The sequence below is a fragment of the Novipirellula artificiosorum genome (assembly GCF_007860135.1).
GTDB classification, from domain to species: Bacteria; Planctomycetota; Planctomycetia; order Pirellulales; family Pirellulaceae; genus Novipirellula_A; species Novipirellula_A artificiosorum.
The window spans coordinates 1-57,671 of record NZ_SJPV01000016.1 but is presented as its reverse complement, the minus strand read 5'-3'; the positions used below and the strand labels follow the sequence as shown (position 1 = coordinate 57,671).

At 56.2% G+C, this 57,671-nt stretch carries 44 protein-coding genes (1 of these 44 running past the window's edge); 15 read left to right on the top strand and 29 right to left on the bottom strand.

The genetic code is table 11. The features are described 5' to 3' along the window. A protein-coding gene (locus Poly41_RS28820; RefSeq protein ID WP_197231763.1) for a hypothetical protein crosses the window boundary here: on the top strand, nucleotides 1-105 show its end. It extends 1,503 nt beyond the left edge of the window; the window shows 105 of its 1,608 coding nt (coding positions 1,504-1,608); its start codon lies beyond the left edge, outside the window; its stop codon occupies nucleotides 103-105. Between the two features lies 1 nt (nucleotide 106). After that, on the top strand, nucleotides 107-1,732 hold the full coding sequence (locus Poly41_RS28815) for an apiosidase-like domain-containing protein (protein ID WP_197231762.1): 1,626 nt from the start codon (nucleotides 107-109) through the stop codon (nucleotides 1,730-1,732). 22 nt (nucleotides 1,733-1,754) lie between these two features. Here the strand turns inward: Poly41_RS28815 and Poly41_RS28810 are convergent, their stop codons facing one another. Continuing rightward, the gene (locus tag Poly41_RS28810; protein ID WP_146530834.1) at nucleotides 1,755-3,374 is read right to left on the bottom strand and encodes a SulP family inorganic anion transporter; all 1,620 of its coding nucleotides are present in this window, start codon (nucleotides 3,372-3,374) and stop codon (nucleotides 1,755-1,757) included. A gap of 297 nt (nucleotides 3,375-3,671) precedes the next feature. Here Poly41_RS28810 and Poly41_RS28805 point away from each other — a divergent pair, with 297 nt between their 5' ends. Continuing rightward, nucleotides 3,672-5,681: a hypothetical protein gene (locus Poly41_RS28805; RefSeq protein ID WP_146530833.1), complete on the top strand. Its 2,010-nt coding sequence runs from the start codon at nucleotides 3,672-3,674 to the stop codon at nucleotides 5,679-5,681. 2 nt (nucleotides 5,682-5,683) lie between these two features. Here the strand turns inward: Poly41_RS28805 and Poly41_RS28800 are convergent, their stop codons facing one another. The 6 genes from Poly41_RS28800 to Poly41_RS28775 all read right to left on the bottom strand — a co-directional run bounded on the left by Poly41_RS28800 (nucleotide 5,684) and on the right by Poly41_RS28775 (nucleotide 16,205). Next, a complete protein-coding gene (locus Poly41_RS28800; protein ID WP_146530832.1) occupies nucleotides 5,684-7,279 on the bottom strand; it encodes a hypothetical protein in 1,596 nt (531 codons plus the stop codon). Between the two features lie 81 nt (nucleotides 7,280-7,360). Next, a complete protein-coding gene (locus tag Poly41_RS28795) occupies nucleotides 7,361-8,203 on the bottom strand; it encodes a DUF4159 domain-containing protein (RefSeq protein ID WP_146530831.1) in 843 nt (280 codons plus the stop codon). Next, on the bottom strand, nucleotides 8,200-10,773 hold the full coding sequence (locus Poly41_RS28790) for a tetratricopeptide repeat protein (protein ID WP_231616029.1): 2,574 nt from the start codon (nucleotides 10,771-10,773) through the stop codon (nucleotides 8,200-8,202). The genes Poly41_RS28795 and Poly41_RS28790 overlap by 4 nt, the downstream gene beginning before the upstream one ends. Before the next feature lie 182 nt (nucleotides 10,774-10,955). Beyond that, entirely contained in the window at nucleotides 10,956-13,124 is a 2,169-nt protein-coding gene (locus Poly41_RS28785) for a site-2 protease family protein (RefSeq protein ID WP_146530830.1), read from the bottom strand. Beyond that, nucleotides 13,121-14,230: an HlyD family efflux transporter periplasmic adaptor subunit gene (locus Poly41_RS28780; RefSeq protein WP_146530829.1), complete on the bottom strand. Its 1,110-nt coding sequence runs from the start codon at nucleotides 14,228-14,230 to the stop codon at nucleotides 13,121-13,123. Before Poly41_RS28780 ends, Poly41_RS28785 begins: the two co-directional genes overlap by 4 nt. Before the next feature lie 10 nt (nucleotides 14,231-14,240). Next, nucleotides 14,241-16,205: an efflux RND transporter periplasmic adaptor subunit gene (locus tag Poly41_RS28775; protein ID WP_146530828.1), complete on the bottom strand. Its 1,965-nt coding sequence runs from the start codon at nucleotides 16,203-16,205 to the stop codon at nucleotides 14,241-14,243. Between the two features lie 338 nt (nucleotides 16,206-16,543). Here Poly41_RS28775 and Poly41_RS28770 point away from each other — a divergent pair, with 338 nt between their 5' ends. After that, a complete protein-coding gene (locus Poly41_RS28770) occupies nucleotides 16,544-18,364 on the top strand; it encodes a TolC family protein (RefSeq protein ID WP_146530827.1) in 1,821 nt (606 codons plus the stop codon). Between the two features lie 139 nt (nucleotides 18,365-18,503). Here the strand turns inward: Poly41_RS28770 and Poly41_RS28765 are convergent, their stop codons facing one another. The 11 genes from Poly41_RS28765 to Poly41_RS28715 all read right to left on the bottom strand — a co-directional run bounded on the left by Poly41_RS28765 (nucleotide 18,504) and on the right by Poly41_RS28715 (nucleotide 29,161). Next, entirely contained in the window at nucleotides 18,504-20,090 is a 1,587-nt protein-coding gene (locus Poly41_RS28765) for an SPFH domain-containing protein (protein ID WP_146530826.1), read from the bottom strand. Continuing rightward, entirely contained in the window at nucleotides 20,087-21,805 is a 1,719-nt protein-coding gene (locus tag Poly41_RS28760; RefSeq protein WP_146530825.1) for an SPFH domain-containing protein, read from the bottom strand. Before Poly41_RS28760 ends, Poly41_RS28765 begins: the two co-directional genes overlap by 4 nt. 930 nt (nucleotides 21,806-22,735) lie before the next feature. Further along, nucleotides 22,736-23,410, bottom strand: a complete 675-nt coding sequence (locus Poly41_RS28755) for a FliO/MopB family protein (protein WP_146530824.1) — start codon at nucleotides 23,408-23,410, stop codon at nucleotides 22,736-22,738. Continuing rightward, nucleotides 23,403-23,879, bottom strand: a complete 477-nt coding sequence (gene fliN, locus Poly41_RS28750) for a flagellar motor switch protein FliN (protein ID WP_231616028.1) — start codon at nucleotides 23,877-23,879, stop codon at nucleotides 23,403-23,405. The genes Poly41_RS28755 and fliN overlap by 8 nt, the downstream gene beginning before the upstream one ends. Nucleotides 23,880-23,951: 72 nt before the next feature. Then, nucleotides 23,952-24,512 (bottom strand): dihydrolipoamide acetyltransferase, encoded by a 561-nt coding sequence (locus Poly41_RS28745; RefSeq protein WP_146530823.1) that lies wholly within the window; start codon nucleotides 24,510-24,512, stop codon nucleotides 23,952-23,954. Next, complete coding sequence (locus Poly41_RS28740; RefSeq protein WP_146530822.1) at nucleotides 24,512-25,288, bottom strand: OmpA/MotB family protein; 777 nt, start codon at nucleotides 25,286-25,288, stop codon at nucleotides 24,512-24,514. Before Poly41_RS28740 ends, Poly41_RS28745 begins: the two co-directional genes overlap by 1 nt. Nucleotides 25,289-25,297: 9 nt before the next feature. Beyond that, on the bottom strand, nucleotides 25,298-26,059 hold the full coding sequence (locus Poly41_RS28735) for a motility protein A (protein ID WP_146530821.1): 762 nt from the start codon (nucleotides 26,057-26,059) through the stop codon (nucleotides 25,298-25,300). A 14-nt stretch (nucleotides 26,060-26,073) separates the two neighbouring features. Then, entirely contained in the window at nucleotides 26,074-26,352 is a 279-nt protein-coding gene (locus tag Poly41_RS28730; RefSeq protein ID WP_146530820.1) for a flagellar FlbD family protein, read from the bottom strand. A 176-nt stretch (nucleotides 26,353-26,528) separates the two neighbouring features. Further along, nucleotides 26,529-27,221 carry a hypothetical protein gene (locus tag Poly41_RS28725; protein WP_146530819.1) on the bottom strand — a complete coding sequence of 231 codons (693 nt, stop codon included), beginning with the start codon at nucleotides 27,219-27,221 and terminating at the stop codon, nucleotides 26,529-26,531. 21 nt (nucleotides 27,222-27,242) lie between these two features. Next, nucleotides 27,243-28,376, bottom strand: coding sequence for a glycine oxidase ThiO (gene thiO, locus Poly41_RS28720; RefSeq protein ID WP_231616038.1), 1,134 nt, complete (start codon nucleotides 28,374-28,376; stop codon nucleotides 27,243-27,245). Continuing rightward, nucleotides 28,376-29,161, bottom strand: a complete 786-nt coding sequence (locus Poly41_RS28715) for a TIGR04282 family arsenosugar biosynthesis glycosyltransferase (RefSeq protein ID WP_197231761.1) — start codon at nucleotides 29,159-29,161, stop codon at nucleotides 28,376-28,378. Before Poly41_RS28715 ends, thiO begins: the two co-directional genes overlap by 1 nt. A gap of 239 nt (nucleotides 29,162-29,400) precedes the next feature. On the opposite strand from Poly41_RS28715, the gene Poly41_RS28710 reads away from it, so the two are divergent. The 3 genes from Poly41_RS28710 to ald all read left to right on the top strand — a co-directional run bounded on the left by Poly41_RS28710 (nucleotide 29,401) and on the right by ald (nucleotide 33,433). Continuing rightward, nucleotides 29,401-30,975, top strand: a complete 1,575-nt coding sequence (locus Poly41_RS28710) for a serine/threonine protein kinase (RefSeq protein ID WP_231616027.1) — start codon at nucleotides 29,401-29,403, stop codon at nucleotides 30,973-30,975. A 38-nt stretch (nucleotides 30,976-31,013) separates the two neighbouring features. After that, nucleotides 31,014-32,246, top strand: coding sequence for a lysophospholipid acyltransferase family protein (locus Poly41_RS28705; RefSeq protein WP_146530815.1), 1,233 nt, complete (start codon nucleotides 31,014-31,016; stop codon nucleotides 32,244-32,246). A 101-nt stretch (nucleotides 32,247-32,347) separates the two neighbouring features. After that, nucleotides 32,348-33,433, top strand: coding sequence for an alanine dehydrogenase (gene ald / locus Poly41_RS28700; RefSeq protein ID WP_146530814.1), 1,086 nt, complete (start codon nucleotides 32,348-32,350; stop codon nucleotides 33,431-33,433). Nucleotides 33,434-33,457: 24 nt separating this feature from the next. Here ald and Poly41_RS28695 read toward each other — a convergent pair whose 3' ends face one another. Next, nucleotides 33,458-34,072 carry a DUF456 domain-containing protein gene (locus Poly41_RS28695; protein ID WP_231616026.1) on the bottom strand — a complete coding sequence of 205 codons (615 nt, stop codon included), beginning with the start codon at nucleotides 34,070-34,072 and terminating at the stop codon, nucleotides 33,458-33,460. A 262-nt stretch (nucleotides 34,073-34,334) separates the two neighbouring features. Between Poly41_RS28695 and Poly41_RS28690 the strand changes: the two genes are divergently transcribed. Then, complete coding sequence (locus Poly41_RS28690) at nucleotides 34,335-34,940, top strand: HNH endonuclease (RefSeq protein WP_146530812.1); 606 nt, start codon at nucleotides 34,335-34,337, stop codon at nucleotides 34,938-34,940. Between the two features lie 21 nt (nucleotides 34,941-34,961). Here the strand turns inward: Poly41_RS28690 and Poly41_RS28685 are convergent, their stop codons facing one another. After that, a complete protein-coding gene (locus tag Poly41_RS28685; RefSeq protein ID WP_146530811.1) occupies nucleotides 34,962-35,246 on the bottom strand; it encodes a 4Fe-4S dicluster domain-containing protein in 285 nt (94 codons plus the stop codon). Between the two features lie 263 nt (nucleotides 35,247-35,509). Between Poly41_RS28685 and Poly41_RS28680 the strand changes: the two genes are divergently transcribed. After that, a complete protein-coding gene (locus Poly41_RS28680) occupies nucleotides 35,510-36,724 on the top strand; it encodes a class I SAM-dependent rRNA methyltransferase (protein ID WP_146530810.1) in 1,215 nt (404 codons plus the stop codon). Nucleotides 36,725-36,903: 179 nt separating this feature from the next. Beyond that, nucleotides 36,904-37,566, top strand: coding sequence for an FHA domain-containing protein (locus Poly41_RS28675; RefSeq protein WP_146530809.1), 663 nt, complete (start codon nucleotides 36,904-36,906; stop codon nucleotides 37,564-37,566). Nucleotides 37,567-37,644: 78 nt separating this feature from the next. Here the strand turns inward: Poly41_RS28675 and xerD are convergent, their stop codons facing one another. After that, a complete protein-coding gene (xerD, locus tag Poly41_RS28670; protein ID WP_146530808.1) occupies nucleotides 37,645-38,598 on the bottom strand; it encodes a site-specific tyrosine recombinase XerD in 954 nt (317 codons plus the stop codon). Between the two features lie 397 nt (nucleotides 38,599-38,995). On the opposite strand from xerD, the gene galE reads away from it, so the two are divergent. Next, entirely contained in the window at nucleotides 38,996-39,979 is a 984-nt protein-coding gene (gene galE / locus Poly41_RS28665) for a UDP-glucose 4-epimerase GalE (RefSeq protein WP_146530807.1), read from the top strand. Here the strand turns inward: galE and Poly41_RS28660 are convergent. From Poly41_RS28660 to Poly41_RS28640, 5 genes are all read right to left on the bottom strand, one after another. Next, complete coding sequence (locus Poly41_RS28660) at nucleotides 39,915-40,799, bottom strand: serine aminopeptidase domain-containing protein (RefSeq protein ID WP_146530806.1); 885 nt, start codon at nucleotides 40,797-40,799, stop codon at nucleotides 39,915-39,917. The two genes, galE and Poly41_RS28660, sit on opposite strands and share 65 nt — an antisense overlap. Continuing rightward, nucleotides 40,796-43,429: an amino acid adenylation domain-containing protein gene (locus tag Poly41_RS28655; RefSeq protein ID WP_146530805.1), complete on the bottom strand. Its 2,634-nt coding sequence runs from the start codon at nucleotides 43,427-43,429 to the stop codon at nucleotides 40,796-40,798. The genes Poly41_RS28660 and Poly41_RS28655 overlap by 4 nt, the downstream gene beginning before the upstream one ends. Before the next feature lie 3 nt (nucleotides 43,430-43,432). Further along, nucleotides 43,433-44,773, bottom strand: a complete 1,341-nt coding sequence (ectB, locus tag Poly41_RS28650; protein ID WP_146530804.1) for a diaminobutyrate--2-oxoglutarate transaminase — start codon at nucleotides 44,771-44,773, stop codon at nucleotides 43,433-43,435. 263 nt (nucleotides 44,774-45,036) lie between these two features. Continuing rightward, on the bottom strand, nucleotides 45,037-46,329 hold the full coding sequence (locus tag Poly41_RS28645; RefSeq protein ID WP_146530803.1) for a DUF1501 domain-containing protein: 1,293 nt from the start codon (nucleotides 46,327-46,329) through the stop codon (nucleotides 45,037-45,039). An 11-nt stretch (nucleotides 46,330-46,340) separates the two neighbouring features. After that, entirely contained in the window at nucleotides 46,341-48,350 is a 2,010-nt protein-coding gene (locus tag Poly41_RS28640; protein WP_146530802.1) for a DUF1549 and DUF1553 domain-containing protein, read from the bottom strand. Between the two features lie 312 nt (nucleotides 48,351-48,662). Between Poly41_RS28640 and Poly41_RS28635 the strand changes: the two genes are divergently transcribed. The 3 genes from Poly41_RS28635 (at nucleotide 48,663) to Poly41_RS28625 (ending at nucleotide 53,183) form a co-directional block, all read left to right on the top strand. Further along, nucleotides 48,663-50,822, top strand: coding sequence for a tetratricopeptide repeat protein (locus Poly41_RS28635; protein WP_146530801.1), 2,160 nt, complete (start codon nucleotides 48,663-48,665; stop codon nucleotides 50,820-50,822). Nucleotides 50,823-50,835: 13 nt separating this feature from the next. Then, nucleotides 50,836-51,957 (top strand): bifunctional diaminohydroxyphosphoribosylaminopyrimidine deaminase/5-amino-6-(5-phosphoribosylamino)uracil reductase RibD, encoded by a 1,122-nt coding sequence (gene ribD, locus Poly41_RS28630; protein ID WP_146530800.1) that lies wholly within the window; start codon nucleotides 50,836-50,838, stop codon nucleotides 51,955-51,957. Nucleotides 51,958-52,256: 299 nt separating this feature from the next. Beyond that, entirely contained in the window at nucleotides 52,257-53,183 is a 927-nt protein-coding gene (locus Poly41_RS28625) for a hypothetical protein (RefSeq protein ID WP_146530799.1), read from the top strand. Nucleotides 53,184-53,235: 52 nt separating this feature from the next. On the opposite strand, the gene Poly41_RS28620 is transcribed toward Poly41_RS28625, so the two are convergent. The 3 genes from Poly41_RS28620 to Poly41_RS28610 all read right to left on the bottom strand — a co-directional run bounded on the left by Poly41_RS28620 (nucleotide 53,236) and on the right by Poly41_RS28610 (nucleotide 55,662). After that, nucleotides 53,236-54,120, bottom strand: coding sequence for a dihydroorotate dehydrogenase electron transfer subunit (locus Poly41_RS28620; protein ID WP_146530798.1), 885 nt, complete (start codon nucleotides 54,118-54,120; stop codon nucleotides 53,236-53,238). A 6-nt stretch (nucleotides 54,121-54,126) separates the two neighbouring features. Next, entirely contained in the window at nucleotides 54,127-55,311 is a 1,185-nt protein-coding gene (locus tag Poly41_RS28615; protein ID WP_146530797.1) for a pseudouridine synthase, read from the bottom strand. A gap of 84 nt (nucleotides 55,312-55,395) precedes the next feature. Beyond that, the gene (locus tag Poly41_RS28610) at nucleotides 55,396-55,662 is read right to left on the bottom strand and encodes a membrane or secreted protein (RefSeq protein WP_231616025.1); all 267 of its coding nucleotides are present in this window, start codon (nucleotides 55,660-55,662) and stop codon (nucleotides 55,396-55,398) included. 558 nt (nucleotides 55,663-56,220) lie between these two features. On the opposite strand from Poly41_RS28610, the gene tatC reads away from it, so the two are divergent. Next, on the top strand, nucleotides 56,221-57,306 hold the full coding sequence (tatC, locus tag Poly41_RS28605; protein WP_231616024.1) for a twin-arginine translocase subunit TatC: 1,086 nt from the start codon (nucleotides 56,221-56,223) through the stop codon (nucleotides 57,304-57,306). The last annotated feature ends 365 nt before the right edge of the window (nucleotides 57,307-57,671 follow it).

Below are 57,671 nucleotides of genomic sequence, written 5' to 3'. Positions count from 1 at the left end.
GTCGTCCTGAAGAACGTGACGACCGCCAGTGGCAAGGAGTTGAGGCTCAGCGATAACCCGTTTATGTTCAAAGATGTAACGGTGACCACAATCAAGGATCAGTGACATGTCAAGCAACAACCGAGTTGTGTTCCAAACGGTAGTCCTTGTGATTGTTGGGGCTGTCTGCGTGGCGTCTCGTGAAGCAGCCATGGCTGCCACGCACGTTCCCGCGTGGCAGGTGGTCGAACTTGAATTCACTTCGGAAAAAGACTATCCGAACGCCTACACCGAAGTCGAGTTTTGGGTCGACTTTGTGCATCAGGACGGTATGCAGTTGCGGCGTCCAGGTTTCTGGGATGGGGGCAGGTCGTTCAAGGTTCGCTTTGCTTCTCCGTTGGACGAGGGGCAATGGAGTTGGAAGAGTGACTCGAGCCTTCCTGACGGTGGGCTTCGGGATCAGTCAGGGTCGTTTCAGACGGGGCCTCCGAACGGAAAGAACCCTTTCCGTCAACATGGCTTCTGGCGCATTCCGCCTGGCAGCCGATGGATGGAATACGCCGATGGTACTTCCGCCGTCATGGTCGCGGATACGCCTTGGGCAATCCCTTGGCGTGCGACGCATGAACAGGTGGAGGTGTATGCGAGGGATCGGCAGGCAAAAGGATTCAACGCTGCGCTCTTGATGTCGGTGATGCCGGACAGACGGATGGAAGGCCCTCGTGACCGCACTCAACACGCAGGTTTCGCCAGAGGCTTCGAGGACCTGCCCTCCGGCCACATCAACAAGTTGAATGCCGAGTACTTTCAGTATCTCGATCGTACGGTCGAAATCCTGACCGAACGCGGAATTGCTCCGGTTTGGCAGCCCGTCTTTCACGGCTTCGGTTGGAAGGGGTTGAGCGTTGCCGGGCCGGTCATTCCACCCGATGAATATGCTCGCTATTGCCGCTACCTTGTGGCGCGTTACGGAGCCTACCCAGCGATTTGGTTGGTCCTTGGTGATGGCAGCGGGGCGGAAATCGGCATCGATCCGGGCGGACGCGAAATCGAGGCATGGGACGCGTACCATCAACCCACGGGATTGCACTATGGTCCGCACGCGCCTTCCAAGGCTCACCAAGCCAAGGAGTGGCTCGATTTTCAGTGGATCCAAACGGGGCACAGCGGCGAGCATCGTCAGGATCGGCTTGCCGCGCATTTTTGCCAGATGCCGGTCAAGGCCGTAGCGAACGGAGAGCCGACTTACGAAAACATCGGAACGAAGGGGCAAGCGGCGGGATGGTGGCAAGGCCACGAAGCATGGCGCAATCTCTGTGCCGGGGGCACCATGGGAATCGTGTACGGTGCAGGCAGCCTTTGGAATTGGGTTCATCCGGGCGAGCCCGAACTAAATGATGGTTGGGCACGTGCACCGGAGAGCAGTTGGCGCGACGCTCTCGATTTCGAAGGTTCCACTTACGCAGGAATGCTAGGCAAGATTCTCGACGGACTTCCGATCGACGGCGCTCAGCCTGACAACACTTGCACGTACGGCCGGCCATCTTTGTTCAAACCCAATCAGCTTCTGATTCTCTATTTGGAAAACGGCGGCAGCCTCCGCGTTCTACGAGAGGACATCCCCGATGCTTGGCGAATCTACGATCCAAAGAGCGGCGAGATCGTTCGATCGGGTCGCATGAGCGACTCCGGCAAGAACCTCGGCGACACCGGCAGCGGGCCACGTGTAGTGATCTTCTCGAGCACGTACTGACACCCGCTTTGAAACTCCCGATTCATCCCAGTCGATCGGTAGCGACGTGGTATTGCGGATCTTCCGAAAGATTGACCTCGACCAAGTCACCCGCTCGGTCAAGCAGGCTGCGGCATTCTTGGCTTAAGTGCGTCAGGTGCAACCGTTTGCCGAGCGCTTCGTATTTTTCGGCCAACACGTTGATCGCTTCGAGCGCCGATTGGTCGTAAACACGCGAGTAGTAAAAATCGATCACCACATCATCGGGGTCTTTCGCCGGGTCGAACATCTCTTTGAACGAAGAAACCGAAGCGAAGAAGAGTGGCCCGTGGAGTTGATAGATCTTGCTGCCAAATTCATTTGTTTGGATGTCCGCTCCAAGGTGCAGTGCATGCTTCCAGGTGAAAACGAGTGCCGAGACGATCACGCCCAAGATCACGGCGGAGGCCAAGTCATGCATGACTACGGTGTATCCGGCCACCAGCACCATAACCGCCATATCACTGATCGGCATGCGGTGGAACATTTTAAGTGAAGCCCATTCAAAGGTTCCAATGACCACCATGAACATGACGCCGACCAAGGCGGCCATAGGGATTCGTTCGATCCAGGGAGCCAAAAACAGAATGAAGAGCAACAAACAGACGGCCGCCGTGATGCCCGACAGCCGGCCGCGGCCACCGGAATTGACATTGATCAGCGATTGGCCGATCATCGCGCATCCTCCCATGCCACCGAACAGACCGCAAACGATATTTGCAGCTCCTTGACCGATACATTCACGGTTGCCTCGACCTCGTGTTTCGGTAATCTCGTCGATCAACGTGAGCGTCATCAGGGATTCGATCAATCCGACGCCGGCCAAGGTGATGGCAAATGGAAAAATAATCCAAAGTGTGTCGAGTGTCATCGGCGGGATGGAATGTTGCAGGAAGAACGGCATCGGCAAGCCGCCACTGATCGATGCGTTTGCCACATTCGCGGGGTCTTCCGCGACGGATGCTGCTTTGGTGTTCAACATGTCACCGACCGTCGCGACGAGATTATCGCCGCTCGATGCGGTTGCCGAATTGATTGCGATCGACAGCAGTGTGACGCTCAGAATGGCAACCAGCGACGCGGGAACCGCTTTGGTGTACTTGGGCAGCAACCAGATGATCGCCATCGTCAGTGCAACGAACACCAACATGACGACGAGCGGCATTCCGCTAAGCATCGTCAATTCACCGGCTGCGGCGTCATAGGTCTGGAAGGAACTGAATTGCGCCAGCCCGATTACGATCGCCAAACCGTTGACAAAACCGAGCATCACCGAATGGGGGACCAGCCGAATCAGTTTTCCCAAGCGAGCGGTTCCGATGGCCACTTGAATCAACCCGCAGAGCATGACCGTAGGGAACAGATACTCGATCCCCTGGGTTGCGATCAAAGCCACTACGACGACGGCCATGGCGCCGGTTGCACCCGAAATCATGCCAGGGCGACCGCCCAAGACGGCGGTGATGAAGCCAATGAAAAAAGCAGAGTAAAGGCCAATGATCGGCGACACACCGGCAACGAAGGCGAATGCGATCGCTTCGGGGACTAGCGCAAGGGAAACCGTCACCCCTGAGAGAAGATCATCCTTGGCCGTTGCGGTTTTTGAGCGAAAGAAATTGAGCATGAGGGTTGGGCGTTCTGGAAAAGCGATAAGAAGCAAACGACGTTTGCGAGCAGCATGGCAGGCTGTTCCGGTCAGCGACTGCCCAGAGTCGAGTGTCGAACTATAGTTTGAGGGTGATCTGTGTCAACGTCGCACACCGTCTGAATGCCTTGCTCTAGAATGGTAAGCGCCCCGCTATCGAGTCGATGGAGCGGATTGCCCCCGTTAACCCGTGAGTCTTGTTAGAATCGGCCACGACGGAAACAGCAAAGCGGCAATCAAGCCCGCAAATCGTTTCTCTTGAAAAACGGAACCTTGATGAGCCAAGAAGCGTTGCTGCGAAACTTTTCGATGCCGGAGGACCACGTGCCACCCGACGCTTGGGTGCTACGGATCACCGATCCGCCGGTGGATCCGCGTGTCGGGCCGAAGAGTTTTCTGCTGGGGCTCGGTGGGCTTGGTGCGGCGCTGATCGTGGTAGCGGCGGTCTTCCCTGGGCTGGCTCATGCAATCGACTCGATGTTGCCACGGAGTGTTGGCTACGAAGTTCGCGCAGCGTTGTTTCAAACCGTTGCTTGCCCGCTGGTGATGCTGCTGTCGTTCTTTGTCATCGCTGCGATGTTGTGGCACGGATCGATTCTGGTTCGCTTCGCCGCCGTTGCCTCGGGGCTGATTCCTGCGACCTTCGCATTCGTGGTGATGTTTTATTGGAAATTCTACGATCCTCTGTTTCCACAAATTGCTTTGATGACGGTGGTCGTTCAATTGATCGTAGGCGGCGCGATCGCGCTAATGCTTCAGTGGTGGACGCCGTGGTCGCTGTCCGAGTTTCGTGGGCATGAGGATCCGATTCGACCGCTGGACATTCGTTCGATCATTGAATTGACGGGGATTTCGGCGTTCGTGTTTGCGATCGTTGCGTCGGTTCGCGTTGCCGATGTCTTGGATGTTGCGGCCTACTCGTCGATCGTCTCGATGGTGCTCGCGTTGATCACGGTTGCCTCGATGGCAACGCTGCTACGCCGATCGAAAAGTACCTATCGCCCGATGGTCGTCGTCGTTTTGTTGTGTTTGGTCGTTTCGTACCTCGCCAATACGCTTGCGGCCATCGACGAGTACGGAACAAATAACCTTCAACAGAAACAACCTTACATTGTCCTCTTGTCGGTTTATGGCGCGGTGATGATGCTGGTCGGGATCTGGGTATGCACCGAGTGGCTTCGCGGTTGCGGTTGGTATTTTTTCAGTCGTAAGGACGACGCCAACGTGGTGTATCCAATCGGAGCGTTTTGCTACACACCCGAGGTGCTTCGCAAACAACGCGAATCCGAAAGGGGCATGGATACGAGCAATCCACTTGCGTTTGAGGGCCTTTTCCAAGACAGTCGCTTGGACGATTCGCCAGCCAATCAAGACGCATGGGTTTTGCAAAGCTTGGAGCTGGCCGAGCACCGATCGCTCTCGTCCGCAAGTTTTATGTTGGGTCTCGTCGGTTTGGCGGCTGGTCTTTGCGGTGTCTGTTTCGTAACCAGCATCGTGATGAAGATCGTGGAGGTCTACTTTGACCAGCAACCTACCTTTACGATGATCAGCTTGATCTATCAAACCATCGCGATACCTCCGTTGATGTTGTTTGCGATCATGGTGGTGACGCCCATGTTTTGGTATGGGTCGGTGTTGGTCCGATTTGGGATCGCGGTGTGTATGATTCTCCCCGGCAGCGTCTTATTTGTCGTTCTTCTGAATCTGGTGGTTGATGGCAACATCGACGGGGATTTCGTCGAAGGCTATTCGGCCGGGTTGTTTTCCCAATTGTTGGGTTCGGGTTTTGTGGCAGTGGTCGTTCAGTTTTGGACTCCTTGGACATTGTCACATCTGCGAGAATCGGTTGAACCCATGCCTCCGATGGGGATTCGGTCCATCATCGAGTTGACCGTGATTGCCGCATTCAGCTTTGCTGTATTCGGAGCGGCTGACGTTCCCGGCGTGATGGTTGGAATTCTGTTCTTTGGGGCAACCGGTACGTTGATGTCCCTGGTCTGTATCGGAGTGATGGTGGCCACGCTGCGTCACGAGAAGACGAACTACCGTTTGGCATTCGCATCCATTTTACCCGCCATGATTGCGACCTTCGTGTTCAACGGTTTTTTTGCAGTCGAGATGTTTGGCTGGGGCGGTTTGATCGGCTATTGGTGGCTGGTATTGCCCGTCTCGCTCTACGGATCGATGTTGATCGGTGGGACGATGTTGTTGGCCTTGTCTTGGCTGCGTGGTTGCGGGTGGTGCTGTGTCAATCGGAAGGCGATCGTGAGACGTGCAGCGACGTAGCGTTAGGCGTTCATCAGCATCGGGACAGAGACCGCAGGGAAACGGAAGCGACCATAGCGACTCGGGCCGACCTCGATCGATTCTTCGCCGTATAGCGAGCGGATTTCGGTCAGGACGCGGCGTCCAAGTTGGCTGACGTCGATGACTTCCGTCGGTTGCAACTCGACCACGACGGTATCGCGTTTTTCTGCACTGCTGATCGTTTTTTCTAGATGTGCGGAGAGCATCTTGACGGCATGGTTGCTTTCGCTGACCAAATACAATCCGTTGGACCCGAACCGGGTATCGCTGTCAACGCGCAGGTTAGCGGATAGCGTTATGATCGTAAGACCATCCTGCAGTACGCTGACCATTCGGACTTGTAGATCGCCATGGACTTCCTCCGCATCGACGACGACCATGTCGCGGCAACCGAGTTGCAGCAGAACGGGACAGATCGACTTCGTGTCCTCTTGCCAGGCCACCGGATGCGGTTCGCTAAACCCAACGTCGGCAAGGCCGTTGGCGACCGCTTGCAATGGACTGCTCAGGCTGACCGCGTCCGATTCAACCAGTTTGCGATCACGATAAGCTCGAGGCTTCTTGATCTCAGGCGGTGCCACCGAGCAAAGCTGTTCGTACGTAAGTTTGGGTTGTTGCACCGTGTTTTGAGTCGGTTCGAAGGAAAAATGGAGACGGCCAGTGATGAAGTTTGTCACGCCACCCAGGATTGCCGCCGTTCCCACCGAGCTGCACAGAAAACCAAGTGCGACGTTGTACAACACACCATCCGCACGACCAAAATGGCCTTCGACGATTCCGATTTGATACCCATAACTGATCAGACTGCATCCAATCATGATGTAAACGACTCGCGTCAACGATTTTCCGCGTCGATAGCGAAGCGGGTAGCCCAACAAGCTGAGCAGGGATGGGCCCTGGAAGAAAAAGCAGCAGTAGATCGAAGGTCCGCCTGCACCGCAGATCACAAGACCGACGGCGACGCCGATGAAGGCAAGCCAAAAGTATTGACGAGCTTGATGGAGTGGCAGCACGGTCTCGACGGATTCGAATTCGTATCGAGGTTCGCATCGCTCGCCCATGCTGTTGCACTCCGACAACGTGAACCGTCCTGTCAACGTTCCGGATTCTCGGACTTGCTGCTGCGCATCCGTCATCGCTCGGCGGTGTTGTGGGACAACCACTCGCATCGGAACGGTCATCGGATCGGCCCCTTTGGGGTAAACCTTTACAGGTTCCATCGCGGCACACGCGATTTCTTCGAAGACGCCCGATTCCGTCGCGACATCAAGAAGGTGTTGCTCCGTACCCTCGAGTCCATGTTGCTCAAGTTCCGTCAACATTTGACCATAGACATCGAACGGATTCTTTCCGCTCAGTTGGACGTCGACCAATTGGATGTAGTTGCTTTTGCCGATGCCCTCGTCAACGAGCTGTTGCCATGTCATTTCGGTCGGTTCAGCCGACATCGTCATGGCGCGATGGTACTCGGGCGCGGCGATCATGACTCCGCCGGCAAGCGATGCCCAAGCAATCAAGCCGCCAAGGATCACCAACACCGAGCGCGGACGTGTACTGTTATAACCGGAATAACCCATGGAATTGAAACTTAGGTGTGAACGGATTGCGAATGCTCCGCCAAAACCTAGGTTACAATTTCCTCCTCAGGCGAGGAAATCCTAGTGCGTCATGGCATAGGTCACGATGTTAATCCCCATCGGGTAGGCCTTCTTGACCGAAAACTCTTCGAAGTACCACTGGTTTTCGCCTTCTTTTTCCCAGCCATCCCCCAGGTCGGTGTTGTGGCAGATGAAAACCATCAATCGTCCCTCGTCATCGGTGATGCCGCGATAATGCGGTGTGCTCGTGTCACTGCCATCCGACGACCATTCCCATGATCCGACTCGTCCATCGCGGCCGCGTCGCGCCGCATTGAGCGCGGGGACTTGTGGTTTTTCGTCCATGATATAGACATTATTGAAAATTTCGTGAGACAGCGGCACCTCGAATGGATCACGATCGGGGAAAACACGTTTGAGTTCGCGACGCATGTTCTCGTATTGTGTGTCACCCCAAAAGTCATCCACCATCAGGAAGCCGCCGTTCATGCAGTATTGCCGCAACGCCTCGACTTCGGCTTCGCGAAAGACCAAACTCCCCGGTTCGATGATGTAGATAAACGGATAATCAAACAAGGTTTCATCCGTGAGTTCCAATACGATCGGGTCTGGATTGACCTTCAACGATGTCAGTTGTTGCAGTCGTAACGAGAAATTCAAGTCGCTGTCTCGGTAATCGGTTGCCCAACCACCGCCACCGCCGCGGCCCCCGTACGAATCGTACTTGATTCGCACAAAAGTGAATAAATCGCCGGGGAAGTTCTTGTCGACTTCCCATTCGGGAACCCCTCCTCGACCGGTTTGTATGCCTTGGTTTGACCACCAGCGACCTCGCTGAGCCAATGTGACGCCAGCCAAACCAATCAAAAGAGATGCGAAAGCGAGGGTACGGTATCGGGTCATTGGGTGTCCTTGTCGGTGGCCATCCCGGCGGAGAGTGGTTCTGAGGGTGTTTCATCGGGGTGGACCAATTGCAACAGCAATTGGTGTGCGTCGCGGTAGCGGGGTGCCTCGTCGAGTGCAATCAAAACATGGTGTTTTGCTTGATCCGATTGGTCGGAATCGGCAAGTGCTTTGGCGAGTCGATAATGCAGTCCCGCCGGATCCACCGGTTGCATGTAGGTCAGAGCGGTTAAGGGGTTGATAGCCCGAGCGGGCTGGTCCAATTGTTCGGCGGCTTCTGCAAGTGATTGGTGACCGCCAGGAAGAAGCGGCTGAATCGCTAGCACTTGATCCGAGTAATTGGCGACTTGCTTCCAATCCTTTGATGCCTTTGACAATTCAATCAAACGATTCAGCGAGGGGAGTGCATCGCTTGAATGATTGATGATTCGCGAGAGCGTATTCCGTTCCGCATCAACTTGGCCAAGTTGCCTGTAGACGATCGACAACCGTTCCAAGGGGCCGTTTTGTTCGCCAGTGAACGTTCCCAGTTCATCGAGTTGTTTCAAGTAGTCAGCCGCCAATTCGTACTGTTTGGCCGCGATCGCCATTTCGGCAGCCGTGGTGAGTGCCCAGTAGTTGTGTGGATGGGTCTTGAGCCAATCGGTCAGTTGCTGCTGCGAAGGCCGTTCTGGGAATCCATCGCGTGACCAATCTGCTTTTGCACCGAAGGCATTCGCCAAAGTCTTCGCGTGCTCGGCAAACTCGCTGTCCAATTTGGCGGTTGAGCCCACATTGCGACCGAGTGCATCTTTGATATCCATTCCATCGCCCAGGTCAACGAGGATCTTCCTTAAAGCTTCAATGCCATACTTTTCAATGATGAACTCCACGACGAGCGACGATTCATAGTAAGCGAACTGCAAGTGCATCGGCGACTTTGGGCTGAGAAAGGCGCCGCTCAACTGGCTGACAGGTGTCAACTCATCGCCAAGCATCATCTTGCGATAGGTTGGCGTCATCGACTCACCCCAGGATGCGTCATGGGCTCGTTCTTCGTAGACAGAAATGCCCTCGCTCAGCCACCGAGGCATTCGGTTCTTGGTTTTTTCGAGGGTGACGACGTGACAGAACTCATGCCACAAGACACTCTTCCAATTAGAGGGGCGTTCCCCTTGGCTGGCCGGACTATTGGCGGTGATCACTCGACCAAAACAAACACCCAGGTACCCGTCACCTCCGGGAAGCCCGAAAGTGCGAATGGCGAAATCGTTTTGTTCTGGGAAGATCTCAACCGCAATCGGTGCATCGGGCTGGATTTCATACTTTTGGCATAACACGCTTCGCGCTTCGCGAAGCAACTCCATCACGGCGCCGCCATAGATCCGTGCTTCGTCGGGATCCATTCGAACAATCATGTCCTCTGTTTCTAACACGCTAAAACCGTTCAATCGGTCTTTGAGCGTTGTCAGGTTGTGGGCGACCACGTTGTACGGGTCGGATTCGGCAACACCGCTGGCCATTTGCCACCCTATGTCGTTCTCTCCAAGCCGTAACAGATCTTGGGCGAGTTGGAATTGAGCCGGCAAGTAGCCGGGGTCCATCGTCAGCGCGCGGCGCTGGTACTCGGCTCCTTCCGCAAATCGGTACTTTTGTGAAAGCTTGACACCGATCAGTGAATCGACCTGAGGATTGCGGTTCCATGTCTCCAACGCCTTGGATCGCAGTTCCTTTTCTTGGTCATATTCTCCACGGAGATGTGCGATCACGGCGCGAAGCGCCCATGCCTCGGGTTGCTTGGCGTTGATCTTGAGCACCGCGGAAATCGAACGCTCGGCAGCCTCGTACTGCTCGCGATCGATTGCGGATTCCGCTTGGAACAACAAGCTCGGAACATGGTTTGGATTGATGGACAACGCACGTTTCAGCGATGCGTCCGCGATCGAGCTATCGGACGACTCGAAGGAGCGGGCCAGCAGATAGGCGGTTCGCGGATCCGAAGCATCGACACGCTCGGCCGCCTGCAACGTATCGCCCGCGACTTTGAAATCCCCTTTCTCAAGCGCCAACTCGGCCGTGGCTATGTAGGCTTCGAGATAATTGGGATCGGAGTCACGAACGCGGTCGTAGAATAACTCCAAAATGTCGCGAGCGTCTTCACCTTGTGCCGTGAAGTACCGACCGGCCGCGATGAGGTTGTCTCGGCTCGCATAGCGAAGCGTCGAGCTTTGAAGCAGTTGAAAGGTTCGAGCATTTTCCAATTCGATTTGTTCCGGCGTGCCACCGCTGTGACGAAGCGCGTCGATGCCCATCATCCGCAGTGTCACACTGGTCGGATAGCGTTTGACAGCGTTTTCGTATACCGCCAGCGCTTCCGCATACTTTCCTTGGACAAGTTGGCATCGCATCAGCACGCGGGTCCAACGCTCATTCCAGATGCCCAGCTCGACTTGAGCGGCTGACGCCACCTCGGATTCCGTGTACTTGCCCTCACGAAAAAGCTGTTCAGCGGTGTCCAGATCACTGGCGAAGAGCAATCCATTGATGGAGCCCAACGCAATCAGCAGCAAGGGCCATGCCATCGATTTCATCGAGAACGGATTTAGAAAGGTCAACGTCGTAGCCCTCACGAACAGAATGATTCACAAACTCTCGCTAGAATTCTACCAGACCGTCCAGCTTGCAGACACGTTTTGGACCATTTCCGCAGGTTTGGCAGATCGAGTTTCCGCGAGATTGGCGCGTCACGTTTCACGGAAGCTTGTGATTCAAGTTATCGCATGGAGTGCCTAATCCATTCGCAGATTCGAGCAAACAGGGACCTGCGTGCGGTGTCGATGGATGCGTTACCGGTCGAGCCGATCGCAATCGGCAGATCATCGACGTCGATGGCAATCCGAACTTGAAAGAAGGAACCTGCGAACGTTTGGCCTGCCGAATCGTTCGAAACGATCAACCCCCGCGAAGTCAACTCGATCGGCAGTTCATCAATTGGGGAAGCCGCGACCTCCGTCACCTGTCCTGTCGTCGATCCTCGCCCTCGGTTTGGTAGGTGTATGCTTACCGACTGCCCGACCTCGACGAATTGAATCTCGGGTTGTTCCAACAGCACCATCGCTTCGTACCGATTGGCGGAGCCGATCGTACACAGGGTTGTCCCGGTTTCCAGCCAGGCGCCGCGATTTTCTCCGTCAAGCGGGCTTCCGGCCCAAGTCTGGATGATGCGCGCGTCGTTAACTTTGCGGTTGCGGATTCCGGCGGTATCGACACGGCCACTCGTTGGAGCGGTGATCGTTAGCCGATCCAACTTCTCGTCCAGCATCCGCAAACGTGCTTCGAGCTGCTCGATCACCTCCATGATCACCGGAATTTGAGACATCGTTTTCGTATCCGCGGGTCTCCGGCTTTGCAAACCCTTCAACTCCACTCGGCGTTTGTGCAAGTCGGCTTCGATTTGTAGTCGCTGCAAACGCAACGCGGGGTCGTCAAGTTCGGCAATCGTTTGACCCGCTATCACCCGATCGCCTGAGGTTACCGCATGCGTGATCCTACCAGGCATCGTCACGAAAACGTGTAGCGAATCCGCAGGCATGACGATCGCGGGTCCCGAAACGTGATGAGGCAAGGGAATCACGAGAGCCAACGCCAAAACGGAGAGTGCGGCGAGTGTCACGACGATTGGCCGACGCAACAGGGTCGTTGGCGTCGACCGGTGTTGATTCGGTAACGCGAGCAGGGATCGCAAGGGGTTCCGCATCGCGATACAGGCGATGGTACAGATGAGGAGGGCAAAGACGAGTGAAAGTCTTGCTTCCTGAGCTGCTTGGTAAACAAAAAGCGAGATCGCCGTGTAGACAAACATCCTGTACAAGCCGCTGCAAAGCCAGTATCCATGGAAGAACCATTTCATCTTTTTCGGCTCCAATCCGTTGCCGACATCGAAATCGGCTTCGCCCCAAAGCAGTTGGCGAAGCGTTTTTCGTACCGCCGAGGTTGCTTCGCTCGCCAAGTTGGGAATTCCCATCAGGTCGGAAAGAATGTAGTAGCCGTCGTACCGCAGCAGCGGGTTGCCGTTAAAAAGAAGGGTGCTGATCGAGCAAACGACCATGACCGTGACGCACAGATCACGAGTCGTTGAGTCGGCGAGTGCTAACCAAGCAAACGTCGCAATCGCTGCGATCAGCAGTTCGGCGGCCATGCCTGCGGCGGAGACGGCAATGCGTTGATACCGCTGGGGCAATCGCCAAGCATCCGAAACGTCGCAGTAGAGTGTTGGCATTCCAAACAATAACATGCATCCAATTTGTCGGCACTCCGCACCAAAGTATCGACAGCTTAACGCATGTGCCAATTCGTGAACCACTTTGGTCAGCGACAGGACGATCAGTAGTAGGATGGCCGTTTGCGTGAGGTTTCGCGAAGCAACCGCAGCGACATGCGTGGCGATCGAGTCAAAATGGACCAAGCCGAGAAGTGCTGCAGCGAAAATCAAGACGCAGCATGCTACCAGCAACGGCCACCGAGCCGTCCTCTGCAGCAGCGGAACCAGTGGGTCGAGCCAACGATCCACTGCGACACCGGGGAAGCGGATCGCAAAGGGTTGCTGCCACCAACGCGATTTTGGTAACACGCCGCCATCGACTGGATCGCAGGTCACCGCAGTGGGCTGCGTGCAATCGAAAAGCATGCCACCTCGATGCACATCCGCCAAGAACCTTAGGATCGATTCGGCAGACACATGTTCGGGAGCAAACTGCTTGGCGCATGCACGGACGACCTGTTCGATCGACCGACTGCCATCAAGGAGTTGTAGGATGGATCGCTCTTGATCGTTGACATAGAAGTAGTCGCTGGCCAAAGGATCGCGGACAACCCAGACGCTGTGTTTGCCCATCGAGATCTTTCGCCAACTCAAATCATGCCGCAACCGCAATTCACTCATGGGGAACTCGATGCCGGATCATCCCGCACGGATCGTCCCATCTTCATTCGCATCCCAGGCAACACCTTCAGGTTCGGGTTCTTGAATTCGACCCAGAACCTAAATTGTTCGTTGACGGGATCCATCTCGGGGCTAACGAAGACGTTTTCCCCAATCCGCTCAGGCGGTCGGATGGAGCCATCGATAAGCTGAAGCACGATCTCTTTTTGGTTGAGTACTCGTTCGCGGAGGGATACATGGGCATACCCCTCGGCTCGCAAACGGCTCAACCGAACCAGTCGGATCACGGGATCTCCCGCCTGGACCCATTCCCCTTGATGACGTAGCACCTCCACGACGACCGCGTCAAACGGTGCCACGATCAAGTGTTGTTGCAAGGTCAGGCTCGCGACCTCGCTTTGTTGTGTGTAGAGCTGTTGTTCGAGCCGCTCGATCTGCTGCTGCTCTTCAGCCTGCACGACAGAGATCGCAGCTTCATCCACGGCAATCTTCTGAGCGGCATAGGTTTCTTGTTCCGATTGAGCGCTCAGTTTATCGACCTGTCGTTCAAACGTTGCTTGTTGCGTTTCCAAACTCGCGCGTTCGTAAGCGAGGCGTAAGTAATCGATTTCGGATTGTGAAATACTGTCAACAAACTTCTGACGCGCTTCCATTGCACGATCGAGTTCGTTTTTTGCGACCCCTTCCGCCCTGGCGGCTGCTTGAACACGCAAGTCGTTTCCTGCTTTGCGGGTCGCAATGTCCAGTTCGACGTCGAGCTGGCGAACCAATTGCTGTTGACGCAACATCGCCGTGCGGGCCAATTGTAGATCCGACTTGTCCTCACTTTGCTGAGTCGCAATCTGCAACTGAGTCCTTGCAATCTGCTGATCCAGGCGAGCTTTGCGATCATCCAGCTTAGCCAATGCTTCGCCGGCCTTGACCGATTGGCCCTCGGCGACGATCACTTCTGAGATGGATCCGGTTACCAGCGCAGGCACCTGTGCCTCGTCGACCGCCGTCACAATCAAGTTGTCGATCTCCCATTCGGGCGACTCGGCGTGGATCGCGACAGCCGCGAGCAGCGAAAGAATTAACAAGAGGTGGTACGTCCAAAAACGAATCATTGTGTTGCCTTTATCCTCTGCCTCGAAACCACTCGATCAATCCTCGGAACCAGACAAAGCCGACCGAACGTCGACCGGCCAGAATTTCCACGTGCGTCGTCGCACCCGTTCGCCATCCCTCTCTATCCGACCACTCGCCGGAGTCTGTCTGTTCTCGGACAAGTACCGCCGTTTTGGCCTTGACGACCCAATGACCACGCGCGTCTTGGTGAGTCACCTCATCGATTTGCTGAATCACCGACTCATGTGACGCATTACCCTGTGAACGCAACGAAAATCGAATTTTGCAGGGCTCGGTTTTCTGCTGTTCAAGGACGTAACCACTCGCCGAATCATCGATATCGATCTGCAAGGCCCAACCTTGCGACGGGGAGATCACATCCGCTAAGAATTGTCCACGTTGAACGGGCCGTGCCGTTAAACGTTCTCGCATGTTCCAGTGATCGATGTGACCGGCGATGGGACTCTTGACGACCAACTCGGCCTGTTGCGATTGAACCAACAAAAGCTGCTTTCCAAGCCCATCAAGTTGAGCCTTCAAGATTTGCTCGTTCGCAGAATGGGCGGCGTCCACCTTGGTGGTCGAGCGAGACCGCTGGATCGATGCCAAACTCGATTCGACCGTAGCAATCTCACCGTCGATTTGTTGCCGCTTCGATTCCAAGTCACGGCTACGGATCACCGCGATCGTTTCACCAGCGATGACAGAATCGCCGTTGTTGACGGGCAGTTCAATGACCACTCCGTCCGCGGGCGCATAGATCGATTGAGACGCAGCAGCCACCATGCGTCCTTCGGCAGGAACCCAGAAATCGACTTGGATGAGTGCCATCAATGCCAACCCGACAAAGAATACCGCTGCTGCAGCAAGGGTCCGTTTTCGAGTCGAGGTTGGCACGGTTTTGCTCAGCAACCATCCGATGCCGGCTTCGTCCCGTTCGATCGCGTTTGCCAGTGATCCGGTAAGGAGCGGCTTTAGTTCAGCGAGACGTTCTCGCATGGACGGTCGCTGAGGATTCACAAAACGCTCCATCACCATCACGACCGAGTTGGTTGCATGCGGAAGATTTGCTTCCCGGTCCGCAGCGACCGTTAAGTTCTCTGCAGCGACTTGTCGAGATCCTGATTCGAGCAAGAACGTATCGAGCACTGCGAGCGAAGTTGTGGCACCTTCGTCGGCTGCCCCGACGGTGAAATGGATTCCCTCTTCTTGTGATGCGGCGGCATCCGCCAACGACTGCATCACGCGTGCCAGACGCGTGTTGGGGTCAATCGTCGCAGCAACGTTGGTCGCAATCAGGCGAAACGCTTTCTCGTTTGAGCCTTTTCGCAGCAGGCTGACGCGATCGACATCGGTATACAGAGCGACCACCCGGCAGATGTTGGTGAATGCATCTGCCAAATGGGCGCCGCGGTTTAGCTCAATCGCAAGTTGGTCGTTTTTAGCTTGCCGACGCATTTGATCACGGAGCCGCGTGAACTCGTCTTTCAAATAGACGAGCGTTGCAATGTCGGCGGTGGCCACCGCCATCTCGGTGATGGGGGGCTGAATCGCAGTCGAAACGGGATCACTCCAGCGGATGTCGATTTGCAATCGGATCGCTTGGTCGGCAGGATTTTCGATGATGGGTACGCTTGCGACGAGCCTTTTGGAACGATCCCAATGCGATGACGAAACGTCGCGACTGGAGGTGGCTGAGGGGGACGTCGCCGCCGCAGAGATCGATTCGGCCACGTCACGAGCGACCGAGGGGGTCATGACATCGATGCCATCTCGGGCGAGTTCGGTCGATTTGCCAGACCGCTGTATCGAGACGATCACGCATCGAGCGAGTGTGGTTTGGCGAAGGCGTCCTGCCATCACCTCGAAAAAGGTTGACTGCTCCCCCGCAGCGTGTGACAGCTGATCGAGCGAGTCGATCAAATCCGTCGCGTCTTTCCAGACTTTTTCTGCTGAGTGGGAGGAGAGGGTCATGGGGGTGCGGAAGCCAAGGGCGAAGGGCTTGAGTCAAAGCGTCCATTTTAACCGAAAAAGGCCTTGCTCCGACGTGCCACTTGAATGTTTCACACCAGTTCGTTGCCGAGGTGGAGGAATCGCACCGATTTGATTGATCCCAACCGTTCCAGATATACGAATAAGAAGTAGGGTATCAGCTAGAGCGGTCGTGCGGTGTTGTCGTGCGCCTCGAAGTAGCATCCCCGTTACTCGCTGCATCATGTTTACGGCAGGGCCAAGTGCTCCGACGCGTTCATCCATCCGAGTCCATCTCGCATTCGAATCGCCGCCGACGAAAGCGTCGGTGTTTGACCCGAATGGTGCTCGCGTGCGCGGTCATTGGTAGCACGATTGCCGGATGCCGCGGTCATCGAAATCTGTCAGAGACGGTTTGTAACGATACCGCCTGTATCGACGCGATCATGAAACAAGTGGATGCGGGAGCGCCGGCGATCTCGATCCCCGACGTGTCCAGCCCACCGTTGACCGTTCGTACCATCGAAGACTTTGCCGCGGTTGACTATCAAAACCTGTCGCTCAATGAAGCGATTCAAACGGCGCTGGAACACTCCGAAGTCATGCGTGACCTTGGTGCCACCGTGCTTCGTGCTCCGCAAACCTTAATCACACAACAAACAAAACCGCTTGCCGAGTTTGACCCGCAAACGAGTATCGAATCGGCGTTGTCTGCGTTTGATGCTCAACTCTATGCGATGGGCAAGTGGCAAAACAACGATCGCAAGTTCAACAACCGGTTCTTTGGGGGCGGAGCGAACGCCTTCAAACAGGACACGCATGACTACATCGCTCAGTTGTCCAAGCGAACCGCGACCGGGGCGGAACTTGCGGTTCGAAACGTCATCGATTACGACGCCAACAACGCCACCGGGAATATCACCGACAGCGCGTGGCAAAGCCAGATTCACGCGGAGATGCGGCAACCGTTGATGCAAGGAGGCGGGATCCAATTCAATCGTATCGCAGGTCCCGCATCACAACCAGGAATCTATTCGGGTGTGTTGGTGGCGAAGGTCAACAACGACATCACCTCGTCGAGATTTCGGCAGGGCACCCGCGATTTTCTCAGCAATGTGGTCAACGCGTATTGGGATTTGTATTTTGCTTATCGCGATTTGGATGCAAAGCGTGAAGCTCTCGAACGCAGTCGCCAGACATGGCAGAGCTACGAGGCGCAGAAATCGAGCAATCGAAAATCGGGTGCAGCCGAAGCCCTCGCCCGTGAGCAGTACTTCCGCTTCCAAAGCGAACTGCAAGACGCGATCGCGGGTAAGCTGATTCAGCGGACGCAGGTCAATAACTCAACCTCCGGTGGTACCTTCGCCGGACTCGGCGGGGTCTTGGCTGCCGAGCGGCGATTGCGGTTGTTGATTGGATTGCCGGTCACGAGTTCGCAACTGCTTCGCCCGATGGACGAACCGTTATCGGCACCGATGGTCTTCGATTGGGATTCGATTTCGGTCGAAGCGCTGCGCTTGCGAGGCGAGCTGCAGCAGCAGCGTTTGCTTGTCAAACGACGAGAAATGGAGGTGCTGGCGGCGAGGAACTTCTTGATGCCTTCGCTCGACCTGGTGACAATCTATCGAGTTCGCGGGTTGGATAAAGACTTGGCCGGTGATCGCTCGGCGTATTCCGAACTTGGCTCGTTTGATTTCCAAGAGTACGAGGCTGGATTGGAGTTCAAGTTGCCCATCGGGCTTCGCCAGGGTTACTTGGCGGTGCGACATGCGAAAACGCAATTGGTTCGCGACCGGGCGGTGTTGGAAGAACAGGAACGGCAAGTGCTGCATGATTTGGCCGCGGTCGTGGGCGAGAGTGACCGAGCTTTCCTGCAGATGCAAACGAACATGAACCGCTATTTAGCCGCCAGCGAGGCGCTTGAGGTGCTCGAGACGAATCGCGAAGCGGGCATGCCGGTGAATCTGGAGCAACTGCTTGACGCCCAACGCCGAGTCAGCGAATCGCAGAGCCGTTACTTCCTTTCCCTTACCGAATACACGTTGGCAGCCAAGAACGTCCAATTCGAAAAAGGGACGCTCTTACAGGCCGCCAATCTGTTTCTGGTCGACGAGGAATTCGCCATCGCGGACTTTGCCGAGCCGACGCCAATGCTGCCGTAGTGCGGCACGGCCGCAGGCGAAGCGAGCTACCGCTCGTAGTGGCTTTGGCCCGCTCCCGTTGGTCGCTGGAATCGTGCTCAAATAACATCAAATTCAGCGATAACTGCCGTAGGCCCTTTCGGCGACTCGAAGGCGATGACTACTTCGAATCGAGCGAAATTGTCGGTGTGACGTTTTTTAAGTCGGTCCACAGCGTGCCTTCGCCGGCGTAGAAGAGCTTGAGGTCCATCGTTTCCGGAAGTTGCTCGGCAAATTCCCACTTATTGAACGCGGTCGGGGATCCGAAGGCTTCGACCGCAAGTGTGAACTTCTCGGCAGTTGCTTCTTCGCTCATTTGCTTCGCTCCCGCTTCGGCACGACCGAGCAAGACGGTTCGCTTGGCATCGAGGTTGGCGGTTTCTCGGTCGATCTTCGCGACCAACTGCTCCGTGGTTGCGGCGATCTCACTCGCTTCCTTCTCACCTTCGGCCAAGACGTTCGCTTTCAGTCGGTCGGTATCGACCCTGACTCGCTCGGCTTCCAGTTCCACCATCTGCTCTGCTTCTCGCAGGTTTGCTTCGATGCGTGCGGTCTTGGTCTCTTGATCCCGTGTCAGTTTCAATTCTTCGGAGACGTAACCCCGTTGAATCGGTTCTCGGACTTCCTGTGGGATGTAGATATGACGAACCAAACCATATTGGAGCGTTACGTTTTTGTCCGCCAAGGTATCTCGGAATTCGGTGCTCACCGAGGTTTGAAATTCCTCGCGGGTTTCCCCGACAAGTAATTCGACGGCACCCATCTTCGATCCGTTGTTTCGGCAGATGCTCTCGCTTTGCGGTTCGATGACTTTTTCTTCTACCGCATCAATGTTGCCAAAGGTACGGACGATTTGGGCCGCGTCGCGCGGCATCACCCCCCAAATCGCAGAGAAGTCGAGTTGGATATCGAACCCGTCATTGCTGGGGAAATTGATCCCCGTTTCGGCTACCGCTAACGGTTCACCTTGAGCATCGTATTTGACTTTGCCGTCGGGTTCCATTTGTTGCTCGACTTGGATGCTCGTTTCACGAAAGCCCACGTTGATGATGTCAATTTGCTGTTCGCGTGGATTGATCGGATACAAACCTGGCTGCATGACCTTGTCCTGAATCCCCGCTGAGAGGCCTAACATTGGATTCGACGCCTGCATGGTCACGACACCGACGTAACCTGTTGGAATCTCGACCCAGCCGCTTGTCTTTTCTTGACCACTGGATTTTGTTGTTTCTCGTTTGACGATATTGAATTCGTAGGCATAGGGGTTGGCTCGATAACGACCAGGCCCAAAGACTTTCCGTAGGATGCCCTGATGTTGAACGCGTGAATCCCCTTGCAAGTCACCATCGACCAAGAACTCGCCGGGCGGCAAGGGCATTCCCATCTTGCTTGTCACGACGCCGATTTCACCAGGCATGATGACATTGTCAGGCACGATGGTTCGTTCCCAATAGATCGGGTTGAAGAAATGGCGACCGGGGCCGCGCATTTGATCTTGGACGCCGACTTCATTGTCACGCGCAAGTCGGCCCGGTTCGGGTTCTTTTGCGGATCCAATCATCGGACCTTTGTACCGCAGCAACAAGCTGTGCCCGTCTGGGACATAGATGCGGCACAAGAACCATTGGAAACAGAAAAACAGGGCAACTAGCACCCAAAGGGAGGAAAAGGCTAGCCCAATCGCTGATTTGTTTCGTCGTAAGCTCATTCTTTTTCTCCGGATTCAGTCGTGTTGGGATCCGTGGGGAGGATGACGGACATCTCGGCAGCGGGTGTTTCGGTAGCGGGCGTTTCTGTTTCGTCAGATTTGTCGGCCGTCGGCGACAACATGGGACTGATCCCGCTGAACTCATTGAAAATGTTCATCAACGGGCTATCCGATGTGTTGACCATCATTGCCCGGAAGCTGGGGGCGAGTTTCTTCAGCATCACCCAGCGAGCGAATTCGTCGCCACTGCCGCCGTAGGCTTCTACTGATTTTTGCCACCCCGCTGCGACCGCTTGGTTTTCAAACCGAATCACTTCGGCATCGGCCGTCCCTTTGGCCGTGATCGCTTCGGCCTGATCTTCGGCTGCCATGAGTTCTACCTCCGCAACCTTCTTGCGTTGATTTGCCCCGATCACCGCGACTTCTTGTTGTCGCTTCGCTTCGGTCGTGACCGTAATCACCTCTTGGTCGACTTCGACAAGAGCTTGCTTCTGTTTGACCAATTCTTGTTCGATTCGGAGTTGCTTTTCACTATCTTGTTGCAGAATCTCTTTTTCATACCGTTCCGCCATTTGCAACGCAATTTGTCGCTCTCGCACGGGTAGGGCAATCTGTTGAGGAGGTGAGATCCGCGTGATCAATGCTTGCACGATTTCAATGCCTTGTGTCTTGCAGGTGGCCTCGAGAGTCTGTTGGAAATCCTCCTGAAACTTCAATCGTTTCTCACCCAAGATAAAGTCGCGTCCCGAGTGATCACTCCCTCGCAACCGGCAGAACGAACGGGCATTGGGTAGGATGATTTTCTGAATGATCTCCTCTTCGACTCGAGCATCGCTACCGGTGTCGTTCACGGAATCGTTGTAAGTGACGAAGACTTCCGCGGCCCGTTCGGGATCGACTCGGAACTCGATTCGTCCGTCGAGCTTGACCCAAAAACCGTCGCGGCTGGGGAAGCCCATTTCGCCGCCGGTGCCGAGATTGAATCGTTGGCTGCGACAATCGACCAGCGAGATCCGTTCGACATAGGGGTTGATGTAATAGACGCCCGGATCGTGTGTTTGCTTTTGCACGCCACGCTTGCCGGTTTCAACAATCAGTTGATTGGGGTCAGCCGCGGGGGGACTGCTCAGTAGCGTCACGACTCCCTTAAAACCTGCGGGAACGATGACCGGTTCGTGCAGTTCGACCAACTCAATGAAGTTGTCGCGATTGGGTTTGGGTTTGGTGCCCGCTTCATACACGATCGCATTGATCGCATGCCGGCCAGGACGTAGGACTTCGGCTGCGATGCCTTTCTGCGTGGCGTTCTCGGCAATCAGATTTCCATATCCGAGATCATCGCCATACAAGCGAACCCGAACGCCGAGTCGGTTTTCGGGGACCTCGACCTGAGGCACGATGTCCCACGACCAGCTCCAGGGGTTGTAGAAGTAGCGTCCTTCGGTCAGTACTTTTTCTTGGATCCCCTTGTAGTTGCCAAATTCGGCAACCGAAACGATTTCCATCCCGTTGGTCAATTCCTGCCCGGTTTTTTTTGTCAAAACGGCGATGTGGCCGCTTGGAACTTCGATTCGGCAGTACAGAAATAACCAAAGAACCGAGCCGCAGATTGCAGCAAAACCAATGACCACCGCGGCGCTGATACCGCTCGCACGCATCATTCGGCGCAGTTTTTCGCGATCCTGTGACTCGCGATCGTTGAAATCGCCTGACATGATGAATACTCCCGATTCTTGGATAGGGGGATTGAGGACGTTACCCCGGTAGAGGCACTGAAGCTTAGCACCCAAGGGCGCGCCGGCGCCGAGAAATCCTGAGAATCGGGAGCAACCAGGATTCTGGCTCCCTTCTCCCCCGATTTTGAGGTCGTCCGGTTTTTAAGTTGTGACGAACACAGTGTTTCGGTATCCAACCATTGCTGGCAGGAGCTATTTTCACTTGTTATCGTGCAGTTGCCGGTAGAAACGGAGTCGAGCTCTGCAGAGGTGCAACTTGACAAGGGATATCCCGGTCGACGGTGCGCCAAGGGTGCTATCGGTTCCCGGCGGACGACCGACCGTCGGGGACTCTTTTCTCAGAGATCATTGGACACCGGAGCCATACCTCCAAAAAACCTTGAGTCTGGGTTCCGCGCGCTTCGGTCGGATGAGCCGGTTTTTTGACCGAGGAGTCCGAGAGCCACCGCACCCATGAACCGCACCTCCGTGCAACAGGCTTGCCCATGTTCGCAGCACCAGCGCGAACCGCAAGGCAACAATCATTCGCAGCGGTATGTCGAAAGTCCAGAGCGAAATCTCGTCACCTACGCCACAGATGTATTAGACGCCACCCGAGATGCGCGGTGCAACGAGCCCAAAGGGCGAGGTAAATCTTGTAAGTCTCTTTCAATCAATAACTTAAAAACCGGATGACCTCATTTTTGGGGGAGAAGGGCTGGGGGAAGAGGAGGTGTGCGCTGGAGTTTAGCCGTCAGGCGACTGCGGGTTGCGCTCGTGCGGCTAAAGCCTGAACTCCAACCTTTCTCCCCGCGAGCGCGCGGGGCGAGGGGAGCCAGAATCCATCAGCGCGACTTGTCTCGATACCAATGCCCTCGGAGTGGGTGACGCTAAACTGCACGACCACTGAATGCGGAACGCGACACCGCTTTAGGCATTGGCGAACAGCCGACCTCGACTGCGCGGCGTGTCGCTGGAAGTGACGGTCGCCGTGTCGCTGTGGACGAACCCCGGTGCGACAGGAGCTTGCTCGAGTTCACTGAGCGTCGCGGCGAACGAGTTCTTGGAATGCCCGTTGCACGCGGCAGTCAGTTTTTGGACTTCCGTGGGGTCCGTGATTTCCGAGAGCGGCTGAATTCCGCCGGCGGTTTGAGCCGTGATCAGGATCCGATTGCCACATCGCAGCAGTGTGACTTTGGTTCGCGAATCGATCGCCGTGCTGCCCAGGGTTTCAAAAACATCTTTCGACAAAGCCCCTTGCGACGCGCCGCCAACTCCAAATCGCCGTGTCAACCAGACAAACGCTGCAAACAAGCCAAGCACGACCGCCAAGGAAGAACAAACGGTAACCGTAGGTGTTGCCAAGCCGCTTTCCGCGGCATCGGTGGGTTTCGTGTCTTCGCTGGTCGCGATCGCTCGGTTGGATAGCGTTGGAAAGCCTCGAGTGACTGAGACGACTTGGGCTTCGCTCGTCGATTGCGGCGCCCCGTAAATGGAGGAGGCATCGGTCAACGATCTGCTGTTTTGTCCCATGGCTGTGGTCGCAACCGGCAGCAGCCCGATTCCAAGAGCGATGAGAACAGCGCCGATGGCTCGCTTACCCATTGACCAACTCCGTCACGCGAACGCAGAAGTTGTCGTTCATGACCAGCACCTCACCACGAGCGATCAGTTTTCCGTTGACAAAGATATCGACAGGATCACCGGCGAGTTTGTCGAGCGCGACGACCGATCCACCACGAAGTTGAAGTACTTCTTCCAGCTTCATCTGTGTGCGACCGAGTTCGATCCGGAGATCCAGTTCGACTTCGCCGAGCAAATCGATCGATTGTCGCTGGCCGTCGTTTTCTTCCGGTTCCAAGTTGCCCAGATTGAAAGGTTCAGGTTCGCTCGAGGACGAGGTACCTTTGCCGGCCGCTTTGTCAAGCGACCCCGAGGCTTCGGCAAGTAGTTTCTCGATATCGTCCATCCCAAGGTGTTCTTCTTGGTCCTTGGATTGCGGCGTCTCGAGTTTGGCATCCTGCGTCGCAGCTTCGTCGGCAGCAGACGCGTTGGTTTGATCTTGGTCGGGCACAGTTACACGTCCTTCCTTGGACAGCGTTGTTTCACGGATTTCGTTTCACGATGCTCTTGAATCCGTTGGTCGTTATTCTTGAATCAGTTGGTAGTCGTGGAACCCAACTCCGAGCAGGTAATCTCTGTCGAGCAAGTGGTTACATGTCGTCAAAATTCGCCTTTCAAGCAACCCCAATTGGTTTTCTTGCAGTTCCGTTAGGGCACTGGTTCGAATTTTCATCCGAATGGCGTGCCGGAGTCGACCTTGTTTTTCTTCAAATTCTAGTTCGACCGATTCCGCGTTCTTGCTGCGAATCAGCCCATACAGGCTGAGTTCGATTCGGTATTCTCGTTCCGTGTCGATGGGGCTGAAGGTTTCACCAAACTGCCCCAACGGGATTTCTTTGACTTCGTTTTCGTCCGATTCCTGTTTTTCAGCTTCCTGTTCCCCGTCTTGAACCGACTGGATCAAGTTGGCTTCGGCCAAGGCGCTGACTTCCTCTGCGCTGGGCACCATCAAGAAGAACATGGCGGTTTCAATCATCACGATCGTTGCCACGAAGGCGATCACCAAGCCACGGCCCACTCTCGGTCGGGCCGCCAACGCAGCATCGGCGATGCTGGATTCGGTTTTTTCTTTTTCATCTGCCATTATTCGGTCTCCGCAGTCAAGTCGGACGTGTCAATGGTTTGTGCCTTGCGTTCCTCTGCGGTGCCGTGCAAATCCTCAACCGTTTCGTCGAGCAGAAAGACTTCCACACGAGGGTTTCGGGCAATGGCGACGCTGCCGCCGGCGCGGTGCATCGGTTCGCTTTCACCGGCCGAAGAGAGTCGGAAGCGTGACGGTTCCAGTGCTTCGGTATTCACTAAGACTTCGCGTACTGCAATGGCACGGCGGAATCCCAACTGAATCGATTCGTCCGTTCCCGCCGTGCGAGCGGCGAATTCGGCCGAAGTGTGGCCACGGACTTCGATTTTTTGCGGTTTGCCACGCAACTGAGCCGCAACAATCTTAAGGGCCTCACGATTCTCGGCGCTCAATTGGTCGGATCCCAATTCAAACAGCACCACCGAACCGACCGCGGTCATTTGGCCAGGCCGAACAATTCGCACCAACGGATCTTCCCCCGAGGGTGCTTTGTCGGGGACGCCCCCTTTGGCTGTGTCCTTCTTCTTGGCACGACCGGTCGTCGACAACACGCTGAACGCTTGCGTTCGTGGTCGCGAATCCCCCGGGGTGAGCGCATCGATGGTTCGAGCGTATCCGAAACTCCGCTTCATGGAATCCACAAGCGCTTGATACTTTTCTTCATCTTTGATCTCGCTGAGCGAGACCAGCATGATGAAGAACGTTAACAGCAAACTCATCATGTCGCCAAAGGTCACGACCCATTCGGGGATGCCCATTTCTTCAGGTTCTTCGTCCATGGTCGTGCTTTACTCCGCTTCGCGTTGTTTAGGCGGCAAGAACGTTCGCAGTTTTTGATCGATCGCTCGAGGGCTTTCGCCTTGCTGAATGGCCATCACACCGCGAATCGCAATTTCCATGCTGACCATTTCGTTGCGGCTCAGCAGCCCGAGCTTTTCTGCAAACGGGCTGAAAAAGACGTTTGCGGCGATTGCACCGTACAGCGTGGTGATCAACGCGACTGCCATCCCCGCACCGATCCCCGACGGGTCGCTCATGTCCTGAAGCATCATGATCAACCCCATCAGTGTTCCGATCATTCCATAGGCCGGGGCGAAACGGCCGAGTTGGTCCATAATGCTTTTGCCTTCGCGGTGACGGACTGCGATTGCGTTGACCTCGGTGCGGAGCACTTCTTCGACCACTTCGGGAGTGCTTCCGTCGACCGCCATTTGGATGCCGGTGCGAACGAGAGGATTTTCGATATCCGCCACTTTGGACTCGAGGGCCAACAAGCCATCACGTCGCGCGGTTTCCGCAAGCTCAACGATCTGCTTGACCAAGCCCAAGCGGTCTTCGCCTTTGTTCAGAAAGACTTTGATCGCAATGACGGGAGACTTCAGGATGCTGGCGAGCGGAAAACAAATCAAGGCCGCAGCACCGGCACCACCGATGACCACCAACATCGAAGGGATGTCGATGAAGGCAGAAAACGGCGCATTGCCGAGCGCAATCGAACCGATAATCAGTCCGATGGCGAGAAGCAGGCCAATCAGGCTGGCGATATCCATGTTGTTTCTTGCCGTTAAGTGTTTGCTGTGTTATCGAGGCACGGGTCAGACTTGCTCGGTTGCCCATTGGCGATGCCAATCTCGGGGCGCAGTGCAACGGTCGGACTCGGCATGAAGTGTTTGTGCTGTTGATACTTGACTGCCAAATCAACAACTTCATCAAGCGTTTCGCGGACGACGATGCGTTCCCCGGAGGTCAATGTAATGAATGTGTCGGGACGCCGTTCGACGTACCGAATCAGTTCGGCGTTGAGCACAAATGGCTCGCCATCAAGTCGTGTCAACTTGATCATTGCTGCTTCCCAGGTTCAAGATCGCGGCGCAAGTGTGGAACTGCACCTTGCGCCTCATGTATCCACCGAACCCTAGGACACGGTGAGGCAGCAAGACGGATGTTGCAAAAAAGAAACATCCGGATAGGGCAAGCGTCGCGGCAGCGTGGTTTGACTAATCGGCAGAGCCGTCACAATCAAACGCGGCGGGGGCGATAGAGATCCAAATCGGCACGGCCGCCGAGATGGGCGAACAAGGCCGTGATTTGCCGACGCCCCCGATCGAGATCCTTGGCCAGATCATTCGTGACCGTTTCGCCGATGCGGAACAGGTACGGTGCCGGTAGGGGAAAATCGAGTTCGATCCCTGTCTCAGTGAGATCCGGCGCGGCACCGACGGCCAAAACGAGCGATTCGACATCCATCGACTCGACTGGAGCGTCCTTCGTGGTGATCGACAATCGGAAATCCGGGGGAACGTCTTCGTCGTCTTCTGCCGCTTCCGCAGAGGCCGGTTCGGGGGCGACCCGCGAAATTCGCGTCACTTGACTTTCGGTCCGCAATCGCCCGGCTAAGAGATCGCACTGCACGAGCCCCATGAGCCCCCGGTCGATCCAATCTCGATAGCTGATCGGCAGCTCCAGTGGGATCGTCTCAGACGATTGAGCTTGCAGCGCGGCGACCGCCAGTGACGACAGGCATTGGTGTGGCATCATCGGGAAGGGATCGTCGACGAGTTTGGCCATCGAGTGACCGACTTCCTTCGCTTCCATCAGCGTGACGTTGTAACCGAGAAAGCGGCCGTAAAGCGCCGCTTCGATGCCCAGCGGTCCGGCACCCACGACCGCAATGCTGCCAGGGGGGTCGAGGGTGAAGTCGTCGAAATTCATCTTGGATTGCTTTGGTTCGATTTACGAGGAAGTTGATTGTTGATTGCCAACTTGAAACGGTCCTAAGTCCACCGCAGGGACTTTTCCGGTGATCAAATCGGCCATGCAAACGGCGGTCCCGGGGGACAAATGGATACCGCTGCGATAATGGCCCGCAGCCAAATAGAGGTTAGGCGTATTGGGGATGCGGCCGATCATCGGAAAGCCATCGAACGTGAGCGGTCGAAGTCCAGCGGACGACCCAACCGTTTGGGCATGATCCAGTTTTGGCACAAGTTCAACGGCAAAGTCGCGTAGAGCGTCAATCATGACGTCGGTGGTTCGGCAATCAAATCCGGTTTCTTCTTCGCAAGACCCGATGATCGTATGACCGTCGTCGCGACAAAGGACGTATCGATTACCGACGTTGATGACGGATTGGACAAGGGGACGCGGAGTCTTGAGCACCAAAATCTGACCACGAACGGGGATCACACTACGGCTGAGTTGATAAGATTCGAGGAGGGTCCCAGCCCAAGATCCACCACATACGACCACAGCATCGGATCCAACCACGTGGTGCTCCGAAAGGCAGACCGACGCTGACGCAGGGTCGGACTGGATCTCGGAAACAGGGGCATTCTCCGTGATTTTGACGCCGGCACGCAAACAAGCCGCGTGCAAGGCGCGGAGGTACTCGGGAGGCCGAACTTGATACTCGTCGGGAACCCACCAAGCTGCGACGCCTTCTTTCTGAGCCACGAGGAGGCTGATTTCCGGTTCCCCGCTGCGCAGTCGGTCAATTGAAATCTGTTCGCATTCGATTTCTTGTTCATTCCAATACGCAACCATGCCCTCCATGACGGCTCGTTCGCCTCGCGAAACACCGAGGTAATGTCCACCGCATCGCCGCAGTCCCATGTCGATGCCGGTTTGCTCGAGCAATCGGTTCGACCATTCAGGAAACAACGAGTGGCTGAGTCCTCGCAGCTGATCGATGGGATCGCTCGCCCGAGCAAGATTGGCGGGCGGCAGAATGCCGGCGGCGACACGAGACGTTGAATCGCCAATCCGGTGGCGCTCGAAAAGATGGACTTCGACGCCGCGTTGGGACAATTCCCAGGCCAAGCTTAACCCGATCACGCCGCCACCGACGATGGTTACCGAGGTTCGCATCACGGATGGGTTTCCCTTGTTTCGCTTTCGCCGACTCCGAGGATCGCGTTGACGTGGTCGCAAAGTTCCGCGAGTAACGGCGAGCTATGACGAGAAGCCTCGAGGTGCGCACAAAACCGGCCCAGGTCCTCCGTTGTGTCGATATCGGCTTTTAGCGGTAGCACCGCCAAGGACAGCTCAGCGGCGGAGACGCGTTGTTTGGTGGTGGTGAAAACATCGCGTGTGCCCCAGGGGATTTCAGAGAACAAGGCTGCATAGGCGTCTTTCCATGGCGATCGAATTCCAATCAGATAGTAGCCTCCATCGATCGCGGGCCCCACGACGATGTCGTTGTCGAGAAGCTTTTCCGCAGCATCCGCGATTTCACGGTCGGTGAGCAGCGGGCAATCGGTTCCCGTCAGCACGACGCGGACTGGACCTCGGTGTTCATTTAGATAGGTCTGGAATAACCGGGCCATTCGGTCGCCAAGATCTCCACCCCCTTGGCCGGTTAGCTGCCAATCGAGGTTGTCGAGGTCGCCCTCAAATCGGGCCAGGTAAGAGTCCGGCGTCAGCGCGATGACCCGCTGATCACCGGCGCTGGCAAGCTGATCCGACAAATGCCGGGTGAACAACTCGTGTAGCTCGGCGGCACGTTCCATGCCGATCTCGCAACCCAATCGCGTCTTCACTCGGCCTGGTGTCGGGTACTTTGTCATCATGACGAGCGTGGTGTTCGGCCACTGCGCATCGTCCGTTGACGGCGGCGTTTGGGTGAATTCCCTCAACGGCTCAGCGTTTTGCATGTCTCTCAAGAATCGTTTACAACCAGGGGATTGTGTGTGGATCGTTTCAATCGGCATCGACTTTGTTTGAAGTCGATTGTTTCGTGAGACAAAAAAATAGCGTATTGTAAGTTTTTGGCTACGATAAGGTTACGCACGGGTCCCATAAATTGTTATCATTTTCGCTTCTCACGGTACCCAATTAAGAGGCAAAACGTCGGCGAATCATGCCTAGGATTTCCTCGGAACGATTTCTCGAGATGGTCGAGAAAAGCGGCCTTATCAAGCAAGCCAAGCTGGATCGCTTGGTAGAGAAGGTCCGCGCCAAGTTGGATGGAGGGTTGCCAGAGGACGCCAATCGCTTAGCTAGCGTCTTTAAGAAGCAAGGCTTGTTGACCCAATGGCACGTCGAAAAGCTGCTTGCCGGCAAGTACAAGGGATTTTTTCTTGGCAAATACAAGCTGCTCGGCCACATCGGTACCGGCGGGATGAGCAGTGTTTATCTCGGTGAGCATGTGGGGCTGCACGACAAGCGAGCGTTGAAGGTGCTGCCGAAAAAGCGAGTCAACGATTCAACCTATTTGGCGAGATTCCGTCTTGAGGCGCAAGCGATTGCTTCGCTGAACCACCCTAACATTGTCACCGCGTATGACATCGATAATGAAGGAGACGTCCACTTCATCGTGATGGAATACGTGGACGGATTGGATTTGCTGCAGTTGGTCAAACGGGACGGACCGCTCGATTTTTCGACCGCTGCGGATCTGATTGGCCAAGCGGCTCGCGGATTGGAACATGCTCATTCGCGAAACGTGATTCATCGCGATGTCAAGCCAGCCAATTTGTTGCTTGATCAAGACAACCGAGTGCGATTATTGGACATGGGGTTGGCGTTGGTGTTGGCGGAAGAGGAATCCTTGACGGTTGCCAACAACGAGAACGTGCTGGGAACTGCGGACTATTTGGCACCCGAACAAGCGCTCAACAGTCACACCGTGGACCATCGAGCCGATATTTACGGCCTGGGTTGCACATTCTATTTTCTATTGACCGGACGGCCTCCGTTTAACGACGGCACACTGGCCCAACGAATCGCGAAGCACCAATCGGAGATGCCGAAGCCGATTCGCGAATTGCGGGGGGATTGCCCGGGTGAGTTGGAGGGGATTTGTGTCAAGATGATCCAAAAGGATCCGGCCTACCGATATCAGAAAGCGTCGGAAGTGGCCGAGGTGTTAGAGAGGTTTGTTGCCCGCGTGCCGCGCGGTGCTCGTGTCGTGGCGGGACTCGGAGATGCGCCTCACTTTGACGATGGCGACACCTCCTCGTCGATCGGGTTTGATGACAGCTCGTCGCGGACGGGCCAATCGGACACCGTCTCCAATCAAGGCGCCGATACGATTGCGAACAGTCGCTCGGCGCTGCTTCGCGGTGATGGGCTCAGCAGCAGCGACAGTGGCCGGATGGTCAACGTTCGCCCCCGACCCGATTTGATCGACGGCAGTTTCATCGACCTGCAAGCGGAATCGGGATACCGTCCCAACGGTACGGTGGCGGGCCGGCAAATCTCACTGTCGTCTCCGGGGTCGTCGAAGTCGGGAAAACTCGGTGCAGCGCCGGCCAGCCGTTCGGGGGTTTACCCTGGGGATGATTCCGATATCTACGGGGCGACCGGGGGCGACAGCAGCGGTAGTGGGCGCCGGTTTGGTAGCGGGTCGTCTCGACAAAAGCAGCCAAAAGGATACGATCCAATGCTACTCGGTGCGTTGGGGCTGGCACTGTTTGTTGTCGCGATCGCGATCGGGTTTTACTTGGCGCGAATCACTTCGGGTTGATTCTTGGTCCCCTTCCCTGCGGAAACGAGTTCCGAACCTTGACCGTTATTCTTGACCGGCCCTATCAATTTATCCCGCCCTGCCGCAACGATCTTTGGCCAGGATTCATTCAGCGGTTCCGTCTGTTTGATTACTACCTTCGAAAAAAAGAAGGCGTGGTTTCGTTCGATTGTCGCAACCTGGAAGTGCTCCGCGAGTCGCTCGATGCTGGCGACGGAATCTTGCTTGCCCCCAACCACTGCCGGTACGCCGACCCGCTGGTGATGGGATGGCCCGCGCGGATGACGAAGCGGCATGTTTACGCGATGGCATCTTGGCATTTGTTCAACAAGCATTGGTTCGACTCGTTCGCCATCCAACGGATGGGCGGATTCAGCGTGTTTCGCGAGGGCCCCGATCGCCAGGCGCTTGAAACGGCGATCGACATCTTGGTCGAGGCCCATCGGCCCCTGATTCTGTTTCCCGAAGGCACGACCAATCGGACCAATGATGTGTTAAAGCCACTTCTCGATGGCGTCACCTTTATCGCTCGCACCGCGGCTCGGCGGCGAGCCAAACGGGTCGGTGGCAAGGTGGTCATCCACCCGGTCGCGATCAAATACCTCTGTACGATGCCGATCGACGATTGGGCCCATCACCAACTCCAGCGGATCGAGCAGCATCTTGGCTGGCAAAAACCGGTTGCTCTTCCCCTGCTTGAGCGGACATTGCGCGTCGCCGAGGCGTTGTTGGGGCTTCGCGAGGTGGAGTATCGGGGACGCTGTGGGGAAGGGACACTTCCGCAGCGCCGCGATGCGTTGATCGAGCACGTGCTTTGTCAAGCGGAGCAACGACTTCAGACGGGGGTTGCCGCTGCGTCGTCGAGCAATTTTGCCGATCAGGTTCGCGCCCGCGTCCGCGCGATCCGAAGCGAGGTTCATTCACGGTGGTTCTCGAATCATCCTGACGAACCGGAAAAGCGTCTGTTGCGAGGGGATGTGGCTGCGGCCGACATGGCACAAGACCTGTTGTCCTATCCCGACGGCTACTTGAATCGCGATTCGGCGACGGATACCCGTGTCGTTGAAACGATTCAACGCATGCAAGAAACGCTGTTTGGCAAAGCGGATGTCGGTATCCCGCTTCACTCGGTCGTCGAACTGAGTGATGCGATTGAGGTGCCGGCTGAAAAAGCGCCCCGTGGTATTGAGGATCCGCTGATTACCGGTATTCGAGATTCGTTGAACGAGATGCTCGGCCGATTGTCGCAAGAAGCACGTCCGATTGGGTAACGATCGCGGTTTCGACGATTTCGCGGGTGACACCGTCTTCCCCGATAACGCTAAGATGGATCGCTGACAGAGCACGAGGTCAAACCTGCTGAGGGAAAACGATGATCATTGGTGTGCCCAAGGAAGTGAAGACGGACGAGTATCGCATCGCGATGCTCCCGGTCGGTGTCGAAGAACTCGTTTCGCGCGGCCATCGAGTTTTGGTCGAGGCGGGGGGAGGACTCGGAAGTGGGTTATCGGATCACGATTACTTGCAAGCGGGTGCAGAATTGGTCGCGTCAGCCGATGACGTGTTTGTGGCTGCTGACTTGATCATGAAAGTGAAGGAGCCACAGCCATCGGAATGGGGCAAGATTCGACCGGGCCAGTTGCTGTTCACCTACTTCCATTTTGCTGCCAGTCAAGCCTTGACCGAAGCGATGGTTCAAAGTGGTGCGACCTGCATCGCCTATGAAACCTTGCGAGATGACAACGGCCGCTTGCCATTGTTGACACCGATGAGTGAAGTGGCGGGAAGGATGAGTATTCAGCAAGGAGCCAAGTATTTGGAAAAGCCGCAAATGGGCCGCGGCATTCTGCTCGGTGGTGTGCCCGGTGTTGCGCCGGCGCACATCACGATTCTTGGGGGAGGAGTCGTCGGCGCGAATGCTGCAAAGATCGCGGCTGGCTTTCAGGCGGATGTCAACATTCTTGACACGAATCTGGATCGACTGCGTTATCTCGACGATGTCATGCCCCCGAACGTCAACTGTTTGTACAGCGACAGGTACAACATCTTGGAACAACTTCGCCGCGCGGATTTGGTGATCGGTTCGGTTCTGATTCCCGGCGCGAAGGCACCTCAATTGGTCCGTGCGGAAGACCTTCGTTTGATGAAGCCCGGCAGCGTCGTGATCGATGTTGCTGTGGACCAAGGCGGTTGTATTGAAACGAGTCACCCTACGACCCACAGCAGCCCGACGTTCATTGTCGACGAAATTGTGCATTACTGTGTCGCCAACATGCCCGGTGCGGTGGGCCGCACGAGCACGTTTGCTTTGTGCAATGCAACGTTGCCGTGGGTGATTACGCTTGCCGAGCAAGGGGTCGAAAAAGCCATGACGACCTCGGCCCCGCTGCGAGCTGCGTTGAACATCCAAGCGGGACGAGTCGTCAACAAAGCCGTTGCGGCTGCGTTTGGGCTCTGAACCTGTTTGCTTGAACCCCCGTTCCTAAAAAACCACGCCAAGGACCGCCGCCAGCACGACAGCGAATCCAGCGATGAATTTGCCAAGCGTACCAAAGGTTCGCCCCCAAAAGGCCGCTTGTCCGATCGCCCAGCTCTCTTTCCATGATCGCCCGTCCGTCCATTCCCCGTAGATCGCTCCGCTGGTCGCACCGAGGCCTGCGAACAGAATGGCTGCCAAAACCGATCCGACGACGGGGACGGGCAACCCCACCATGGCGCCAGTCAAGGCACCGATCATCGAGCCGATCACGGCAAAGATCGTCGATCGTCGGCTGGCCCCCGCCCGTCTCGCTCCGAACGCGCTGGCAACGAACTCAATGACCTCACCGAGCAACGCAAACACGAACGCAACGACCAGCGTCGTGATGCCGATCGACAAGCGGCCTTCCGAGGGACCGAGCCAAACGTAGAGTGCCATCGCCGCGACAGAAATCCAATTTCCAGGCAGCGTAACCAGGTTGGCTCCCCATGCGATGAAACAAACGAGGACCAACACCACCGCGGAGAGCACCGACCCGGTTGGACCGACCCAGCGGCTCCAGCCCTCCGTAGATTGCTGCATTTGCAGCGTGATCAGGAAGATTGTTGAAAGATTCATAAGATTTACAAAATCGACGAGTGAGCATGATTCGACGTGTCCGTAGCCAAATGAGGCGATTCTATGCCAAAAAGGTCGCGAACCCCATCGTTCGGTGCCGGTGTCGCAACAAGCGTCGTTGTCCGTTGCATATAGTTGTGTGTTGGATGGTTCACTAAAATAGCAACGATGACCTCGGGGCATCGAATGAACTCGTGTTCCCAAAGATTCACCTCAAGCAGGTTCCCTCGCAGCAGAGACGACGGAAGGAACGATCTTGGAAATGTCGCAGAGTGTATTAGACACGAATGTTTTGGTCCTGAATCGCTTCTATATGGCGATTCGGGTGATCAACGTACGACGCACCTTCACGCTGCTGTATCGCGAGTGTGCTGAAGTGATCAGCCACGAAGACGATCAATACATCAGCTACGACTTCGAGTCGTGGTGCGAGTTGAGCCAGTTGACGTCGCTCGAAAAGCAACCCGGCGAGGATTACATTCGTGCGGTGGGTTTCGAATTGCGAGTCCCGCGAATTGTCCGCTTGATACGGTTCGATCGGATGCCAACGCAAACGGTTCGATTCAACCGCAAGAACCTGTTTGCTCGTGATGAGCACACCTGTCAATATTGCGGCCGTAGCGAACCTGCGAACAAGCTAAGCTTGGATCACGTGATTCCTCGCTCGCACGGCGGACCGACAACGTGGGAGAACATCGTCTGTTGCTGTTTGCGCTGCAATAGCCGCAAAGGGGGGCGAACGCCCCAGCAGGCGCGGATGCAATTGTTGACCCGGCCGACCAAGCCGCGGTTAAACCCGATGCTAGCTCAATCGATGGAAGACCCTCGCTACGAATGCTGGAAAACGTTTCTGCCCGCAGCGGGATAGTCAGGTGTCAGGTGTCTGATATCAATCGTCGCAGAGCGGTTCTTTCTTTTCGGTGATCACGTCACACTCGTCCGACTCTGACTTTTCGGCATTGAGTTCGACATAGCTTTTCCATTCTTCCGGAACGTTGTCCTCATGGAAGATTGCCTCGACGGGGCACTCCGGCACGCATGCTTCGCAATCGATGCATTCTTCCGGGTGAATGTACAGCATTTGGTCGCCTTCGTAGAAACACTCTACTGGGCAAACGACTACGCAGTCGGTGTATTTGCATCCCGAGCATGGCTCGCAAACAACATGCGTCATGACTTAATGACCTTTCTTTGAAGCAATTCGATTATGCAGCGGGGACGCAGAAAAATAGCGAATCCCACTACGTTCGGTTTATCGGTCGGACACCCCGGCCTCTGCACTTTAAACGTCCCCATTGTGCCCAGTTTGTAGTTCGCTGGCGAGCGGGCATTTTGATTTTCACGTGAATCGTTCATGCTGAGGGCTGTGCGGGTCAGACGGCGACACCCGCGGAACTGATTTTGCAGCAAAACAACACTTTTCCTCTAGGAAACCGCGTGTCTCTCTCTGACAACCCCATCCCACTGCGGCTGAAACCATCGCGACACTTCCCCTTCTTGGCTCGCCATCCATGGGTACACGCCCATGCCTTGGCCGAAACGGGGGACAGCCTTGATTGCGGGCAAGTGGTTGATCTGCTTGATTTCGAGGGCAACTGGGTCGCGCGAGGGGTGATTAACCCCAACAGCAGGTTGCGGATCCGGTTGTATGTCTTCGATGCCAATCTTGCCATTGACGAGGCACTTTGGAAATCACGGATCGATGACGCGATTGCTCGCCGCCGGCTGGTGGGGCCAATCGATCGGGATGCCGCCGAGCGAGTGGTGTTTAGCGAATCGGATCTGTTGAGCGGTTTGATCGTTGATCGCTATGCCGATTGTCTTGGGGTTCAGTTCACCGCCGGAGCGTTGACACGCTGGCAGCAGCCCATTCTCGAACACCTTCGTACGGCGTTTTCGGCTCGCGCCATTATGGTCCGTATGGATGACAAGACCGCAAAATATGAGGGGCTCGAAGCGCAAGAACAGTGGTTTGAAGGCGTCGCCATCGATGAACCCGTCCTTTATCGGCAAAATGAGCTGCAGTGGGCGGTTGATTTGCGCGGAGGCCAAAAAACGGGCGGATACTTGGATCAGAGGTTAAATCATCAGGCGTCGGCAGTGTACATGCGCGGCCGAAACGTATTGGATGTCTGTTGCTACAACGGCGGATTTGGGCTCGCAGCGCTTCGAGAGGGAGCCGCATCGGTGGTCGGAATTGATTCCAGCGCCCCGGCGCTCGATCAGGCACGGCAAACGCTCGTTCGCAACGGACTCGATGGAGAATCGTTCGGAGAAATATCGTTTCGGTTGGGTGACTGCTTCGATGAACTGAAGAAACTCGGCGAGCAGGCTGAGACCTTTGACGCGGTCATTTTGGATCCACCTCGGTTTGCGGGAAGCCGCCACCAGCTCGATACAGCGCTGCGGGCCTATCGCCGCCTCAATGCCATGGCGGTTGATTTATTGAGTCCCGGTGGCGTGTTGGTGACCTGCAGTTGTTCCGGTCGGGTCTCTCGATCTGAATTTTTGAACATGCTTCTGGATGTGGGCCGAAGGCGACGGCGTGATCTGATCGTTTTGGAGAACCGCGGACCAGCACCGGACCACCCGATCGCGATTTCTTGTCCTGAAAGCGATTATTTGAAGTGTGTGATTGCACAAGTTCAATAGTTTTGACGCGTTATGGATAATAGTGAGGTAGGTTTTTGCAACAGCGGCTTTTGTTCTCGGGCCGTGTTCCTACTGACGCGGGGTGCATCCGGAAGCTTACCCCGTCATTGATTTGCGTTTATACTGTTGCCGTCTTGGACGACGCACTTCACCGTACTTTTCCTCCTTCGGATTTCTCCATGTCGGGCGTGACCCTCAAAATTCTTCATGGTGCTGATCGCGGCAAGGTCTACGACGATCTTCAGCCCCCGTTGACGGTGGGTCGTGAGGAAGGCAACGACATTCAGCTCAATGATGAGCGCGTCAGTCGCTGCCATTTTAAGGTCCAACGCGACAACGATCGTTTGGTCTTGACCGATTTGGATAGCACCAATGGAACGAAGGTCAACGGAACCGAATGCCAGTTGAAGATACTTCGCCACGGTGATTTGATCGCGGTGGGTCGTAGCTTGATCTTGGTGGGGTCCGAAGAACAGATCGCCGCTCGCTTGGCAGCGATGGGCAACGACAACCCGACACTCAGTCGCGAGACGTCTTCGTCGGACAGTTCGATTGCGGTCGAATTGAACCAAGAGCCGAAGTCGCCCTACCCGGCGGACGTCATTCAAATCATGGAAGTTCCGTCGATTCCGGACGACTTATCGCCGGGTCAGAAAGCACAATTGTGCGAGATCCTTGATTACTTGCAGTCGCGATTGCACAAGTTGATCGAAGGAGCGAAAACCGACGAAGGGGCTGATGAGGTGCACTTGAAGTTCTCCTCTTGGCAACGCTTGCTGGATGCTCAAGCCACCTTGTCGACCATGACCCGAAAAGTCGCCGACCCCGACTGGCCGGATTGATCGTGGAAATCCCTCTTTGATCGCTTTGCGTGGGAAAACGCGGTTGGCTTGGCGTCCTTGAATGGAACCCAACCTTTTCTAGGCGCGCGGATGGAAACTTTGATGCACTTTTTTAAGTCTCGAATGTTCAACGTGCGTGTAGATCTGTGTTGTCTGAATACTGGCGTGGCCGAGCATCTCTTGCACGTGCCTTAGGTCGGCTCCGCCCGCGAGCAGATGGGTGGCGAAGCTGTGACGCAGGCTGTGCGGACTGATCTTGGGATCGATTCCAACACGGCGAGCGTAGAACTTGACCAGTCGCCAAAGTTGAATGCGGTCGAGCGCCCGCCCGCTGCGAGACAAGAACAAGGGCTCGGGTGGGTGGGGACACTTTGCCGCCAACTTCCCGCGCACCTCTTCGGTATAGCGATCGATCGCCGCGATCGCTTGCGAGCCAATCGGTACCATGCGCTGTTTGCCACCTTTGCCTTCGCACTTTAAGTGCTTTTCCGATAGCGAAAGATCACGAACGCGAATGGAGCAAACTTCGGAGGCTCGGCAACCGGTTGCGTACAGCACTTCCAACATCGCCACGTCTCGTTGCCAATAGGCGTCGGTGCGGCGAGGGGCTTTCAAGAATGCATCGACTTGGCTTCGGGACAAGACGCCCGGCATCCGTTGCCACATCTTTTGCGTCGCGATCAGTTCTGCGGGGTTCGCATCGACAATCCCTTCGAGTTGCAGGTACTTAAAGAAGGTTCGCGTCGCCACGACGTTGCGCGCGATGGATGCGGGAGCAAGCCCAAACGATTGCAATTTGCCGATGTATGCCGACAAGTCGCCAATGGTCAGTTGATTGAGTTTGCGTTTGCCAACCCAACTGCAGAACCGTTTCATATCCCGACCGTAGGCGGCGATGGTGTTCGCGGCCAAGTGGCACTCGCTGCGGAGGTAGTCCAAGAAGTCGGCGCAGACCGATTCGGTCGCTTGGCAGGTTTTTGCCGGAGCCCCCGTTTGGGCCAGCATTTGCAGTTTGGTGGGTCGTTTTGCCATCGTGTGGCAGGGCCGGATGCGAATCAAGCTACCGCTCGAATCACGTTGGCCCGCTCCCGTTGGTCGCTAGGATCGTGTTGTGATCACACCAAAATGGGTGACAATTGCCATCGGCAAACCCCGTGTCTCTGCCTTGCGCCGGATGATTTGGCGTACCTCTTTTGCTTGTCTCCGTGAGCTTCACACGCCAGAAAAACCGTGGGCATACACGCAAAAAATGGAACGACTGGGGTTTTGATTTTCCCCAACCCTACTTGTGGTGTTGGCAGAGGGCACGATTTGCCCTTATCCTGCATCGTCCTTCGTGAACTCGGCGATCATGATTCCGAGATCCACACCGCGTTTTTCATGGTTTGGCGATTCAACCCTTCCCAGGATTCCAGAAAGTACGATTGAGATGAATGTTCTAGTAGTAGGTGGTGCTGGTTATATCGGGTCGCATGCGGTTCGATTGTTGATGGATGCCGGGCATACGGTGACGGTTTTTGATAATCTGTCGCGCGGCCACCGGGCTGCAGTCCCCGCAGGGATGTTGGTCGAAGGCGAGTTGTCGGATCATCCTAAAGTGGTCCAAACGTTGAAAGCGAAGAAAATCGACGCGGTGATGCACTTTGCGGCTTTCGCGCTCGTGAACGAGTCGGTCAATGATCCCGCATTGTACTACCGCAACAACATCATCGACGCGGTGGAATTGCTCGACGCCATGCGTGAAGCGGATGTCAAGAAGATTGTCTTCAGCAGCACCACGGCGACCTACGGCGAACCGGACAAGGTGCCGATTCCGGAAACCACTCCGCAGAATCCGATCAATCCGTATGGATTCACGAAGTTGGTCTTCGAGCACGCCTTGGCCGACTATGCTGCGGCGTATGGCATTGGCTACGCGGCGCTGCGTTACTTCAACGCCGCCGGTGCCCGTCCCGATGGGTCGATTGGGGAAGACCACGATCCGGAATCGCATTTGATTCCGATCGTGTTGCAGGTGGCACTTGGGCAACGCGAGTCGATCACGATTTTTGGTGACGATTATGCGACCGAAGACGGAACGTGTGTTCGCGACTATATCCACGTTGATGACCTCGGAGCCGCCCACTTGTTGGCGCTCGACAAAATCGAATTAGGCAAGGGCTTGTGTGTCAACCTAGGAACGGGACGAGGCACCAGTGTCCGGGAAATTATCGAAGCGTGCCGCGAGGTGACTGGGCATGCGATTCCTGAGGTGATGGGGCCGCGACGTGAGGGGGACCCCTCGGAGCTGATTGCCGATGCTCGGTTGGCCAAACAGTTGCTCGGTTGGCAACCTAAATACACCGACGTTAAATCGATTGTGGAAACCGCGTGGAAGTGGCATCAGTCGCACCCTCATGGATACGGCAGTTGACCATCGCTTGGATCTGCTGGCGAACGTGCTCCCCCAAACGCTCGCGATCTTCACAAAGAAACGCAACGTGATCGATCTCGGGATAAAAATGAGTGGAGACGCCAGGTGCGTCCGCGAGTTCAGGAAACATGTCAGCGAACTGTCCCGCGTGGTTGTAGTAGTCGCTGACGCCACCGGTGTAGACAAAATGGAGTTGAGTCCCTTGGTCGGCTAACGCCCGCAGCTGCGTTGCCGCAATGTCGCGGGAGGGAAACTCGCGAATGTCGGTTCCTGGGCCAAGCGACTTGGGGCACTCGGTTGTTTTTCGGAACGGACGGCTCAGGAAGCGGAGCCATATGGTTGGCCGAAGCAGACGACGCAGGTAGTGGTCTTTGATTCGGTGCCAAAAGTGCTTCGCGGTCGCATAACCGCAACCGTCCATCGCGACGACGCCAACAATTCGAGGATCCTGGTTGGCGGTATGGATTGCATCGTCGGCTCCACTGCACAGACCGAATAGGATGATCTTCGTAATGCCATGATTGCGTGAGAGCCAATCGATCGCTTGCCCCAGTTCATCGGCAGCTCGATCGATGGATCGACCAGCGGTTCCAATTCCAAAGCTCTCGCCAATCCCCGAAAGATCGAAGCGGAGTGAGGCGATGCCATCCGAAGCGAGCCCCCGAGCAAGGTCCACATGCAACCGAAACGGTCCCGCATGATGGAGCACTCCGGGCGTGACGAAGATCACGGCGGTGGTGGAATCGAGTGTTTTTTCCGGGCAGCACCAGATCCCAAGCAGGTGATCGTGGCGTCCCATCACAATGGCTTGTTCGGTCACTTCGAGGACTCCCGTTGCAGCAGCGAGGCGATTACACGGTAACTCTGAGGCGATGAGAAGGCACTTTCCGTGTATCGCTCGTCTTCCCAGTCAATGGTGTCTGCCACTCGGTGGACCGTCGGTTGTCGGTCGAGCCAATGCTGTTCCTCGATCGAAGCGAACGCCCCATCGGTCAAAACCAGGGGAAACGATCGATCAAGTTCCCGCAGCTCGAGTGCCGAGAGGCTTTGCCGTTTTTCCGTCGTCATCAGGTGCCCGTAGGATTGGTCGATTGCACTGGCTCGACGGACCTTGTTGAACCGAGTCAATCCACGCAGTTGTCGACGATGAAAGCGGTCAAACCTTCGCAACATCGACTTGCCGCAGTACACGGGGTCCCATAGTACGCACTGCTCGAACACGGGACGCGGTAGTGACGCCAGCGCCGTCGCGCCAAGACGAAGTCCGACCGCGAACACATGGCTTGCCTGAGTACGCCTGAGCAGGTAGCCATGGGCATCGATGATATTCTTTGTCATCCGATCGGCGGTGAACTCGCCGCAATCACCCTCTGAATTACCGCTGCCGGCGAAATCGAAACGGAGCACGTCGAAACCCAGCTGACTCAATTGCACGGCCAACTGCTGCAGGTTGCGGTAACTGCGAGCGTATTCATGCCCCATCGGGTGGCACAGTACCACCGCTTGGCCGCGTGCATCGTTTCTCGGGCGGTAGTGAACGAAGTAAAGTTGGTGCAGATCGCTCGGGAAGAACCCTGTTTCGACAAGCGGCAAGCGTTCACGCAGTCGACGTGTGTCGGATGCGATCGGGTGCGTTTCTGTCTGACCAAGCAAACGTCGCAAATGTCCCGCCAAGGTAGCGACCGTTGGATTCGCGAAAAAATCGCGTACGGGCAATTCAATCTTCATCTCGGTCGTCAACTTTGCGACCAAGCGGGTGACCAGCAGTGAGCTGCCACCGAGCAGAAAAAAGTCCTCATGAATGCCAATCTCCGGCACGTTCAACACGTCTTGCCAGAGGTCGACAAGTCGCCGTTCCAAGTCATCACGCGGCATTGTTGCATCGCCATCGTGAGCGACAACACATTGGTTGGGACTTGGAAGCGCCGCCCGGTCGATTTTGCCGTTGATGGTTTTGGGAAACGACTCGATGAAAATGTAGCGATTTGGAATCATGTAACGTGGCAAGGAATCGCGAAGGGATTCACGAAGTCCGCCTGCCGAGAGCGTCGCTTTGCCGCAAGCCACGTAAGCCATCAAGAACTTGTCGCCGTCGACTTCGTCATGGACAACCAAGGATCCTAGGACGTCATGCGCCCGGTCAATCACGGCTTCGATCTCACCGGGTTCGATGCGATAGGATCCGAGTTTGATTTGATGGTCAACGCGACCGGCAAAATCGAGGTTGCCGTCGGGTAACCAGCGAGCGAGGTCGCCGGTCAGGTAGATCCGTTGGATTTCGCCATCGATTGACGTTTCGACAAATGCGGATTCGGTCAGTTCGGGGCGATTCAAGTATCCTTTCGCCAATCCGGCACCCCCGATGACCAGTTGCCCGGTTGCATTTCCTTGAACCGGTCGCAATTGATCGTCGAGGATGTAGGCCGTGTAGTGTTTCAGTGGCTTGCCAATCGGCATCTGTGCCGCGTTAAATGCCTCGTCAGGAATATAGACCGTCGCGGTCACCGTGGTTTCGGTTGGACCGTATGCATTGCACCAAAGCACACTGTGGTCGCACACCGATTGCCAACGTCGGTAATGTTCGACGGACACCTTTTCACCGGTGGCAATCATCAATCGAATGCATTTCGGTACGCGATCACGAGTTGCAACCATCAGGTCAACCCAACTGTGCCAATAGGCCGTCGCCAAATGAACCGCGGTCACTTCAAATTGCTCAATGATCGCGGACAACTCGTTGGCGTGTTCGGCACGCGCTCGAGGTCGAATGACGATGCACCCACCGGTCAACAGCGGTGGGAAAATTTCTTCGATCGCAATGTCAAAGCACAATGTTGAAAACTGAAGCGTGCGATCCTTCTCGGTCAACTGGTAGCATTCGATGTCTGCGTCACAATAAGCCGCCAACGCCGAATGTGGGATCTGGACCCCCTTGGGTTTGCCTGTGGAGCCCGAGGTGTACATCACGTACGCCACGTCCTCGGGTTGCAGACGAGGAGGTTCGTTTACGAGGTTGGCGGTCGATTGATGCCGGATGCTTTTGTCACAATCCAACCAAGACACTGCGTGCTTGCGGAATTGCGGTTGGTAGTGCGAGTGCCCGATGATGAACTCAATCGATGCATCGGCAATCATGAAGCTGAGTCGGTCGCTTGGTAATTCAGGATCCAGCGGCACGAAGGCGGCGCCGGTTTGCATGACGCCCAACATCGCTGCAATCGCCTCGGCGGATCGATCGACACACAGCCCGACGTGATCGCCACGGCCAACTCCGGCATCCATCAACCGTTCGGCAAAAACGCGAGCCGATTGGTCCAATTCTTGGTACGTCCATTCCACGCCATCGCTGATGATCGCAACATGATCGGGCGTGCGAGATCGTTGTTGTGCCCACCACACGGGAAGACCGATTGGCTCGAGCGAATGTTCGGCGGGTTGAGATCGCGACATCGACTAGTTTGACCCCTGCAACGAAGACGCGCCGGTTGGCATGGCGAGATTCGGAAACACGACGGCGGTCGAGGCCGGTTTCTCGCTGACCGTCGGGATCGATGCCATCGTTTGACGAATCGACGAATCGAGAATCTTCAATCCTTGGTCCAACAACGCCATCGGTATGGTCAGTGCGGGCATGACCTTCAACACCTGGTCTTTGTTCCCCGAAGCTTCGATCAACAATCCGGCTTTGAATGCACGGCGAATGACTTCGCTCGCCAGATCTCCTCGTTTTACGTCGATGCCCCAGATCAATCCGCGCCCCCGGCATTCGAATCCTGCATCGCGGTGTCGATGGCAGATTTGCTCCATCCGCTGGCGGACTCGTTCACTTCGAACCGCGATCTCGGTTTCGAACTTCGGATCCGCCCAATGCCGCAGTACGGCTGTCGCCGCGACGAATGCGAGGTTATTGCCTCGGAAAGTTCCCGTATGTTCGCCGGGATTCCAGGTGTCCCTTTCAGGGCGAATCAAAAGCAGGGACATCGGTAACCCGCCGCCAATTGATTTTGACAAGCAAACCAAATCGGGCGTAATGCCAGCACGCTCGAAGCTAAAGAAGGTGCCAGTGCGTCCGTTGCCCACTTGGATGTCATCGATGATCAATCGAATATCGTGTTCTTCGCAGATCGATGCGATCCGGCGAAGCCAGGCGTCACTCGCCACGTTGATCCCACCTTCGCCTTGAACAGTTTCCAGGATCACCGCCGCTGGCATCGGTAACCCGCTGCTACGATCTTGCAGCATCTTGGCCAAGATCTCGGAAGTATCTTGATCGTCCAAATAGCCATCGAAAGGCAGGTGTGTCACATTGTTGTGTGACCCATAGGATTCGCTGTGGTAGTACTGGTTTGCGGTCAATGCCAGCGAGCCAAGGGAATGGCCGTGGTAGCCCCCCGTAAAAGCGATCACGTGTGATCGGCCCGTCTGTTTTCGAGCCAGTTTGATTGCGGCTTCAACGGCATTCGTTCCCGTCGGTCCGGTGAACTGGATACGATACTGCAACCCACGCGGCCGCAGGATCAGACGGTCAAACGTGTCGAGGAAGTCCACTTTGGCAACGGTGGCCGTATCGAGTGAGTGCTGCACTCCATCTCGCTCGATGTAGTCAAGCAGGGCCGCCTTTGCTTTTCGAGGGTTGTGACCATAGTTGAGCGACCCGGCGCCGCAGAAGAAGTCGATGTAGGTTTTGCCCGCCGTGTCGGTCAATGTCGAACCGACGGCGGATTGGAAAACGGTTGGAAACAGTCTCGCATAACCGCGGACATTCGATTCAATACGTTCAATCGTCGTTTGCATTTCAGACCGGCTCCGCCAAGGCATTTTGATGAGGAGAGCTTTGTCGTTTCCGAACAAAACGTTCCTCACAACCTAGTTCGGTTGTCGGAGCGATCAAAACTCGTCGGCCGCGATAAGCCGAAAGCCAGCCATTCGCCGATCCATTGGGACGGATTAATCGGTTTCTGCCGTTTTGGATGCCGCTGGGGGAGCCACGCCGTGGGGCGTCCTTAAGCCAGCCACGCCGTGAGGCGTCCTTAAGCCAGCCACGCCATGAGGCTTCTTTAAGCCAGCAAGGCCTCGACCGGTTTCCCATCACCGCCGATCTTGAACGGGCGCCCGTTGGGGGCATAGCGTTCCTCGGTATACGGCAATCCGGCTGCTGCCGCGATCGTTTTGTTGAAGTCGGCCACCGACACGGAGTCGCTTTCGACCGACGTGCCCGTCGCATCCGAGGCCCCGTAGACTTGCCCGCCTCGGATTCCCGCGCCTGCCAACAGACTGCAAAAGGCGCCCGGATGGTGATCACGTCCTGCGTTTGCATTGATCTCGGGTTTGCGGCCGAATTCGGTTGTGAGCACCACCAGGGTTTCCGACAACAAGCCTTTGCGGTGAAGATCGCGAAGCAGACTGCTCAGCCCGGTGTCCAATTGAGACGCCTTCTGATCGAGGCTGTCGTACAGCTGTTGATGCATGTCCCAGCCGCCGAAGTTCACCTCAACAAAACGAGCGCCACCTTGAACCAATCGTCGAGCAAGCAAACATCCTTGGCCAAAAGAATGATTCCCGTAAGCGTCGCGGACCTGTTGCGGTTCTTCAGCGATGTCGAAGGCTTTCAAGTGCTCACTGCCCATCAACTGTTTCGCCTCGGAGTAGAGTTGATTGTAGGCTTCCACTGCGCGGTTGCTGCGATCTTTTAGAAAGGCCTGATCGAATTTGCTTGCCAGCGTCAATCGACGATGGAACAGTTGCTCCGGCAGGTATTGCGGCAGCTTGATGTCCTGTAGCCCCGCCGAGGCCTTGGCAATCGGAACGGGCGACAAGGAGGCTTCGAGGAACCCTGCGCCTGGGTGTCGGTTGCTGCTGCCAATCAGATAGTTTCCGGGAAGGTGAGGGTTCAACCGGCCCCGTTCGGACAACATCCAAGCTCCCATCGCGGGATGGCGGATGCTGTTGAGCGGCTTGTAAGCGGTCCGCATCAGGTAGCGACCCTGCTCGTGAGCCCCCGTTTCGGTACTCAGCGATCGGACGACGGCAATCGCACCGGCTAAGTAGGCGAGTTTTGGGAACCGGTTTCCGTACTGAATGCCTGGGACTCGTGTTGCGATTGGTTTTGTTTCACCTGCTTCGTCCACGCCCACTTTGGGATCAAACGTGTCCAAATGCGACATCGCGCCATCCATGAACAAGTAGATCACGTGCTTGGCTTTTCCCGCTGCTAATGCGGGCGTCGCCTCCGCCTCGGAGAAAAGGGATGGCGAGCTGGCGGTGCCGGCAAACGAAACGCCGAGCGTTTGCTTGGCGATCGACTTGATGAACTCGCGGCGTTGTTGAGGGCTGTATTCAGGTCGAGCCATTGGTGAACTTCCTATTGAATGAACAAGAACTCTCGGGTGTTCAGCAACGACCACACGATATTGCCGTAGGCGACATTGTCATTTTCGAGCTGAGACAATTCGCGAGCCGCGATGGCGCGATCGGCGCCGTTGGGGCGTCGCGTCAACAGGCTGAGGAAAATCGCGTCGATTCGCTCGGAAACCTTATCGATCGCCATGACATGATCGACGATTGCAGAGCCCTCTTCGAGCATCACGTGGGTGATGGGGCCGTTGAACATTGCCAAGATTTGCGGAACCGTGGCGTCCGAATCGGCACCATTGATCGATTCACGATCTCCTTGCCCAAACTGGCGAAGAAAATGGTCGGCCGACTGGGGAGACGGCAACTCGCTGGCTCGGCACAAGACGTTACCTTGGTAGGCATGTTTGCGAATCGTTCGTAGGTAGGCTGGGCGATAGTAGGTTTCGGCAAAACGTTCGGATCGAGACAGGACATCGCTGTAGCTTTCTTTGCCAAAATCAATGTTGACAAGCGGCGCAAGGTCTTCCGCAGTCGGTCGCTGAAAGGGCCACGGATTGGTCACTGCCAACGTGAGGATCGAATCCCAAACCTGCTCTGCGGTCATCCGTCGAATCACAGGCCCTGGAAAATAGTAGGGTTCGCCACTGTTGAAGTCATAGTCGCTGGCTGTTCGTTGATAGGTCTTGCTGTAGAGGATCGTTCGCAGCAGTTGTTTGAGGTCGAACCCATCCCATTGCAGTTCTTCGCATAAATAATCCATCAACGGTTCATTGATGCAAGGATGTTCATAGCTAAAGTCATCGACCGGTTCCACTAACCCCACACCCAGAAAACGTTTCCACAGACGGTTGACGATCGTTTTGCTGAATTGCGGGTTGTCGGGACTGGTGACCCATGCGGCGAACTGTTCACGCAAGGAGCTGTGTTGGGCCGACGTGGGGATTTCTCCCCAAAGCACAGCAGGTTCCACGACCGTTTTCGGTTTGGCATCGTAGTAGGCATAGTCATGCGGTAGCCGCAGTTTGGATTTGACTTCCGAAACGTTGTAGGTGTTTGCACGAGCCATTCGCTGAAACGCCCCCGAGACGCGGCCATCGGTGGCTTGTTCTTTGGCTTGTTCAATCAGTACCGTCGCTGGATTCTTCTTCTCAAATCCGGGCGATCCTTTTTGGATCCGCGTGCGCACGCCCGTGGTATACGCCGCGAGTTGATAAAACTGGTACTGCGACCACTCATCAAAGGGGTGATCATGACACTGAGCGCATCCGACTTGGGTGCCCAAGAAGACGCGTACGGTGTTATCGATGTAGGGCAGCGGCATCCCATCATCTCGCAATTGGAACCCCGTTGCCGGGTTCTCCCAAACCTTGCCGTCGGCAGTCAGCATCTCGTAAACCCACTTGTCATAGGGTTTGTTGGTCCGAATCGAGTCCTTGACGTAAGCGAGAAAGGGCTCGGCGATGATGTTGGGTTGGGGGCGATCGACCAATCGCAACGTGTCGGCCCAGAAATTGAACTGGTTGCTGACATAATCGGGTGAGCCAAGCAAATCGTCGATCAGGTTTTCACGTCGATTGGGTTCGCTACTCGACAGGAAGGCTTCGCTTTCCGTCAACGTGGGGATGCGACCGGCAACGTCCAAGAAAACGCGACGTAGAAAGACCTCGTCGCTCGCGATTTCGTTCGGAAACTGCTTGTTCGACAACAGCGGACCGCGAACCAATTGGTCGATTCGTAGAGCGCCCGAGACTGCGGCGCTACGGCGAGATGCGATGACGGGCGTGACTTGCATCGCGACGGTTGACGAACTCCGGACACTCTGAGGCAATCGGATTTTGGGACGCGCTGGCGGCTTCTGCGTCGCTTGTTTCTTGGCCGGAGCCCGTTGCTGCTGGGCAAGGGAGACCTTGGGAGCCAAGGCGACGGTGAGGGCAAACAGCAAGACCGAGGCAACGATCCCAATGCGAAGCAGGCAGGGACGCAACTTCGCTGCATTACCATTTTGAATGCATTTCATGACAGCTAGGACGAAAAGTCGAGTGCGAAAAGACAAGGCCGAACGGATTTTCGAAGAGACCTCCCATTATAGCCCCCCGCGAAGCCATGTGGCGAATCAACCCACTTTGCCTTCAAAAACGGGGCGGTGATCTAAGAAACGGGGTAACGGGGGGGACGCCGCTTTCTGAGATTTCCTCCCTTTTTTGATCTCCTCCTTCTCTGCCGGGGGCGTCCGGGGGTTCAGGCCTGCGGGTCAAACATGGTAAATTCCTGATTCTCCGATAGGACACGCGTCCCCAAAACCACTTCCACGTTGAAATACAGATAACTGATGTCAGTCGACCAATATGCAAACTGCCCCTGCGGCAGTGGAAAGAAAATCAAGTTCTGCAAGTGCAAGGATTCTGTCAGCGAGCTTGACCGCGTGCTGAAAATGGTCGACGGTGGACAAATCGTCCCCGCTCTGGACCGGCTGGCCACGATTTTGCAAGAGCATCCCGACGCTGCTTGGGCGTTAGCGATTCGTGGTCGCTTGTTGCTGGATTTGCGAGAATATGGATCGTTGGCTGAAAATGCCGACCGGTTCATCCGGCTCCAACCAAGCAATCCACTTGCGTTGACCCAACGCGCTGCGGCTCAAGTCTTTAGCGGCGATGTCGATGCGGCCACCGGATCGATGCTCGAGGCGCTCACCGAGAGTGGGCGTGAGGTGGATTCGTTCGTCTTGGACGTCTCTTCTGCGGTCGCATTTTTCTTGGCGCAAAAAGGCGTCTACCTGACCGCCCGCGTCTACGCCAGTTTGTCGATGATGGCAACCGGATACGAAGGCAGCCAAATGTCAGCATCGCTGTTGCGAGAACTGAATGGTTCGGCAACGCTCAATCAACTTCTCAAATCGGTCCCCAAGGCGATTGCGCGACCCAGTGATGCGGAATGGGGCGAACGTTATGACGAGGCGGCGACCCTGCTGCGCAGCAACAAGGTGCTGTTGGCGGAATCGAAGTTTGAATCACTTAAACGGACCTGCGCCCAGGAACCAGCGATCTTATCAGGATTGTTGACCTGTGCGATTTGGCGAGGTGACATCGCGGCACAAAGCAATTACTGCAAAAAATTGTCAGCCTGCGAGTCGATCGACTTCGAAGATCGTGTGCAATACCGTGCGTTGTCCTGCTTGGTGAATCCCGAGGATCGCGACATGACGACGGAAACGTGCCGTGTCACGGTCGATATCGAGAAGGCGGATGAGGTCGAAATCGCCATGACGGCGGATGCACGCTTTGTCGCGTTGCCCGCCGAAATGATGTCGCAAATGCGAGAGAGCGAAGACGATGTTCCCCCGCGTAGTGGCTTCCAGATTCTTGATCGCGATCGTCCCGAGTCCCTCGACGGGTTGCCGCCGATTGACCAGGTCCCGGAGGCTCTGGGAATTGTGTTGGTCTTCGGAAAGCAAACCGATCGTGCGGCTCACGTCGATGTCTTGGACGTTCGTGCGGTCGACGTCGAGCAAGTGAAAACGCATTTGAAGTACGCGATCGGCGATACAGCGGAAATCGGCGTCGACCCAAGCGATCCGTTGCCGTTGGTCGTCGCCACGCAGCCCCAAGTTGCGATGATTCGCTTCAAAACGAAACCCGCGGAAGCGGAGCAAATGCAGAGCAAGCTTGTTGAGCAGCGGTTGCCGCAATCGATCGCGTCGACCAAGTTGGCGATTCTCGGTGATGCTTCGTTGATTGAGACCGCCGAAGATGCATCGAAGCTGTTCGAGAGAACGGTAGTAATGCGCGTCGTCGAGCAATACGATGCGATTGTTTCCAAATCGGAGGATTGTTTGTCCAAGGTCTACGCGTTGGCCAAACTCGAACCGCTCCCCACGATCCATTTGACCAACGAGCAAATTGAAACGGTAGCCAATACCGACTTGAACCGTATCGATTCTGCTGAACTGAACGAGGATTCGTGCCTGTATTTGCTACAACGAGCGCAACAGATTTCAGCAACTCCGGCCGTTCGGCAGTTTGCCAAACGGATCATCGACGCGGAATTGCCGGCCGAAATGCAGATGGCAAAGATGTTGGCTTACCAAACGTTGATCAACGCTGCCAGCGGCAACGCAGAGGCGCTTCGCACGCTTGAAGAAGCCAAGGCGTTTGCCGAAGCCAACAGTTTGCCGAGTGCGAGTTTGCTGTTGAGCGAAGTCGGATTGCGTTTGCAAGCAGGCGATGGCGAAGGTTTTCAGCAAGCGATCGCAACCCTGACGACGCGTCATAGCAACGAGCCCGAAGTGATGGCGCAGTTGCAACAGATGTTGATGTCCTACGGATTGATTCGCCCAGACGGCTCGCCGCGGCAAGCCCCGCCCAACGCGGGCGCTGCACCGGCCGCCGAATCGGGCGGCGGGCTGTGGACCCCCGACAATCCGACTGCGGCACCTTCCGCTCCCTCTCAAGGCGATGGGGGGAGCAAGTTATGGGTTCCCGGCATGGATTAAAAGGGCGATTGCGATGAATGATGCTGTACTCCACTGCGAATCCGAGCCGAGTGATGCGGAATTCATGCGTTTGGCGTTGCAGCTGGCCGAGCAAGGACGCGGGTATGTCGAACCGAATCCAATGGTCGGTTGTGTGATCGTTCGTGGTGGCAAGGTCATCGGCCAGGGTTTTCACGAGCGATTTGGTGAAGCACACGCGGAGGTAAACGCGCTTCGCTCCTGCGGTGATCCATCGGGGGCGACCGTGTATGTCACGTTAGAGCCCTGTTGTCATTTTGGCAAAACGCCACCTTGCACTCATGCGCTGATCGAAGCCGGAGTGCGACGGGTTGTCGTTGCGATGGGGGATCCGTTTGATCAGGTCAATGGCGGCGGACTGACCGATTTGCAACAAGCGGGAATCGAAACCGTGTCCGGGGTGATGGACGCCGAAGCTCGTGAGTTGAACATCGCCTACCTGAAACGAATCCAAACCGGTCGGCCCTGGTGCGTCGCGAAATGGGCGATGACGGTCGATGGACGGATTGCAACCACGATTGGTCAAAGCCAATGGATCACGGGTGACGAATCACGGTGTGACGTCCACCAACTTCGCGGCCGATCCGATGCGATCCTCGTCGGGATGGGGACGGTGCTGGCGGACGACCCCCTGTTGACTGCTCGTCCAGCGGGTCCTCGCACCGCCACCCGAGTCGTGTTTTGCTCACGCAGAGTACCAGACGCGTCGTCAAAATTGATCCAATCCGCCCGAGACATTCCGCTGTTATTGATCGCTTCGGAGTCACTTGGTGACGAGTCTTTGAATCCGCTGGAGCAACTTGGAGCCACCGTATTTCGCTGCGGAACCGCCGACCCCGTGGAAGGGGTCCGCGAAGCGGTCGCTCATCTTGGTTCGTTGGGCATGACCAATGTGATCGTCGAAGGGGGTGGGGAATTGCTGGGCAGCTTTGTGCAGTCTGGCCAAATTGATGAATACCATGTCTACATGGGGGCCAAGGTGTTCGGTGGTCGAACGGCGCCGGGGCCCATCGGTGGTCCCGGGTTCGAGCAACTCACCGACGCCGTTGCCCTGCGGCTGATCCGTACCGCGCAGATCGGCGAGGACGTGAAACTGGTTTATCGGGGTGGCTGCTGAAAACTGGCATTGACAGCCGTTGACAGCAGTTCTTAGGGTCCGCCAGTGGAATCGAGATTGCTGACGAAAGGTGCGAATTTGTTTGCTTTTTTGTCATTTCTGTTCGATTCGTCCAGTCAAAATATCCGAACTAGCTAAAGATGAGCGATTGTTCGGGATCTAGTGGTTCAAGGTAGGCAGGGATGCTCAGAAAACTTGCGAAAAACCGAAGCGTTTGGAAAAACAGTCGACGGGTCCGTCGTTTTCTCGTGACGACTTGCTTGGCAACGACCTGCTTGTCTCTGGGATGCCGGAGCAGCATGCGGCCCTTTAGCATGTTCGCGCGGCGGAGTGAACCGTCGGCCGAAGCGCTAGCGGGTACCGGACCGACGACCACGTACCCGGCACCGCCGAGTGCTTCGGCGAATCCCGAAGCGATCGCTTCGGTTGCTGGCGGCACGGCAACCCCGAAAACGGCGGCGGGAAGTTTACCTACCGACAAGATTGCCGGGCTCGACATTTCACCGGGTTATGCCGCCCCCGCGTCGACCAACCCGTCCGCAGCACAAGCAAACGGATTCGGCGGAGCCCCGTCCTCTGCGGCCCCGTCCTCTGCTGCCCCGTCCTCTGCGGCGTCCTACGCGAGCACCAGCCCGACCGGCGCAACGACGTCAGGTTATCAATTCGGCAAGAAGTCGTTCACGCCGAAAACGACGGAACCGAGCCCGGACGCCACGTCCCCATCGGGGCTGCCTAGCGACAGCTACGCCGGTGCAGGACCTGGTTCAACGAACCGCTTCGCTGGGACCTCCGGTTTCCAAGCTCCACCGATGCAAACGCCTTCGAGCGACCCGCCGGGATTCGGCATGCCAAGCATGTCGGGCTACACCGCTCCCTCGTCGTATACACCTCCTTCGCTTGCCAACACCACGGCGACCGCACCGAGTTCCGGTCTTGGCGGATTCACGTTGCCTGACTCGCCGAGCACCAGCGCGGGCATCGGGGCACCGCCGGCAAGCTCGGCGATCACCTCCTCCATGGCTTCTTCCCTGCCGCCGGCGGCAGCGGTGCCCGAAGCACGAACGGCTGCGGCAGAATCGATCTCGGATGTCACGCCAAGTTACTCGCCACCGAGCATGTCAACCACGCCAAGCAGCGGCAGCGGTTACAGCCCTGGCAGCACCGGGAAAAGTTCGGCTTATCCGGGCACCAGCAGTTCGGGAAGCACCGGTTCGATCTACCGATAAGCAAACGGCGATGCCAAATTGGGCCAATCTCCACGCTCGCGGCGTTGTCGGACTACCAACAGATGTCTTTGGCGTCGAAGATGGGGCCCTCAACGCACGTTCGCTTATAGTCCCATGGCTCGGGGCCCTGTTGGCGAATTTTGGCGACGCAGGAAAAACAGATTCCGATCCCGCACGCCATGGGCGTTTCCATCGAAACATCACAGCTCACCGTGGGACCGGCGTTTTCGCAGACCTCGGCAACCTTTTCCATCATGATTTCAGGGCCACAGGTCGCGACGCGAATCTGCTCGCCAGGCGGCAATTGATTGAGCCGCGCCGCCAACACCTCGGGAACCAATTGCTTGAGGCCCTCCGAACCGTCGTCGGTGCAAAGGGTGACCTGAAACCCGGCCGCGCGAAAATCGTCGACGCCGGCCAGCAGCGATTTTCGCCTCGCGCCATAAATGAGTTCGACGTGCGGAGACCAGCCGCTGGATCGCACCGGATCACCAAAGCTCTGGCGAGCAAGGGCCTCGCGACCAAGCGTTAGCATCGGAGTTTGGCCAATACCGCCGACTGCCATGATCAATCGATCGCACGGTGTGTTGCGGAACCCGTTTCCAAGCGGCCCCCATACCGAGACGGCGGTCCCGAGTGGGGAGGCCGCCAAGGATCGTGTCATGACGCCTTTGCGGAGGTAAACCAAATCGATCCACGTCGGTGTGCCGCTGGGATCGCGAACAACGTCATAAACCGCCAACGCTCGGCCGATCAGTGGCGCGTTTCTACCTGCCAACCGAATCATCACGAATTGACCGGGCAACACCGAACTGGCAATCGTGGGCGCCGCAATCCGCAAACGGTAGGTGTGTTCTCCGACCAGCTCGTTATGTTCGATCGTCGAATGGACCTGGTTCATTCGGTCGGCATAGTGTTTGGCATGCAGTTTCGACATCCGTTGCTATCGTCCTCGCTTCTTCTTCGTGCTTCGTGGTGCTTTGCTTCGTGTCGCCTTGCCGGCTTTCGCGGTTGGCGGCTTCTTGGTGGCCCGCTTCATTGTCGCCCGCTTCTTCGTCGCCCGCTTACGCTCAGACGATTTTGCAGGTGGGCTCGTTTTTGCCGATGGCTCTTCGCCGCCGATCACGACGCCGCCCGTCGATTTGGGTTCATAATCGGGCGACCGATTGATGCGGACCTTGCTTTTCGCGGCGGGGCCTTTCGCAGCGGGGCCCTTCGCAGCAGGCTTGCCGCGGCTCGTCGATCGCGAATCCTTCGTTTTGGGACGTCCGCCGGATTGCGAACGACTGAGTGACTTTTTCGGCCCCCGTTTGGGGCGAGCTGCTTTTGTGGGCTTCGCGTCTGCAGTTTGACGCGACTGTTCCGCAGCATCGTGCAGCTTCTTAATCTCCTGGTGCGTCAAGACGCGATACGATCCAATCGGCATTTCCCCCAACCGAAGAGGCCCGATCGCGATCCGGCGCAGTTGCTGGACTTTGTGGCCGAGCCGGGCGAGGACACGACGGATCTCGCGGTTCTTGCCTTCGCGAAGCGTGATTTCCAGTTCGGTTGCCCGTGGCCGGCTTTTTAAGATCTTCGCTCCTTCGACCTTCACGTAGCCCTCAGCGATGTACATTCCTTTTTCCATCGACCGCATCGCCTCTGCGGTGATCTTGCCCGCGACGGTGACCCGGTAAACTTTGCGAATTTGGTACTTGGGATGTGCCAGTTGTTGGCCAAGGTCGCCATCGTTGGTCAGCAGAATCAGCCCTTCGCTGCTGCGGTCAAGCCGACCGACCGGGAAGACTCGCTCGGTTGGCGGAACCAAATCGATCACGCGAGGCCGGCCTTCGGGGTCGGAGTTCGTCGTCACGACGCCCGTCGGTTTGTTGACGGCGTAATAGACAAGCCGTTGCGGCTTCAGCGGAGTTCCGTCCACATAGATTTTGGCGGTCTTGGGATCGGCCGTCGTGCCAAGCTTGTCGACGATCGAACCGTTGACTTCAACACGCCCCTCGCTAATCAATTCTTCGCACTGCCGCCGGCTGCCGAATCCGGCCGTCGCAAGCAGTCGCTGCAACCGAATGGGTTTGTTTGGCTCAGCGGGTGGTTTCGAGGCGATTTTCTTCTTGGAAGAGCGGCGTGGCATGAGTGTTCTCGGGAATCGATAGTGATCTACCGATAGAACGTACCACAGCACCGATCGCTTGTGATGCGGGGGAGCGCAGGGCGTTTATCGCCCCAACCACGGCATCGCGTCGGGAATCAGCCGATTGCGGACGGGCTCCGGAAGCGGTTCTTGGTAGCTCGGGGGGCGCGAGGCGGCTTCAAAGGGAGCAATGTCGTTTTGGCAGTAGGGGTCGTGAACGATTGCGTTGGCTTGCTGTTGATTCATCGTCCCCGCTGGCGGAAACAGGCCCTGTCCACGGCATCCCGCAAGGGTTGCCAAGAGGGTGGCGGTCAACAGAATGGCCGAGGTGATGGGTAAAGAGTGTCGCATGCTTCCGATTCCATTGGATTGCCACAATTGCAGGGGAAGCCACCTGCCCCGTCGAGGCAGGCCGCGAAAACCCAGTTGTGGAGGGTACAAATTCAATCTGCTTCATGCCAAGGTCGATTTTTTTCCGTACGGGTTGTGCCGTAAGGGGAGGTCGCTTGGATTTTGGCACGCCGATCAGGATGGGACGGACCTTGGGTCCTTCCCAACGATTATCGAACGGACGAGGGCTACCCCCGAGTGGTCCTGGGAATTGCTAGCAAGAAAGCCGCTGGAGTGGTGTGGTCATGCCGCGTAGCGAGACTTTTTCGTGCTTTTGCGGTTCCTTCGCGGCGTTGCAGCACCTTCGTTTCAACATCGCCCGATTACAATCGAGGGACTTCCCCTCACTCGGCATCATTGGCCTCGGCCCAATCGGGTTTTCCGAGGCATTCGCCGAACAACCGGCCTGCGCCATTCCTTTGTTTCCTTACGGGCTTGAAGCAAACGGGGCTGGGATCAATCATGGTCGTCGTTCCAACCGCTTCCTACACACCCGCCTTCAACTGAAAATCAATCAACGTGGACCGACCGGCACTTCCCAAAGACGACCTTTTTGAAAACTCGACGATGACCTTTGGGGAGCACCTCGAAGAGCTTCGTGGCAGTTTGGTCAAGGCAATCATCTGGCTCTGCATTGGGTTGGCGGTCGGTTTGTTGTTTGCCAATCGGGTGGTTCGCTACATTCAAAAACCGCTTCAGGAGGCGATTCAGCAGTTCAATGCCGATCGAGACTTGACCAACCTGGGGTACACCGATCTGGATGCGGAGGAGATCCAACCTCTTCGTGACTTTTTGATGAATAGTGCGTTGATTTGGGAGTTGGTCTACGAATTGCCTGAAGAGTTGCAGGTGCTTGCGCCCAATGCGGTTGAGCCGATCGGGGCGGGTGCCGATACGAGTGAGGGCGATCTCGAGTCACCGCAATTGGTCGTCAAGCCGCACGAAATGAGCGAGTTGATTCGCAGGCTCCCCGATCCGTCGACCTTGAAGCCGAAAATTCAGCTGCGGCAAAGCAAGGCCAGCGTCAATGCGCTCAAGGTCGAAGAGTCGTTTATGATCTGGGTCAAGGCAGGGTTGATTGTCGGTGCGGTACTGGCATCGCCCATGATTCTGTATCACCTTTGGACGTTCGTCGCAGCTGGGTTGCATGCTCATGAACGACGTTACGTTTACTTGTACTTACCGATCAGTGTTGGGTTGTTCATTTCCGGCGTCGTGTTGGCGTTCTTCCTGGTGATGCACTACGTCCTGACCTTCTTGTTGGCCTTCAACGGCAGCATGGATGTCGGCGTGGACATGCGGTTGACGTACTATGTGAACTTTGTGCTGATGCTGCCATTGGGTTTTGGTATTGCCTTCCAATTGCCGTTGGTGATGTTGTTTTTACAGCGGATTGGTTTGTTTGAAACCGAAGCCTACATCAGCAGTTGGAAAGTGGCCGTGTTGGTGATTTTTGTCTTGTCCATGCTGTTGACCCCCGCTGACGTGACCAGCATGGTGGCGTTGGCGGTGCCTTTGATGTTCCTCTATTTCCTCGGCATTTTGATGTGCAAGTTCATTCCACGAGGTCGTGGGTTGGGAAGTGCCGCATACGATCCGGTTTAATCGAGGATTTCGCCCTCTCCTTCCCCCCGGGAGGTCGTGCAGTTTTTAAGTCGTGACGAACACAGTGTTTCGGTATCCAACCACCCCTGCCCGCGCAGCGGGAGGGGTCGAGCGCAGCGAGGGGGAGGGCCGGTATAGAAACCGTGCTGGAATTTCATGTTGTCATCGCAGCCTGTCTTCCCTCTCCCTCGCTTAGGCTCGACCTCTCCCAAAGGGCTCGTTGTACCACATAAGTTATACGCTTGAAAAATTTTTTGCACCTGGCCCAAAAGCGTTCCATGCGTTGGACAGGTCGTAGGATCTCTGGATTCCAACCCAAAGCGTTTGCGTCCCAGGATCGTTCTTTGGTCGATCGATGAAGCCGC

Bases quoted from the DNA above. Each gene is read 5' to 3' on its own strand.
- Poly41_RS28815 (WP_197231762.1), top strand. From the start codon at position 107: ATGTCAAGCAACAACCGAGTTGTGTTCCAAACGGTAGTCCTTGTGATT.
- Poly41_RS28810 (WP_146530834.1), bottom strand. From the start codon at position 3,374: ATGCTCAATTTCTTTCGCTCAAAAACCGCAACGGCCAAGGATGATCTT.
- Poly41_RS28805 (WP_146530833.1), top strand. From the start codon at position 3,672: ATGAGCCAAGAAGCGTTGCTGCGAAACTTTTCGATGCCGGAGGACCAC.
- Poly41_RS28800 (WP_146530832.1), bottom strand. From the start codon at position 7,279: ATGGGTTATTCCGGTTATAACAGTACACGTCCGCGCTCGGTGTTGGTG.
- Poly41_RS28795 (WP_146530831.1), bottom strand. From the start codon at position 8,203: ATGACCCGATACCGTACCCTCGCTTTCGCATCTCTTTTGATTGGTTTG.
- Poly41_RS28790 (WP_231616029.1), bottom strand. From the start codon at position 10,773: ATGAAATCGATGGCATGGCCCTTGCTGCTGATTGCGTTGGGCTCCATC.
- Poly41_RS28785 (WP_146530830.1), bottom strand. From the start codon at position 13,124: ATGAGTGAATTGCGGTTGCGGCATGATTTGAGTTGGCGAAAGATCTCG.
- Poly41_RS28780 (WP_146530829.1), bottom strand. From the start codon at position 14,230: ATGATTCGTTTTTGGACGTACCACCTCTTGTTAATTCTTTCGCTGCTC.
- Poly41_RS28775 (WP_146530828.1), bottom strand. From the start codon at position 16,205: ATGACCCTCTCCTCCCACTCAGCAGAAAAAGTCTGGAAAGACGCGACG.
- Poly41_RS28770 (WP_146530827.1), top strand. From the start codon at position 16,544: ATGGTGCTCGCGTGCGCGGTCATTGGTAGCACGATTGCCGGATGCCGC.
- Poly41_RS28765 (WP_146530826.1), bottom strand. From the start codon at position 20,090: ATGAGCTTACGACGAAACAAATCAGCGATTGGGCTAGCCTTTTCCTCC.
- Poly41_RS28760 (WP_146530825.1), bottom strand. From the start codon at position 21,805: ATGTCAGGCGATTTCAACGATCGCGAGTCACAGGATCGCGAAAAACTG.
- Poly41_RS28755 (WP_146530824.1), bottom strand. From the start codon at position 23,410: ATGGGTAAGCGAGCCATCGGCGCTGTTCTCATCGCTCTTGGAATCGGG.
- Poly41_RS28745 (WP_146530823.1), bottom strand. From the start codon at position 24,512: ATGGCAGATGAAAAAGAAAAAACCGAATCCAGCATCGCCGATGCTGCG.
- Poly41_RS28740 (WP_146530822.1), bottom strand. From the start codon at position 25,288: ATGGACGAAGAACCTGAAGAAATGGGCATCCCCGAATGGGTCGTGACC.
- Poly41_RS28735 (WP_146530821.1), bottom strand. From the start codon at position 26,059: ATGGATATCGCCAGCCTGATTGGCCTGCTTCTCGCCATCGGACTGATT.
- Poly41_RS28730 (WP_146530820.1), bottom strand. From the start codon at position 26,352: ATGATCAAGTTGACACGACTTGATGGCGAGCCATTTGTGCTCAACGCC.
- Poly41_RS28725 (WP_146530819.1), bottom strand. From the start codon at position 27,221: ATGAATTTCGACGACTTCACCCTCGACCCCCCTGGCAGCATTGCGGTC.
- thiO (WP_231616038.1), bottom strand. From the start codon at position 28,376: ATGCGAACCTCGGTAACCATCGTCGGTGGCGGCGTGATCGGGTTAAGC.
- Poly41_RS28715 (WP_197231761.1), bottom strand. From the start codon at position 29,161: ATGCAAAACGCTGAGCCGTTGAGGGAATTCACCCAAACGCCGCCGTCA.
- Poly41_RS28710 (WP_231616027.1), top strand. From the start codon at position 29,401: ATGGTCGAGAAAAGCGGCCTTATCAAGCAAGCCAAGCTGGATCGCTTG.
- ald (WP_146530814.1), top strand. From the start codon at position 32,348: ATGATCATTGGTGTGCCCAAGGAAGTGAAGACGGACGAGTATCGCATC.
- Poly41_RS28695 (WP_231616026.1), bottom strand. From the start codon at position 34,072: ATGAATCTTTCAACAATCTTCCTGATCACGCTGCAAATGCAGCAATCT.
- Poly41_RS28690 (WP_146530812.1), top strand. From the start codon at position 34,335: ATGTCGCAGAGTGTATTAGACACGAATGTTTTGGTCCTGAATCGCTTC.
- Poly41_RS28685 (WP_146530811.1), bottom strand. From the start codon at position 35,246: ATGACGCATGTTGTTTGCGAGCCATGCTCGGGATGCAAATACACCGAC.
- Poly41_RS28675 (WP_146530809.1), top strand. From the start codon at position 36,904: ATGTCGGGCGTGACCCTCAAAATTCTTCATGGTGCTGATCGCGGCAAG.
- xerD (WP_146530808.1), bottom strand. From the start codon at position 38,598: ATGGCAAAACGACCCACCAAACTGCAAATGCTGGCCCAAACGGGGGCT.
- galE (WP_146530807.1), top strand. From the start codon at position 38,996: ATGAATGTTCTAGTAGTAGGTGGTGCTGGTTATATCGGGTCGCATGCG.
- Poly41_RS28655 (WP_146530805.1), bottom strand. From the start codon at position 43,429: ATGTCGCGATCTCAACCCGCCGAACATTCGCTCGAGCCAATCGGTCTT.
- ectB (WP_146530804.1), bottom strand. From the start codon at position 44,773: ATGCAAACGACGATTGAACGTATTGAATCGAATGTCCGCGGTTATGCG.
- Poly41_RS28645 (WP_146530803.1), bottom strand. From the start codon at position 46,329: ATGGCTCGACCTGAATACAGCCCTCAACAACGCCGCGAGTTCATCAAG.
- Poly41_RS28640 (WP_146530802.1), bottom strand. From the start codon at position 48,350: ATGAAATGCATTCAAAATGGTAATGCAGCGAAGTTGCGTCCCTGCCTG.
- Poly41_RS28635 (WP_146530801.1), top strand. From the start codon at position 48,663: ATGTCAGTCGACCAATATGCAAACTGCCCCTGCGGCAGTGGAAAGAAA.
- ribD (WP_146530800.1), top strand. From the start codon at position 50,836: ATGAATGATGCTGTACTCCACTGCGAATCCGAGCCGAGTGATGCGGAA.
- Poly41_RS28625 (WP_146530799.1), top strand. From the start codon at position 52,257: ATGCGGCCCTTTAGCATGTTCGCGCGGCGGAGTGAACCGTCGGCCGAA.
- Poly41_RS28620 (WP_146530798.1), bottom strand. From the start codon at position 54,120: ATGTCGAAACTGCATGCCAAACACTATGCCGACCGAATGAACCAGGTC.
- Poly41_RS28615 (WP_146530797.1), bottom strand. From the start codon at position 55,311: ATGCCACGCCGCTCTTCCAAGAAGAAAATCGCCTCGAAACCACCCGCT.
- Poly41_RS28610 (WP_231616025.1), bottom strand. From the start codon at position 55,662: ATGCGACACTCTTTACCCATCACCTCGGCCATTCTGTTGACCGCCACC.